General features: G+C 45.6%; 48 protein-coding genes and 1 pseudogene (1 of these 49 running past the window's edge). 21 read left to right on the forward strand and 28 right to left on the reverse strand.

Annotated features, from left to right (window positions below):
- The first annotated feature begins 184 nt into the window (after positions 1-184).
- A complete protein-coding gene (gene dnaA / locus SGRA_RS00025; protein ID WP_041329789.1) occupies positions 185-1642 on the forward strand; it encodes a chromosomal replication initiator protein DnaA in 1458 nt (485 codons plus the stop codon).
- Positions 1643-1908: 266 nt separating this feature from the next.
- On the opposite strand, the gene SGRA_RS00030 is transcribed toward dnaA, so the two are convergent.
- Positions 1909-3216 (reverse strand): serine hydroxymethyltransferase, encoded by a 1308-nt coding sequence (locus SGRA_RS00030; protein WP_014373000.1) that lies wholly within the window; start codon positions 3214-3216, stop codon positions 1909-1911.
- 277 nt (positions 3217-3493) lie between these two features.
- Here SGRA_RS00030 and SGRA_RS00035 point away from each other — a divergent pair, with 277 nt between their 5' ends.
- Together SGRA_RS00035 and SGRA_RS00040 are read left to right on the forward strand one after the other, a co-directional pair.
- On the forward strand, positions 3494-4852 hold the full coding sequence (locus SGRA_RS00035) for a saccharopine dehydrogenase C-terminal domain-containing protein (protein WP_014373002.1): 1359 nt from the start codon (positions 3494-3496) through the stop codon (positions 4850-4852).
- 255 nt (positions 4853-5107) lie between these two features.
- The gene (locus SGRA_RS00040; RefSeq protein ID WP_014373003.1) at positions 5108-6367 is read left to right on the forward strand and encodes a CinA family nicotinamide mononucleotide deamidase-related protein; all 1260 of its coding nucleotides are present in this window, start codon (positions 5108-5110) and stop codon (positions 6365-6367) included.
- Between the two features lie 642 nt (positions 6368-7009).
- Here the strand turns inward: SGRA_RS00040 and SGRA_RS00045 are convergent.
- Positions 7010-9097 carry an OmpA family protein gene (locus SGRA_RS00045; protein ID WP_014373005.1) on the reverse strand — a complete coding sequence of 696 codons (2088 nt, stop codon included), beginning with the start codon at positions 9095-9097 and terminating at the stop codon, positions 7010-7012.
- Positions 9098-9263: 166 nt separating this feature from the next.
- Between SGRA_RS00045 and SGRA_RS00050 the strand changes: the two genes are divergently transcribed.
- Positions 9264-10607, forward strand: a complete 1344-nt coding sequence (locus SGRA_RS00050) for an ABC transporter permease (RefSeq protein WP_014373006.1) — start codon at positions 9264-9266, stop codon at positions 10605-10607.
- A pseudogene (locus SGRA_RS23970) lies at positions 10591-10788 on the forward strand (hypothetical protein). Before SGRA_RS00050 ends, SGRA_RS23970 begins: the two are co-directional and overlap by 17 nt.
- A 380-nt stretch (positions 10789-11168) precedes the next feature.
- On the opposite strand, the gene SGRA_RS00060 reads toward SGRA_RS23970, so the two are convergent.
- The 5 genes from SGRA_RS00060 to SGRA_RS00085 all read right to left on the reverse strand — a co-directional run bounded on the left by SGRA_RS00060 (position 11169) and on the right by SGRA_RS00085 (position 14886).
- A complete protein-coding gene (locus tag SGRA_RS00060) occupies positions 11169-11690 on the reverse strand; it encodes a hypothetical protein (RefSeq protein WP_014373008.1) in 522 nt (173 codons plus the stop codon).
- Positions 11691-11919: 229 nt separating this feature from the next.
- Positions 11920-12186, reverse strand: a complete 267-nt coding sequence (locus tag SGRA_RS00065) for a hypothetical protein (protein WP_014373010.1) — start codon at positions 12184-12186, stop codon at positions 11920-11922.
- A 3-nt stretch (positions 12187-12189) separates the two neighbouring features.
- Positions 12190-12675 (reverse strand): hypothetical protein, encoded by a 486-nt coding sequence (locus SGRA_RS00070; RefSeq protein ID WP_014373011.1) that lies wholly within the window; start codon positions 12673-12675, stop codon positions 12190-12192.
- Positions 12676-12965: 290 nt separating this feature from the next.
- Positions 12966-13418 carry an EF-hand domain-containing protein gene (locus SGRA_RS00075; RefSeq protein WP_014373012.1) on the reverse strand — a complete coding sequence of 151 codons (453 nt, stop codon included), beginning with the start codon at positions 13416-13418 and terminating at the stop codon, positions 12966-12968.
- A gap of 325 nt (positions 13419-13743) precedes the next feature.
- A complete protein-coding gene (locus SGRA_RS00085) occupies positions 13744-14886 on the reverse strand; it encodes an acyl-CoA dehydrogenase family protein (RefSeq protein WP_041329411.1) in 1143 nt (380 codons plus the stop codon).
- A 418-nt stretch (positions 14887-15304) separates the two neighbouring features.
- On the opposite strand from SGRA_RS00085, the gene proC reads away from it, so the two are divergent.
- From proC to SGRA_RS00130, 7 genes are all read left to right on the forward strand, one after another.
- Positions 15305-16093 (forward strand): pyrroline-5-carboxylate reductase, encoded by a 789-nt coding sequence (gene proC, locus SGRA_RS00100; protein WP_014373017.1) that lies wholly within the window; start codon positions 15305-15307, stop codon positions 16091-16093.
- A gap of 220 nt (positions 16094-16313) precedes the next feature.
- Entirely contained in the window at positions 16314-17705 is a 1392-nt protein-coding gene (gene nhaD / locus SGRA_RS00105; protein ID WP_014373018.1) for a sodium:proton antiporter NhaD, read from the forward strand.
- Between the two features lie 413 nt (positions 17706-18118).
- Positions 18119-19165 (forward strand): Card1-like endonuclease domain-containing protein, encoded by a 1047-nt coding sequence (locus tag SGRA_RS00110; RefSeq protein WP_014373020.1) that lies wholly within the window; start codon positions 18119-18121, stop codon positions 19163-19165.
- A 3-nt stretch (positions 19166-19168) separates the two neighbouring features.
- The gene (locus tag SGRA_RS00115) at positions 19169-19669 is read left to right on the forward strand and encodes a hypothetical protein (protein WP_014373021.1); all 501 of its coding nucleotides are present in this window, start codon (positions 19169-19171) and stop codon (positions 19667-19669) included.
- Between the two features lie 91 nt (positions 19670-19760).
- Positions 19761-20810 (forward strand): class I fructose-bisphosphate aldolase, encoded by a 1050-nt coding sequence (locus SGRA_RS00120; protein WP_425358658.1) that lies wholly within the window; start codon positions 19761-19763, stop codon positions 20808-20810.
- 468 nt (positions 20811-21278) lie between these two features.
- The gene (trkA, locus tag SGRA_RS00125) at positions 21279-22622 is read left to right on the forward strand and encodes a Trk system potassium transporter TrkA (RefSeq protein ID WP_014373023.1); all 1344 of its coding nucleotides are present in this window, start codon (positions 21279-21281) and stop codon (positions 22620-22622) included.
- A gap of 7 nt (positions 22623-22629) precedes the next feature.
- A complete protein-coding gene (locus SGRA_RS00130; protein WP_014373024.1) occupies positions 22630-24132 on the forward strand; it encodes a TrkH family potassium uptake protein in 1503 nt (500 codons plus the stop codon).
- A 270-nt stretch (positions 24133-24402) separates the two neighbouring features.
- On the opposite strand, the gene SGRA_RS00140 is transcribed toward SGRA_RS00130, so the two are convergent.
- Complete coding sequence (locus SGRA_RS00140) at positions 24403-24810, reverse strand: hypothetical protein (protein ID WP_014373025.1); 408 nt, start codon at positions 24808-24810, stop codon at positions 24403-24405.
- 422 nt (positions 24811-25232) lie between these two features.
- On the opposite strand from SGRA_RS00140, the gene SGRA_RS00150 reads away from it, so the two are divergent.
- Positions 25233-27389, forward strand: a complete 2157-nt coding sequence (locus SGRA_RS00150; RefSeq protein ID WP_014373027.1) for a S9 family peptidase — start codon at positions 25233-25235, stop codon at positions 27387-27389.
- Between the two features lie 72 nt (positions 27390-27461).
- Here SGRA_RS00150 and ftcD read toward each other — a convergent pair whose 3' ends face one another.
- The 6 genes from ftcD to SGRA_RS00190 form a co-directional block, all read right to left on the reverse strand.
- Positions 27462-29147, reverse strand: a complete 1686-nt coding sequence (ftcD, locus tag SGRA_RS00155) for a glutamate formimidoyltransferase (RefSeq protein ID WP_014373028.1) — start codon at positions 29145-29147, stop codon at positions 27462-27464.
- A gap of 54 nt (positions 29148-29201) precedes the next feature.
- On the reverse strand, positions 29202-29786 hold the full coding sequence (locus tag SGRA_RS00160; RefSeq protein WP_014373029.1) for a DUF7935 family protein: 585 nt from the start codon (positions 29784-29786) through the stop codon (positions 29202-29204).
- A 357-nt stretch (positions 29787-30143) separates the two neighbouring features.
- Positions 30144-31154 (reverse strand): hypothetical protein, encoded by a 1011-nt coding sequence (locus SGRA_RS00170; protein ID WP_014373031.1) that lies wholly within the window; start codon positions 31152-31154, stop codon positions 30144-30146.
- A gap of 278 nt (positions 31155-31432) precedes the next feature.
- Complete coding sequence (locus SGRA_RS00175; protein WP_014373032.1) at positions 31433-32788, reverse strand: ABC transporter permease; 1356 nt, start codon at positions 32786-32788, stop codon at positions 31433-31435.
- Positions 32789-32792: 4 nt separating this feature from the next.
- Positions 32793-33692, reverse strand: a complete 900-nt coding sequence (locus SGRA_RS00180; RefSeq protein WP_014373033.1) for an ABC transporter ATP-binding protein — start codon at positions 33690-33692, stop codon at positions 32793-32795.
- A 321-nt stretch (positions 33693-34013) separates the two neighbouring features.
- Positions 34014-34454 (reverse strand): DUF4258 domain-containing protein, encoded by a 441-nt coding sequence (locus tag SGRA_RS00190; RefSeq protein WP_014373035.1) that lies wholly within the window; start codon positions 34452-34454, stop codon positions 34014-34016.
- A 73-nt stretch (positions 34455-34527) separates the two neighbouring features.
- On the opposite strand from SGRA_RS00190, the gene SGRA_RS00195 reads away from it, so the two are divergent.
- Entirely contained in the window at positions 34528-35151 is a 624-nt protein-coding gene (locus SGRA_RS00195) for a hypothetical protein (RefSeq protein ID WP_014373036.1), read from the forward strand.
- A 53-nt stretch (positions 35152-35204) separates the two neighbouring features.
- Here SGRA_RS00195 and SGRA_RS00200 read toward each other — a convergent pair whose 3' ends face one another.
- On the reverse strand, positions 35205-35975 hold the full coding sequence (locus SGRA_RS00200; protein ID WP_014373037.1) for a hypothetical protein: 771 nt from the start codon (positions 35973-35975) through the stop codon (positions 35205-35207).
- Between the two features lie 295 nt (positions 35976-36270).
- Here SGRA_RS00200 and SGRA_RS00205 point away from each other — a divergent pair, with 295 nt between their 5' ends.
- The gene (locus SGRA_RS00205) at positions 36271-37710 is read left to right on the forward strand and encodes a hypothetical protein (protein WP_014373039.1); all 1440 of its coding nucleotides are present in this window, start codon (positions 36271-36273) and stop codon (positions 37708-37710) included.
- Here the strand turns inward: SGRA_RS00205 and SGRA_RS00210 are convergent.
- The gene (locus SGRA_RS00210) at positions 37700-39373 is read right to left on the reverse strand and encodes a sigma 54-interacting transcriptional regulator (RefSeq protein ID WP_245538600.1); all 1674 of its coding nucleotides are present in this window, start codon (positions 39371-39373) and stop codon (positions 37700-37702) included. The two genes, SGRA_RS00205 and SGRA_RS00210, sit on opposite strands and share 11 nt — an antisense overlap.
- A gap of 187 nt (positions 39374-39560) precedes the next feature.
- On the opposite strand from SGRA_RS00210, the gene SGRA_RS00215 reads away from it, so the two are divergent.
- Positions 39561-40079, forward strand: a complete 519-nt coding sequence (locus SGRA_RS00215; RefSeq protein WP_245538601.1) for a hypothetical protein — start codon at positions 39561-39563, stop codon at positions 40077-40079.
- 420 nt (positions 40080-40499) lie between these two features.
- On the opposite strand, the gene SGRA_RS00225 is transcribed toward SGRA_RS00215, so the two are convergent.
- The 6 genes from SGRA_RS00225 to SGRA_RS00250 form a co-directional block, all read right to left on the reverse strand.
- Entirely contained in the window at positions 40500-40901 is a 402-nt protein-coding gene (locus SGRA_RS00225) for a hypothetical protein (RefSeq protein ID WP_014373044.1), read from the reverse strand.
- A gap of 3 nt (positions 40902-40904) precedes the next feature.
- Complete coding sequence (locus SGRA_RS00230; protein WP_014373045.1) at positions 40905-42065, reverse strand: hypothetical protein; 1161 nt, start codon at positions 42063-42065, stop codon at positions 40905-40907.
- A gap of 586 nt (positions 42066-42651) precedes the next feature.
- A complete protein-coding gene (locus SGRA_RS00235) occupies positions 42652-43032 on the reverse strand; it encodes a hypothetical protein (protein WP_014373048.1) in 381 nt (126 codons plus the stop codon).
- A 229-nt stretch (positions 43033-43261) separates the two neighbouring features.
- Complete coding sequence (locus tag SGRA_RS00240; RefSeq protein ID WP_014373049.1) at positions 43262-43690, reverse strand: hypothetical protein; 429 nt, start codon at positions 43688-43690, stop codon at positions 43262-43264.
- Between the two features lie 90 nt (positions 43691-43780).
- Positions 43781-44263 carry a hypothetical protein gene (locus tag SGRA_RS00245; RefSeq protein WP_014373050.1) on the reverse strand — a complete coding sequence of 161 codons (483 nt, stop codon included), beginning with the start codon at positions 44261-44263 and terminating at the stop codon, positions 43781-43783.
- Positions 44264-44345: 82 nt separating this feature from the next.
- Complete coding sequence (locus SGRA_RS00250; RefSeq protein WP_014373051.1) at positions 44346-45245, reverse strand: glycosyltransferase family 2 protein; 900 nt, start codon at positions 45243-45245, stop codon at positions 44346-44348.
- Between the two features lie 266 nt (positions 45246-45511).
- On the opposite strand from SGRA_RS00250, the gene SGRA_RS00260 reads away from it, so the two are divergent.
- Together SGRA_RS00260 and glpK are read left to right on the forward strand one after the other, a co-directional pair.
- Positions 45512-47002: a serine hydrolase domain-containing protein gene (locus SGRA_RS00260; protein ID WP_148268229.1), complete on the forward strand. Its 1491-nt coding sequence runs from the start codon at positions 45512-45514 to the stop codon at positions 47000-47002.
- Positions 47003-47082: 80 nt separating this feature from the next.
- Positions 47083-48567 (forward strand): glycerol kinase GlpK, encoded by a 1485-nt coding sequence (gene glpK / locus SGRA_RS00265; protein WP_014373054.1) that lies wholly within the window; start codon positions 47083-47085, stop codon positions 48565-48567.
- A gap of 172 nt (positions 48568-48739) precedes the next feature.
- On the opposite strand, the gene SGRA_RS00270 is transcribed toward glpK, so the two are convergent.
- Entirely contained in the window at positions 48740-50149 is a 1410-nt protein-coding gene (locus SGRA_RS00270) for a hypothetical protein (protein WP_014373055.1), read from the reverse strand.
- Positions 50150-50385: 236 nt separating this feature from the next.
- Between SGRA_RS00270 and SGRA_RS00275 the strand changes: the two genes are divergently transcribed.
- Positions 50386-51438, forward strand: a complete 1053-nt coding sequence (locus SGRA_RS00275; RefSeq protein ID WP_041329793.1) for a tetratricopeptide repeat protein — start codon at positions 50386-50388, stop codon at positions 51436-51438.
- Here the strand turns inward: SGRA_RS00275 and SGRA_RS00280 are convergent.
- On the reverse strand, positions 51435-51632 hold the full coding sequence (locus SGRA_RS00280; protein ID WP_014373057.1) for a hypothetical protein: 198 nt from the start codon (positions 51630-51632) through the stop codon (positions 51435-51437). The two genes, SGRA_RS00275 and SGRA_RS00280, sit on opposite strands and share 4 nt — an antisense overlap.
- Positions 51633-51674: 42 nt before the next feature.
- On the opposite strand from SGRA_RS00280, the gene SGRA_RS00285 reads away from it, so the two are divergent.
- Entirely contained in the window at positions 51675-52661 is a 987-nt protein-coding gene (locus tag SGRA_RS00285; protein ID WP_014373058.1) for a PorP/SprF family type IX secretion system membrane protein, read from the forward strand.
- Positions 52662-52796: 135 nt separating this feature from the next.
- Here the strand turns inward: SGRA_RS00285 and SGRA_RS00290 are convergent, their stop codons facing one another.
- From SGRA_RS00290 to SGRA_RS00310, 4 genes are all read right to left on the reverse strand, one after another.
- Positions 52797-53852, reverse strand: coding sequence for an OmpA family protein (locus tag SGRA_RS00290; protein ID WP_014373059.1), 1056 nt, complete (start codon positions 53850-53852; stop codon positions 52797-52799).
- A gap of 472 nt (positions 53853-54324) precedes the next feature.
- Positions 54325-55119, reverse strand: a complete 795-nt coding sequence (locus SGRA_RS00300; protein ID WP_014373061.1) for an outer membrane beta-barrel protein — start codon at positions 55117-55119, stop codon at positions 54325-54327.
- A gap of 280 nt (positions 55120-55399) precedes the next feature.
- Complete coding sequence (locus SGRA_RS00305; protein WP_014373062.1) at positions 55400-56194, reverse strand: outer membrane beta-barrel protein; 795 nt, start codon at positions 56192-56194, stop codon at positions 55400-55402.
- A gap of 291 nt (positions 56195-56485) precedes the next feature.
- Positions 56486-57271: a porin family protein gene (locus SGRA_RS00310; protein ID WP_014373063.1), complete on the reverse strand. Its 786-nt coding sequence runs from the start codon at positions 57269-57271 to the stop codon at positions 56486-56488.
- Positions 57272-57453: 182 nt separating this feature from the next.
- On the opposite strand from SGRA_RS00310, the gene SGRA_RS00315 reads away from it, so the two are divergent.
- On the forward strand, positions 57454-57671 hold the start of the coding sequence (locus SGRA_RS00315) for a DUF5686 and carboxypeptidase regulatory-like domain-containing protein (protein WP_014373065.1). 2269 nt of this gene lie beyond the right edge of the window; only the first 218 of its 2487 coding nucleotides appear in the window; the start codon lies at positions 57454-57456; the stop codon falls past the right edge of the window.

A 57671-nucleotide genomic window follows, 5' to 3' on the forward strand; every position in this document is an offset into this window, starting at 1 on the left:
ATAGGTTCTAAATCAATTGCCTGTCCTTGCTAAGGCATTTTTAGCAAAAAATCAATTTTTTTCTTTGTCTTTTTTTCTCGACCTTAGCCCTTCCCGGCTCAAGGCCTAAAGCCTTTTCGCTCCCCAATTTCATTTTTTGGCCCTTTGGCCCGCCACAACACCCAATATAGTAGAGTATAGCCGCATGGAAAATTCACATATAGAAGTTTGGCAACAGTGCTTAAATAAAATTAAACAGGAGGTTAAAGACCAGGCCTTTAAGACTTGGTTTCTACCCATTCAGCCCAAAAAGCTGGAAGGGAACACCCTTACCTTGCAAGTTCCTAACTTCTTTTTCTATGAATGGCTAGAGTCACATTATATTGACCAACTCAAGGCGGCTATCCGCAGCCAACTAGGCGAAGAAGGACAGCTACAGTACGTTTTACAACAGAAAAAAGCGCCCCAAAAGCCACAGGTGGCCGTGCAAAGAGAAAAACCTTTGCGCAATCCCCTACAACAAAAGGAAAGAAGAATCAATCGGCATTATGGGCAAGCGCCTATCCGAGATAAGAACGAAAAGATTCATAACCCTTTTGTTATTCCAGGCATAAAGAAAAAAGAAATTGAGTCGCAGCTCAACCCTAGCTATACCTTTGACCGCTTTATTGAGGGAGATTGTAACCGCTTGGCCCGTTCTGCTGGCATGGCCGTGGCCAAAAAGCCCGGACAAACCGCCTTTAATCCCCTGATGATTTTTGGTAATGTGGGATTAGGCAAAACGCATTTGGCCCATGCCATTGGCAATGAAGTGAAAAAGAACATGAAAGACAAGGTGGTCCTTTATGTCTCTTCAGAGCATTTTACTAACCAATTTATCGAGTCACTGACCAAAAACGCCATCTCGGATTTTGTCAACTACTATCAACTCGTAGATTTACTGATTGTAGATGATATTCAGTTTTTGGCCAAGAAGCAGAAAACCCAAGATATTTTCTTTCATATCTTTAATCATCTGCACCAAAGAGGTAAACAGCTCATCCTCACCTCCGATCGTCCACCCAAAGAAATGGCCGATATTGAAGAGCGTTTAATTTCTAGATTCAAATGGGGGCTCTCTGCCGATTTGCAGGTCCCTTCTCTAGAAACGAGAATGGCCATTATCCAACAAAAGATGCATAATGATGGCATTGAACTGCCTCATAATGTGATGGAGTATATTTCTTATACCGTTCGCTCTAATGTCCGTGAGCTAGAAGGGATTCTCATTTCTCTAATTGCTCAATCGGCCCTCAACCAAAGAGATATTGATATGTCGCTTGCCCGCGAGGTCATCTCTAAGTTTGTAGATGATGTGAGCCAAGAGATTTCTATTGAGTTTATTCAGAAAATTGTGGCCGACTACTATGATATTCCAGTAGAAAAGCTGCGTGAAAAGACCCGCAAAAAGCTTATCGTTACGGCCCGAAAACTCTCTATGTATTTGGCCAAACAGCTAAGTAATAAGTCGCTGACCTTTATTGGGGCCGCCTTTGGTGGCCGAGACCATAGCACAGTTATTCACGCCTGTAAATCCGTAGAGGCCATGTTGCAAAATGACCAAAGCTTTAAGTCAATTGTGGCCGATCTCAAGCAGAAGATTAAACAAAATACCCAGCCCTAAAAGCGGGAACAAGATCATAAAAAGGCGGCTAGAGGAAATCCTCTAGCCGCCTTTTTTAGGTCCTACAGGCCCCGAAGGGGCCGCAGGCTGAGCTGCAGGAGCAGGGCCGCCAAAGGCGGCAGACCAAAGCGGCTTTGCCGCTGCAGGGCCGAGCAGACCTGCGAGCTGCGGACTGGAGCGACCCGACCGCAGGTAGGGGCAGCCCCAAAAAAAACGCCCTAAAAGTCAAAGCTTCTAGGGCGATATAAAATTAAGCTATTTATTGCTTATAGTGGGGCCACTTCTACCCCTTCCTCATCCGAGGCAAAGAGCGGATAATTGGCCATATAGGCATTGATTTCGGCTTTGACGGCAGCAATTTCTTGAGCATCATCAATATTGCTCAAAATGCGGTCCATCCATTCTACAGTTTTCACACAATCGGCCTCCTTGAAGCCTCGAGTCGTGACGGCGGGGGTACCTATACGCATGCCCGAAGTCACCATAGGCGATTCTGTATCAAAGGGCACCATATTTTTATTGACCGTAATATCGGCCAAGATGAGGGTTTCTTCCGCCTGCTTGCCCGTTACGCCTTTGGGGCGAAGGTCAATCAGCATAAGGTGGTTATCGGTTCCGCCAGAAATGACCTTATAGCCTTTATCGACAAAAGCCTGCGCCATCGCTTTGGCATTGGCCACCACCTGTTTTTGGTAGGTCTTAAAGCTAGGTTGCAAGGCCTCGTGAAAAGCAACCGCCTTAGCGGCAATCACATGTTCTAGAGGGCCACCTTGGGTGCCGGGAAAAACGGCAGAGTTGAGAAGCACCGACATCTTTTTGGGATTGCCCGACTTCTTCCAAACCTTACCAAAGGGGTTGGGAAAATCTTTGCCCATCAAAATCATTCCCCCTCTGGGGCCACGCAAAGTTTTATGCGTCGTGGTGGTCACAATATGACAATAATCCAAAGGATTTTTGAGCAGGCCAGCGGCAATAACGCCCGCAGGATGCGCCATATCGCACCAAAGGATAGCCCCTACCTCATCGGCAATCTCTCTAAAGCGCTCATACTCCCATTCTCTAGAATAGGCCGAGGCCCCACAAAGGATAATTTTAGGCTGGTGCTCTTTGGCCTTAGCCGCCACCTTGTCCATATCGATACGGCCCGTGGCTTCTTCTACCCCATAAAAAACGGGGTTATAGAGCTGGCCCGAAAAATTGGCCTTAGAACCATGCGTAAGATGACCGCCATGGGCCAAATCAAAACCGAGGATCGTATCGCCAGGTTTTACACAAGCCAAATATACGGCCGCATTGGCCTGGGCGCCAGAATGTGGCTGCACATTGACATATTCCGCATTGAAAAGCGCTTTGGCGCGATCAATAGCCAATTGTTCAATTTTATCTACGACCTCGCAGCCGCCATAATAGCGCTTTTTGGGATATCCCTCAGCGTACTTATTAGTGAGGCAAGACCCCATGGCCTGCATGAGCTGCTGACTAACAATGTTCTCAGAGGCAATCAGTTCGATACCGTTCTGCTGGCGTTCGTGCTCCTCCCGGATCAATGCGGCCACTTGAAGATCTTTCAACATAGCTGTTCTCGATTTAAAAAAATAAAATGCGGTTTGTTTGCTGTGACTCTCTTCTCAGTAATTGAGTCGCTTAAAGATAATTTTCTTGGGCAAACTCGCCAAGGAAAAGACTTTTTTTTTGATCCCTGCCCCCTGCAGCTACTTCAGAGAAATATTGTTTGCTTTGGCCAAAGTCCTTAAAATCATTCAAAATTAGCTAGGCTATAAATGAGTTCTAAGAGAAAGTTTTATCTTGTCTGCTAATTTACAGTTAACAAACAGCTAAACAATTATTATTATGTTGAATAAAATTCTTGTGGTGGGCGCAGGGCGTTCGGCCACTTCTCTAATAGATTATTTGCTAGAACAAGCGCCTAAATACCAATGGGAAGTCATTATTGCCGATGCCAACTTGGCCCTAGCCGAAAAAAAATTGGAGGGCAGAGCGCATGGCCGAGCGGTTGCGCTTGACGTACTAGATATAGAAAGTCGTGGCGAATTGGTCCAAGAGGTGGATGTAGTCGTCTCTATGTTGCCTCCTTTTATGCACCATCATTTGGCCGGTGATTGCCTGAAATATGGAAAGCATCTGGCCAATGCCTCTTATGTGGCTGCCGAGCTGAAAGAAATGGCCGAATCAGCCAAAGAAAAAGGCCTGATCTTCCTTTGTGAGCTGGGCCTCGATCCCGGTATCGACCATATGTCGGCTATGCAAGGCATTCACCAAATTCAGGAAGCGGGACACAAAATGCTTTCTTTCAAATCGGCCGCCGGCGGTTTGGTAGCCCCCGAAAGCGACGATAATCCCTGGCATTATAAATTCTCTTGGAGCCCCCGAAATGTGGTCCTTGCTGGCCAAGGTATTGCTAAGTATATGTATAATGGGCGGTATAAACACGTTCCCTATCAGCGCCTGTTTGAAGATATCGAGCTAGTGGAGGTGCCCGGCATGGGCCAATATGAGGCCTATCCCAACCGCATTTCACTAAAATATGAATCGGCCTATGGCTTGGAGGGCACGCCCACAATTTTGCGACAAACCCTCCGCCATCCCGGCTATTGCAAGGCTTGGAACCTACTGCTCCAACTGGGCCTTACCGATGATTCTCATGAACTAGAGTACTCCGAAAATCTCACCTACGCTAGCCTTATCCGCAGCTTTTTGCCTGCCGCCAATGATGAGCAACAATTTGATAGCCTAAGGGCCCGCCTGGCCCATTTCTTCCAGCTAGAAGAGGCAGATGAAGCCCTCGATAAGCTCGAATGGCTAGGCCTTTTTGAAGAAACACCCATTCCTTTCGACAAGGCTTCTCCAGCCGTTATTTTGCAAGATATTCTGGAGAAAAAATGGAAGTTGCAGCCCGAAGAAAAGGATATGATTATCATGCAACACGAATTTATTTACCAAGATGCCCAAGGCCAAGAACATCGCCGCCTCTCGACCATGGTCCAAACGGGCGATAATGCCGAGGATACCGCTATGGCGAGGCTTGTCGGCCTGCCCTTAGCCATGGGCGTCAAGCAGATTATGCTGGGCCAAATCGAAAGAAGAGGGGTGCTTATCCCTATTCATGAAGAAATTTACACCCCCATTCTCCAAGAATTGGAAAACTATGGGGTGGTCTTTGAAGAAAGAGAAGAATGCCTAACAGAATAATTGCCTGCAGCTCTAGAAGTTTTTACTTTTAGGGCTGTTTTTTTGGGGCTGCCCCGCCCTGCGGGCGGGTCGGGCTGTCTCGCAGCTCGCAGGTCTGCTCGGCCCTGCAGCGCTTCGCGCTTTGGTCTGGCCTGCGGCCACTGCTGCCCATCCCTCAGCCGCTCGTCGCTAAGGTTTTGGCTTTAGTTTTCGGCTTCGGCCCGCCTAGCCCCAAAACCTCTTCATCAAAAACTTGTTTAGCCAAAAACAATCATCATGAAAGCATACATCATCAACATTGGAGATGAAATTTTATTGGGCCAGATTCTCAATACCAACGCCCATTGGATGGCCCAAGAGCTACAAGCTCAGGGCGTAGATTTACAAAAAATCCTGACCATCTCCGATGAGCGCCAAGCCATTATTGATAGCTTGGAGCAAGCCAAGGGCCAAGCCGATTTGGTCCTAATTACGGGAGGCTTAGGGCCCACCAAAGACGATATTACTAAATTCACCCTAGCCGATTATTTTGGAATGTCGCTGGCTTTTCATGCCCCCAGCTTCCAAAATATCGAGCGATTATTTGAGCAGTTTGGCCGAAACCGCCGCCCAGACGAGCGCTATAAAGTACAGGCCGAAATGCCCGAAGGGGCCCAGATTCTAATTAACAAGATGGGAACGGCCTCTGGTATGTGGTTCCAAGAAGAAGGCTCCCCCATTGTCGTTTCTATGCCTGGCGTGCCTAAAGAAATGAAATACCTCTTGCAAGAAGAGGTCTTTCCCCGTTTGGCCCAATTGCCTGGCCGCTCTAATATTGTACAGCAAACTTGGCTTTGCTTTGGCAAAGGCGAAACCGATGTCTCTAGCGCACTAGAGGATTTTGAGGCCCAATTACCCACCGCCATCAAATTGGCCTATTTGCCCAATACCAAAACGGGCTATTTGCGCTTGCGCCTTACCGCCAAAGGGCAAGAAGAGGCCGCTTTGGTCCAAGCCGTACAAGAAGAGGGGGCCAAACTTTGCCAAATTCTGGGACCCAAACTCATTATTGGCCAAGAAGGCGATTTTTTAGAGGCTAAACTAGGCGAACTACTTCGCAAAAAGGGAAAAACTATTGGCACTGCCGAAAGCTGCACGGGCGGAAATATTGCCCATAAAATTACGGCTATTCCTGGCTGTAGCGATTATTTTATGGGCTCGGTAGTCGCCTATAGCAATAAGGTGAAAATGCAGCAATTAGGCGTTGCTGCAGAAACTCTAGATACGGAAGGAGCCGTCTCTGAGGCTACCGTCCGCCAAATGCTCAGCGGCCTCATCAAAAACCTAAAAGTAGATTATGGCATAGTCAGTTCTGGCATTGCTGGCCCCGGCGGCGGCCGGCCCGATAAGCCCGTAGGTACCATCTGGCTGGCCATAGGCTCTGCAGAAAAACAGTGGGTCCAAAAACTAGAACTGGGCAATAATAGAGCAAGAAATATTGAAATGAGTAGCAGTATTGCCCTCAACTTGATGCGCCTCTTTTTGCTAGAAAGTTAATGCTTTAGGCCCAGCACCTAGAAATATCGAATAGCGGCCCCTCCTTGGAGGGGCTTTTTGTTTTTCTGCCTTTTGAAGGCAGAAAAACAGCTGGCCGAAAGGCTTTCATTTGGCCACAACAAGCCCTTTAGGGCGCAGTTCGACGACCAAAGGGAGTAACCGATGTGAAGGGGTGGCCGCAGGCCAGACCAAGCTTTTGAGCAAAGCGAAAAAGAGAAGGGCCGAGCAGACCTGCGAGCCCCGACAACCAGCCCCTATAGGGGCGCCAGTTCGACGACCATAGGGAGTAACCGCCGCAGCTTTGCTGCGGAGGCCCCAAAGCCATCCTATTCATATAAAAAGCTGCATTTTTTTGAGGGCTGTTTAACATCTTGTGTTTCCCCTTTTTGCTGCCTAGGGACAAGCCCCTAGGCTAGCTTTTTTAGACAGCCCTCTAAAGAGGGCCTTTGGATAAAATTCTTCTCTGCTATAACGACTGAGCAAGACCCTGTATATCAGCAACTGAGGCCCTCGCAGAGGGTTGAGCCCATTAGATTAGCCTAGGGGCTTGTCCCTAGGCGATGATTGACTGAATCCGGGCAAACTAATGGCCCAAATTTTATTCTGACACAGAAAATCCTAAACAGTTCCATTTCTTTTTGCCTACTGCCCATCATAATCCTTAAGACCTGGATAGCGCTGCAGCAAAGCCGGCAGTTGTTCTTTTTCTATGGGCCAACCATCTATATAGGCTTGTATATATAAATTCTCGAAGCCGCTTTCTTCCAAAGTTTCTTTTAGGGCATTGGCAGCTTTAAAGTTGCGCTCCAAGCCCAAATAATAGGTAATTTCGGGGGCGTTGGCCTGTTTTTCGGCGGCGACATTGGCTAGTTGGCTCAAAATGGGGTCATCAAAAAGCTGGCTAGTCGTTTGAATAGCAATGCGATAGCGCAGGCCTTGGCTTTTGCTTCTAAAATTCGGGGCCTCAGTAGCTAGTAAAATCGGGCTCAATTTGGGCCAACTATAATCTACCTTCAGGGTTGTTGGTTGGGCCTCTAATAAGCGCAGCTCTACCCGTCGGTTAAATTGCTGCCCCGCCTCATTTGGTGAACCATCAAAAGAAAAATTTTGGGCCTGAGGGTAAGACATGCCGCAACCTCTTAGATAAATGCGCTGCGAGGAAATCCCTTTGGCCATTAGGTTTTGGGCCAGTTGCTGCCCCTGCTGCAAGGACAAAAACAGGCCTCGGCTGGCCTCATATTGGGCATCGGCATGGGCCTCAATCAATACCTTTAGGCTAGGGTAATCCTGAAGCAAACGAAGCAAACGGTCTATCTGCCGCTGATCTTGCCATGCTCCAGTTGCTGCAGTATAATAAAATGGCCGAAGCTGAATATTGGCCTCGGTAGAGCTACTATCTAGGGCCGATAAAACAGCCAAATTGCTAGGCGGCGGAGGGGCCAGTTCTTGAGCCGCTCCTTGCAGAAAATCTAGACTAGCCGAAACCGCCAACTGCGCCTTTCTTTCTTGCCTAAAATATAACTGATAAAGGTCCAGCCCCCCTTCTCCGCCAGCTCTACGGCTGAGCAGCTGCCCCCCTAAGCCATTGGCCGACAGGCGAAAAAACAAATCATCTCCAGGGCTGCTAATGGGAGCCGGCAACAAACGGGGCGAAGTCCATTGGCCCTTTTCGGCCTCATAAACTGATTCGTAGACATCGTAGCCGCCTACTCCCTGGGCGGATAAACGAGAGAAAAAAAGCGTCTTTCCATCGGCAGCCAAAAAAGGCGTACGTTCTGCTGCTGCCGTATTTATAGGCCCTGCCAAAGCAATAGGCGCCGACCAGCTACGGTCTGCATTTCGCTTCCGATAATAAATGTCTAGATCCTGAGCATGAGGACCAGCCACAAAGAAAAACAAACTATCACTAAAAAAATAATGGTCGCCGGTCCAACTATGATACTGACTATCTAGGGCAATGGGAGCCGCTAGAGACTGGCCATATCCATCGCCAAAATTATCGACTAAGCCCTGACTATCTCGCTGAAAAAACAACTGTCCATAATCGCTGCTAAACCCCAATAAACATTCTTCTTCAGGGCTGTTGTAGCGTTCGCTGAGAGGCTGTGGCGCTCCCCAGCTTCGCTCCTTTCGCTCAATTTGATAGATTTGTCCATTTTTTTGGCCACTACTATCTGGGCGGTCAGAAGAAAAATAATAATAGGCCTTATTCCCCTTAAAAAGGGGACCTTCATCATAGGCCGTATTGATGGGCGACTGATAGGGGGAGGCAATAGCGGGAGAAGAAACCGCCGCATTTCTTTCGGCAAAAACAGCTTGTAGCAGCAAGCGCTTGACCTTTTTTCTATTAAATTTTCGGCTGCCCTTTGTTTTTAAAAAGAGCTTATAATAATGCATCGCCTGCTGATAATTGCTTTCATAATGAAAGGCTCTGGCTGCCAAAAAAAGCGCTTGGTCAGCATGATTTTTATCCTGCAAATAAATTTGTAGGCTTTGCAAACAGCTATCAAACTCATTGAGGCCAAAATGAGCCTGAGCTAAGGTATAATAGTAGTTAGATTTTGGCTTTTTTGCCGATTGTAATAGCTCCTGCGCCTTAGTTTTTGCCAACTGATAGTCTCCTTGGCTTAAGGCCAACTCGCTAGCTTGCCATTGTTTTTTTTGCCCCCTCAAACTAAGGCTCGCAAAAAGAACAGAAAGCGTTAATAAAAATAGTCTAGTGATATTCATAATTTTGCTTTATATATCCGGGCAAATATAGGGAAGTTTTATTGGAGAAGATGGGCTTAAGTTCGCATTTAAAAGTTAGTCTAGCTGCGCAAATATCCACCTTTTTCCGCTAGAACTCATTTAAAAAAACTAAATTGCCGCCAAGACCACTAAGCCAAAATACCTCATGTTAAATATTATTCGAAAAAGAAACCCTTTTGCCCAAAAGCTGCCATCGCCTCAGGCGGTAGAGCGAACCTATTGGCGAAAGTTTTATGGGCAGGCGGGTCGTCGCTGGACCCTCCGTTTTTTTCTGCTCTTTTGTTTTTTGGCCCTTTTTTCTGACTTTCTAGCCAATCAAAAACCAATTTATTGTGAGTTGGAGGAGCTAGAAACGGGCGAACGCCATCAGTTTTCGCCCATTCTATACGATTATGCCGTTGGTTTGGGCTTTAGCAATTGGGAGATTAAGTGGAAACGGCTCAACTGGTATGCTCCAGATGAAAAGCAGTGGCAATATCATGGGGTTATTTTTCCGCCCATTAGCTATTCTGCCGAGCAGGTTGATTTGCGCAATCCCTTAGTGGGTCCTCGAGATGAACAGGCCCTAATTGGCTATATGCAACCGCATTATTTAGGCACCGACCCTTTGGGCCGAGATTTAGCTGCGGGTCTGCTACATGGCTGCCGAACGGCCCTATTGGTGGGCTTGGTAGCTATGTCGATAGCGGCTCTAATTGGCATTTTGCTGGGGGCTTTGGCGGGCTATTATGGCGATGATCGGCTCTACTGGAAACGCGCTTATTTTCTTGCTTTTTTCTTTGGTCTTTTTGCCTTTTGTTTTTTGGCCTTTGTTTGGGGCGCCTATCCCTTGGGCGAGCTCTTGAGGTCGGGTAATTTCTTAAAAGCAGGCTTTTATCTTACGCTTTTGGGAATCCTTCTAGCGGCTATTTCTACACTTTTGGGCTGGGGCTTGGGGCAGCTCCCTTTTCTTTCGGTCAAGAAGCGGCTCCCCTTAGATTTGGCCGTCATGCGCTTTATCGAATTGATTAACTCTATTCCAGTTCTCTTGCTCATTTTGGCCATTTTGCCCCTCATTAAGGATAGCTCTATTTATACCGTCATGGTCCTTATTGGGTTATTATCTTGGACCGGTATTGCCAAGTTTATTCGAGCCGAAATGCTGCGCATAAGAGCGCTTCCCTATATAGAGGCGGCTCGGGCTTTGGGCTATCGAGAGTTGAGCATCATCTGGCGGCAGGCCTTGCCCAATGCCCTACCTCCGGTCCTCATTGCCTTGGCTTTTGGGATGGCTGCGGCGGTACTCACCGAGTCTTTTCTTTCTTTCATCAATGTGGGCCTACCTCCCGAGCAGGTAAGTTGGGGCTCTTTATTGCGCAGCGCCAGAGATGCGGGGATTTCGGCTTGGTGGCTGGCGCTTTTTCCGGGTCTTGCGATCTTTTTCACGCTCAGTATTTTCAATTTATTAGGAGAGGGTATTAACAAAACGCTAGATCCTAAGGAGGTTTAATTTTTTTTGGGGCCTGCCGCCTTTGGCGGCCGGGCCCTTGCAGGGCTCGCAGGTCTGCTCGGCCCTGCGCCAGCAAGCTGGCTAGGTCTGCCGCTGCGCGGCCCCCTTGCAGGCCCCTAGGCCAAGTCGCTTCGCTCCTTTGCGGCGGCTTTGCCGCCTGCTAGCTGTGGCTGCAGGTTAAAACCAGCAGCCAATTTAGGAACAGCACAGCTAGCTCCTCAGCAACAATTGGCCTGCAGCTTGAAAGCCGCAGGACCTGAAAACATAATACCTCCTTTCCATAAACAAAGCAGGGGCTTTTAAGCCGCTGCGGCAAGAAAGACCAAGGCCCAACAAGAATGGCTGCGGCCTTTAGGCTGCAGATAGCGGCAAAGCCGCCATGGCCAAAGGCCAAACGGCCTAGCGATGGTAGGCAGTGCGGCAAAGCCGCAGACCAAGCAAAAACTTGTTTTTTGCGCAGGGCCGAGCGAGCAGCGAGCTGCCGAACGTAGCGCCCGCCGAAGGCGGGAGGCCCCAAAAAAATACTTTTAGGCTAAACCAATAACCAAAAAATAAGGCTTTCTACAGCAACTTAATCTCTCTAATATCCGCTTCGCTTAAATCTAAAAGCAAGATGGCGCACCAAGATGAATCAGGGTCTGTTCCAAGATAAATACTTTCACTTATTCGGTAATACTTAATTGGCCCCCTACTTTCTCCAATCGTTATAAGCATAGCCGTTTCGTTCATAAAAGCAGTCGTCATCCAATGCCTCCGCAGATGCAGGTCGTCGCCTGTGTCTATCCCTAGAGAACAGCTATAAAACTCATCACTCAACTCTAAACGATTAAATTCATCATCCTCTAGTTTTTTTATTTTTTCATTATTTAATGAGATAAGTTCAATTTCAGACAGAATTTCACTGCAAGAGTCAAAAGCGGATTGAATGAACCTTGGACCACTGCTTTCATTATAATTACCAATAAATATCGAATCTCCTATGCGGCGGTTTTTTAGACGAATAATAAAAGGACGATAATAATCGTAGTAATCTACTATATATTCCAAGGGCTTATCAATAGGTTTAAAATTTAGTTTTATCATAGCCAAAATTGTACTGTTAAATATATCTAGCCCCTAACTAAAAATAGGCGCTAGCTGTTCCCCAATTTTTAAGATTAGATTGATGAAAGGCCAAGCTGCATATAAATTTGAATGCCCAAAATCAGCAAAAGAAGCAAAAAGCAACAAATACTCAATATTTCTATTCTTTTGACTTTTTGCCTCCAATAAACGAGCTGTTTAGCTTGCTGCTCTTCTTCTGCCAACTTATTTAGATACCATTTTTCAAAACCAGCTTGTTGATGCACAAGCGCAGCACTTTTGCTACTAATCCCTGTCTAATCAAATAATTGAGCTGTTGTTCTATTTTCATAAGTTTCTGAGGACTAGCTTCTTTTGTTTCCTGCCAAGCTTGGTGAGGTGCTAAGTTAACCAATTTAGCAATCTCTTGAATAGTTAGTCCCCAAGCTGTTGTAGACGCAATTAGATAGAGCAGCCGATCTAGTTGAAGCAGTTCTTTTTTGTTCAGTTGAAGCATAAGTCAAGCCTTTAATTCAATCAAGAGAGGAATATTATTGTAGGGAATCGTCAGCTCTTCTTTGAGCAGATAAAAAACTTCCCTCCAGCTACTAAAATTATTTAATGCCGCTTTGGTCTCTGCAATAGTATAGGCTTTGAGACGAACCGGAATGGCCTTTTGCCAAGAAGCGGAAAAAGAAAGACAACAAGCCTTTTCTTCCGTCAAAATAGGCGCTAAGGCCTCTAAAAAATCAAAAAATGGACAGCTTTCTGTTTTTCCCAAATAGAATCCTAAAAGCTCTTGTACAATTCCCTGAGAAATACCAGCAGCAGAACTAGGCTTCATAAGCACTCCCAAAGCCTGATAGCCATAATGCTTTTGCAAGAGCGCTAAACCATATTCAGAATTTGTGTTCAGCGACTTGTAATCCCAGCAAATCTCATAATCCGAGGGTAGAATTCCCTCAACATAAGCTGGCTGATTTGTGCCTATTGCTATAACATCCATCTTAAATTTTCTATTTTTTGAGCAAAGGTTTCCTAATCGGCTTTCTAAACCTTTTCTCTAAATTTAAATTCCTTAATGCTGCATATTTTTTGAGGCCTGCCCTCAGACTTTCTAAGCTTTGCTTTCAACTATAAGCACTGCTATTTAGACTTACTGGCAAAGTTTGTTGGCCCAAGAATAGCCCTCTCTGACTGTATTCAGTAGGTCTAAAGCAGAGTCGCACAAACATAAAAAAAGAGGAGCCGAAGCTCCTCCTCTAAATAGAAAACAAAAATCCCTTTTACCCTATTCTAATTTGTTTTCCGTTCTCTTCTTTTGGCCGGTTTTGGGGCCGCTTTCAGCTCCTCTTGGCTAATAAAGCCGTCTTGGTTGCTGTCAATTGTTGCAAAATTTTCTTTGATGGGACCTTTGGCTTCCGCCTCAGAAATCTGCCCGTCTTGGTCGGCGTCTAGCTTCTCAAAACGCTTGCCTTTTCCTTTGCGCTTGCCTTTTTTGCCTTGCCCCTTAGGTTTATTTTTTAGTTCTTCTAGACTAATAAAACCATTTTGGTCGGCATCAATTGTTGCAAAATTCTTTTTGAGGCGACCTTTGGCCTCTGCCTGAGAAATCTGCCCGTCTTGGTTGGCATCTACTTTTTCAAAGCGCTCTTCTGGAGACAAACGCTCTTTTTTTTCTTTTTGGTCTTGTGCCTGAGCATTCAAAGCAATCAATCCAAAGCCAATTAACATCAGTAGGTTTTTCATAAAATTCATTTTTTGAGGATAAGATTTGTACCTCAGACGCTACTTCCACAAAAGGGTTTAAGGTCGCTTATTATTTTTATTTTTTGGGGCTGCCCCGCCCTGCGGGCGGGTCGGGCTATATCGCAGCTCGCAAGCCTGCTCGGCCCTGCGCTTTTTTCGCTTTGCTCAAAAAGCTGGGTCTGGCCCTTCGGGCCACTGCTTTCTATCCCTCAGCCAGCTCCACCAAAGAGCTAAAGCTGGGCATTCGGCTTCGGCAAGCAAAAAAAAGGAGACCGATTTATCGGTCTCCTTTCTTGGCCCATAAAAGAGCAACTTATAGAGTAGACTAGTCTTTTAGCAAAGAGCGAGAAATCACTAGCTTCTGAATTTCAGAGGTACCCTCTCCAATAGTACAGAGTTTAGAATCGCGGAAAAACTTCTCTACGGGGAAGTCCTTGGTATAACCATAACCACCATGTACCTGAATACTATCGGTAGCTACTTTTACACAAACCTCAGAGGCCATATATTTAGCCATAGCCGAGATTTTGGTCACGGGCAAATGATTATCTTTAAGATAACCCGCCTTGCGAGTAAGCAATTCGGCCGCTTCAATTTCTGTGGCCATATCGGCAAGTTTGAAGGCAATAGCTTGGAACTTAGAAATAGCTTTGCCAAACTGCTCTCTTTCTTTAGAGTACTTTAGGGCCGCCTTATAAGCGCCTTTAGCAATACCCAAAGAAAGGGCAGCAATAGAAATGCGGCCACCATCTAGAATTTTCATGGCTTGGATAAAGCCTTCGCCCTCATTGCCTAGCAACTGACTCTTGTGTACTCGGCAATTTTCAAAAACCAATTCGGCAGTTTCAGAGGCGCGCATACCGAGCTTATTTTCCTTCTTACCAGCAGAAAAGCCCTCCATATTCCGCTCAATAACAAAGGCACTAATGCCGCGGCTGTCGAGTAGGTCGCCTGTACGGACAAGCACCACCCCAACATCGCCACTGATGCCGTGGGTAATCCAGTTTTTGGTCCCGTTAATTACATAATAATCGCCATCTTTTTCTGCAGTACATTGCATACGCATAGCATCAGAACCCGTATTGGCCTCGGTAAGTCCCCAAAAAGCAACATGTTCGCCACTGGCCAACTTGGGTAAATACTTTTTCTTTTGCTCCTCATTGCCAAACATCAAAATATGGTTGGTTCCTAAAGAGTTGTGGGCCGCCAAAGACAAGCCGATAGAGCTACACACCTGAGCGACCTCCTCGATCACGGTAATATACTCTTGGTAGCCTAGGCCTGTTCCGCCATATTCTTCAGGGACCAAAACGCCCATAAAACCTTGTTCTCCCATTTTCTGGAAAAGGTCTTTGGGAAAATACTGGCGTTCATCCCAATCCATCATCTCGGGGCGAATATGTTTTTCGGCAAAGTTGCGGGCAGACTCCTGAATAAGAGCCAAGGCCTCATTGGCTGAGCTGTTCATGTAATCCATAAATTAAATAAAGAGATTTTTGGGGACCAATTTGGGGCTTTCCTTTTGGTCCAATAGTTTGAAGAGAGCAAGGCTCTCGGAGAAATGTCTGTTTCGCCAATTTACAACAAAAAAATTGATTTTCGGTTTTTCTGCTTTTTATGCCAAGCCTTAACATAATTTAACTAGCTTCGGATATTGGGCCAAAAGCTAGCCAGCTGCGTCTTGCAGGCCCGAAGGGCCGCAGGCTTAGGGATGGATAGCAGTGGCCGAAGGCCAGACCGAGGCGGCAAAGCCGCCGAAGGGCCGAGCAGACCTGCGAGCTGCGACACAGCCCGGCCCGCCCGCAGGGCGGGCAAGCCCCAAAAAACATCATATATAAGGTAAACTACTTTCTTTTGCTGGATCAGCATACATTTAAATTTTCATTATGCAAACAATTGCTTTAGTGGGTTGTGGAAACTTGGGCAGCGCCATTATTAAGGGATTATTGGCTAGTGGGCAAGCGCCCCAGCACATTCGGGCCAGTCGGCGTTCGCTTTGGGCCCTGCAGCCCTTGTCTGAGTTAGGCGTACAAACCTTTTCGGATAACTTGGAGGCCATTCAGGGGGCCGATATTATTATTTTGGGCCTCAAGCCCTATGTTATGCCCAAGGTATTGGCCGAAATTGCCCCAAAATTAGGGCCGCAGCAAATTCTGGTCTCTTTGGCCAGCGGACTAAGTTTGGAGAGTTTGGGCCAAGAACTGCCCGAAGAACAGCCGCTGGTGCGGGCCATGCCCAATACGGCAGCCGATGTGAGCGAATCGCTTAGTTGTTTGGCGCAAAAAAACTGTAGTTTGCAGCAGCAAAAAGCAGTGGGCCGCATTTTTGAAGCCGTTGGCGAAGCCATTTGGATAGAAGAAGAACTGATGGAAGCCGCCACCATTTTGGGCGCCTGTGGCGTTGCTTATGTGCTCCGCTTTATCCGCGCTATGGTGCAGGGCGGAATTCAGCTGGGCTTTGATGCCCAAACGGCCAAAAAGATTGTTACTCAAACCACCAAGGGGGCTGCCGAGCTCCTTTTGCAAGGCGGCAAACACCCCGAAGAAGAAATTGATAAGGTCACGACGCCCAGAGGCTGCACCATTGTGGGCCTCAATGAAATGGAGCATTCGGGCTTTAGCTCGGCCCTGATCAAAGGGATTTTGGCTTCCTTTGAGGCCATAGAAAAGAAGTAAATAACGGCAGAATAAGCTGTCACAATCTGCCCTCTTAAGGTTTTCTTAAGAGGGTTTTAGTTTTTAGACCTACTCTAAATAACTGACAAACAAACTTTTGCATGGGATGTAAATTATATTGCCAAAAAAAACTTGGCCCCCAATGCCCCAATCAAATCAAAATCACTATTTTTAGCGGGTACGAATGCATTTTCACTTACTATTCCTAATAAATTAAATTATGCTCTTTTCCGTTATCTTGAGTTTTATCATTGGTTATGTAGCCATTGTGTTTGAGCATCCGCTCAAGCTAGATAAAACGGTACCTGCCCTCATTATGGCGGCCCTTTGTTGGGCTTTCGTTTCTTTGGGCCATCTCGAGGTTTTTGATCATCATGGACATGAAGCGGCCCTCGATAATATTCTGCTTCACCATATTGGTAAAACTGCCGAAATTCTCATCTTCCTGATCGGCGCCATGACAATTGTAGAGCTAATTGACTTGCATGGTGGTTTTGGAGCGATTACCGATCGCATCAAGACGACCAAAAAATCGACCATGCTCTGGATGGTGATGCCTTTGGCCTTTTTCCTTTCTGCGACCCTAGACAACCTGGCCTGTACGATTGTGGTGGTGTCTTTGCTTCGCAAATTGGTGCCCGTCAAAGAAGAGCGTATTTATTTCATCAGTTTGGGCGTTATTGCCGCCAATGCGGGCGGTGCTTGGTCGCCAATTGGAGATGTAACCACCACTATGCTCTGGATTGGTAACCGTATTTCGGTTTCTGGCTTGGTCTTGGCGCTTTTGCTTCCTTCTATTGCCTGTGCAATTATTCCCACAGCCGTGATGGCCGCTATGCCTTATATGAAAGGAAACATCACTCCTGCCGACACTTCTGATATTCATGCAGGAGAGAAAAACCCCAAAATCAAAGGGGCCGACACTATGCTTATTGCTGGTTTGGCCGGTCTGGTTTTCGTTCCTATTTTCAAAACGGTAACGCATCTTCCGCCCTATGTCGGCATGATGCTTTCTTTGGGTGTTGTTTGGTTAATTTCAGAGTACCTTCACCCCGATGAAGAATTTGAAGATAAGCATAAATACTCGGCTCACCACGCCCTATCTCGTATCGAGATGTCTAGTATCCTTTTCTTCCTCGGTATCTTGATGGCCGTAGCCTCTCTAGAATCACTAAATGTACTTAAGGATTTGGCCGAAGCCATGAACGGCGTCTTCCCTTCTGACAAACAATATCTACCTGGTGTAGTTGGTTTGGACCTTGTGGTGGCCATTTTGGGCCTCGGTTCTGCCCTAATTGATAATGTGCCTTTGGTGGCCGCCGCTATGGGGATGTACTCTACCGAAGAGTATGTGATGGACCACAAACTCTGGCACTTCTTGGCCTATTCTGCGGGTACTGGGGGGTCTATGCTCATCATTGGTTCTGCCGCTGGTGTGGCCGCTATGGGTATGGAAAAAATCGACTTTATGTGGTATATGAAGAAGATGGCCTGGTTGGCCCTTTTGGGTTTCTTTGCCGGAGCTATCGTTTTCTTGCTCATGCACCCCTTCGTAGAGCCTTACCTTATTGATGCCGCTAGCCATGCCGCTCCCACAGGCGGAGGACACTAAGCGCTAGCCTCAGCTTACTATAAAAATGCCTATTCCTTCTATAAGGAGTAGGCGTTTTTTTTGGGGCGTTACTCCTTTCAGTCGTCGAACTGCGCCCTAAAGGGCTTGTTGTCACTGCGGCTACGCCTTGCGGCGCTACGTTTACTCCCTTTGGTCGTCGAACGGCGAACTAAAGTTCTTGTTGTCGCAGCTCGATGTTTTTTTGGGGCCTCCGCTGCGGCTACGCCTTGCGGCGCTACGTTCCGCAGCTCGCTATTCGCTCGGCCCTTCGGCGCTTGCAGCGCCTCGGTCTGGCCCTACGGGCCACTGCTGCACATCGCTAGGCCGAGGGCCAGCCCCTAGCAAAAAAGAAAGCTATTGGGGAAAAAATTGTATCTATTTCCTAGATTTGCGTTTCGAAAAAAAGAACTACTATGTCAAATACAATTGTACTACTACTCTCAGACCATAGACTGCCTAACTTAAAATTTTTTCAGTTTTTAACTAACACAAAAAAAATAAATCCCGATTCTAACACTAACTACATTCTCATTGGCACAGATAAGACTTATAAGCTAAAATATCATGAACATGTAGCAATGGCATTGAAAATAACAGAAGACAAATATGTACATTGGCTCGTATCACCAGAATCATATGAAAAAACCTCTTTATCTCTAAAAGGATATTTAAGTCAAATAAAAAGATCAACTAACTTCTTTTTAAATATCACGACTGGTACAAAAATGATGGCCCTAGCGGCTAAGGATACTTTTGAAAAATATGTTGTTAATACACCCAGCCATAGTCTTGAGACCTATTATATTCCAATAAATAGTGAGAATATTCATCAAATATATCCATCGCTTATTGAGCAGGAGTTCAAAGCTTCCTTGTCCTTAAAAGAATATACAACATCTTATGGATTTAAAATCAATGAGAATAGGTCACCCAGGCATCTAAGCCTTGCTGAGGCTAATGAATACTGGAAGTTAATTAAAGATAATAACTATAGCTCATCTAATATCGCGTCCCCTTTTCCTAAGGCAGGTGATCTTTGGGAGCATATTGTTTTTCATAAAATAGCTAGTAACTTAAATCTCTCAGAAAGTGCGATTGCCTTGAATATAGATATAAAACCTATACACAGCAGGATCAAGGGAACGGAAGATAAACATGAGCTTGATATCATCTTTATAAAAAATGACCGTCTTTATATAATAGAATGTAAAGACTTGTCTCACCAGGAACAGAATGCCTCTAAATTTCCAAGTAAAAAAGTAAGGGACTACATATATAAAAGTAACTCTATCAACCAAAATCTAGGATTATATGCTAAAAGTTTCATTGTAATTCTATGCCCTTTTAAACCGAATAAAGATCAACAAAAAAGCCTTGACAAATTCTCAAAAATTTCAAATATCAAAATTATAATTGCTCAAGATTTTGAAGGAAAAAAATTTACAGACCTCATAAGATAAAACATGAACAGACCAAACTTACTGCTTTTAGTATTTGCCAGCCTATTTCTCTTTTCTTGTGGACCCAAACAAACCGAAGAGGGGCTCCCCTTAGATGAATATGGTCGAGAAGATTTCTTGAGTTTTCATCATAAGTTTTTCCATGAAATTGATTTTCAGTTGGCCCGAATTGACTTTCCCATTACTGGCCCAAAAATGGCCAATGGCCTGCCCAAAATCATAGAAGAAAAAGACTGGACCTTATTGCGCCCCATTGAGGGCCAAGAAGGCGTAGAACGCCAATTTGCCCCCAGAGCCGATGACCTCATGGAGGAGTATATTATTGCCCAAAAGGCCTTTGTGATTAAACTGCGCTACCAGCACAATGAGGTGCAAAATAAATGGTACCTCACCTATTACTCTGGCATCACTGGCGATAATATGCGAGCCACCGTAGACTCTAGCAAACTAGATAGCAATCGGGTTTTGTTGGTGCACCCCGATTCTATGCCTACAGATAAATAAAATAGGCTGCGGCATCAAAATTTAACTGAACTTTGTATTTTGGGGCGCAAACGCTTTTTATCCGCCAAAAAATTGAAACGACATGGCTTTGTTGGACCAAATTGTAGCGCGCCTAGGCGCCGAAAAAGCAGCCTATCTGCTCGAACACCAATCATCGACTTTTCCTAAATCTGCAATTCACGCTCCTCGCCCCAACTTTATTGATGAAGTTTGGAGCCAGAGCAACAGAAATATACAAACGCTCCGCAGCTTGGGCGCCTTGCACAATCATGGCCGCTTGGGTGGAACGGGCTACCTCTCTATTTTGCCTGTAGATCAGGGCATTGAGCATACCGCTGGGGCCTCTTTTGCCCCCAATCCTATCTATTTTGATCCTGAAAATATCATTAAGTTGGCCCTAGAGGCGCAGTGTAGTGCCGTGGCCACTACTTATGGTGTCTTGGGTGCTGTGGCTAGAAAGTATGCACACAAAATTCCTTTGGTGGTTAAAATTAACCACAATGAATTGATGACTTACCCCAACAAATATGACCAAATCCAGTTTGGCTCTATCAAAAATGCTTGGGATATGGGTGCCGTAGCCGTAGGGGCCACCATCTACTTCGGCTCAGAAAATTCTAATCGCCAACTCATTGAGATTGCCGAGGCTTTTGAATATGCTCATGAGCTAGGTATGGCCACCATTCTTTGGTGCTACACTCGCAACTCGGCCTTCAAAAAGGATAAGGATTATCATCTAGCAGCCGACCTCACCGGCCAAGCCAACCATTTGGGCGTCACCATTCAGGCGGATATTATTAAGCAGAAGTTGCCTGAAAACAATGGCGGCTTTACGGCAGTAGGCTTTGGTAAAACGCATCCTAAGATGTACAGCGATTTAGCTACTGAGCACCCCATTGACCTTTGCCGCTACCAAGTAGCCAACTGCTATATGGGCCGTGTGGGCTTGCTCAACTCTGGAGGAGCTTCTGGTGGAAATGACCTGCAAGATGCGGTAGAAACGGCTGTCATTAACAAACGTGCAGGTGGTTTGGGCCTTATTTTGGGCCGCAAAGCCTTCCAAAAACCCATGAACGAAGGAGTAGATATCATCTCTGCCGTTCAAGACGTATATGCTTGTCAAGATATCGATCTAGCCTAAGGCTTAGGGTCGCTATAAAGAGCCAGCCCCAAAAGGGCTGGCTCTTTTCTGTTTAGAGAACAGGCCTTTTTGGTCCAATGGCGTCTTGCAGGCGGCAAAGCCGCCGCAAAGGAGCGCAGCGACTGGCCACAACAAGCCCTTTAGGGCGCAGTTCGACGACCAACGGGAGTAACCGATGTGAAAGGGTGGCCGAAGGCCAGACCGAGCTTTTGAGCAAAGCGAAAAAGCGACAACAAGGCTGAAAGCCGCAGTTCGATGACCGAAGGGAATAACGGCCGAGCAGAACTGCGAGCCCTGGAACGACAACAAGCCCTTTAGGGCGTCTTCGACGACCAAAGGGAGTAACCGCAGCAAGGCGTAGCCGCAGCTGAGGCCCCAAAACGGTCCCCAACTTTAAATAGTTATAATAAGCCTAACATTTTATAAAACTTCCTTGTACTTTTGTGGTAGAATAAAAGTTATCTACAAATGAAAATCATTATTGCTGGAGCTGGAGAAGTGGGTTTCCACTTGGCTCGTCTGCTTGCCGATGAGCAGCAAGATATTACCCTGATAGACACCAACAAAGACCGATTGGCCTATATTGAAAATCGTTTGGATGTCCTTACCCTCAATGCCAATGCGGCCTCGCCCAAAGCCTTGCGGCAGGCAAAAATTGAGCGCACCGATATGCTCATTGCTGCTACGGCCTCTGAAACCACCAATATTACTATTGGTTTGATTGGGAAAAAGTTGGGGGCTCGGCATAGCATTGTGCGGGTATCTAACGCTGAATACCTTTCTTGTGGAGAAGGCGATTTTTCTTTATTGGAGCTCGGAATTGATGAATTGATTTCGCCTGCGGCCCTAGTGACTCATGAAATTGAGCGCTTATTGGAGCAATCTGGCGTGACAGACTCTATTGATTTTGGCGATGGACAGCTGAAGGTTGTTGGGGTGCATTTGGTAGAAGAAGATGCCCCAATTTTGAACAAAACGGTCATTGAGGCCGCTGCCGCCCATGGCCGCAAGCTGATGCCCGTAGCCATCCGAAGAGGATATAAAACATTGATTCCCAGAGGTAACTCCATGTTCAAGCTAAATGACTTTGCCTACTTTGTTTCTTCTCCTCAGGACCTGCCCGATTTGATGAAATTCACGGGAAAACCCGAGGTTAATATCCGCAATATCATGATTGTTGGCGGAAGTTTGATTGGGCAGCAATCGGCTAAATTGCTCAGTGATAAGTACAATGTCAAATTGGTTGAGGTCAATAGGGAGAAGTGCTACAACTTTGCCGAGCGCCTACCCGAAACCTTGGTTATTCATGGAGATGCTCGTCAGGTGGACCTACTCAAGGAGGAAAACATTGACGAGATGGATGCTTTTATTGCCGTAACGGGCAATTCGGAAACGAATATTATGTCTTGCTTGGTGGCCAAGTCCTTGGGGGTTCGTCAGACCATTGCACTAGTCGAAAACATGGACTACATCCATCTTTCTCAGAATATTGGTATTGATACGCTCATCAATAAAAAGCTGTTGGCGGCTTCTAATATCTTTAAGTTTGTCCGCAAGGGCGAAGTCTTGACCATTGGGAACTTACATGGCGTACAGGCCGAAATTTTGGAGTTTGAGGTCAAGCGAAAATCAAAGATCACCCGTTCTCCCATTCGCAAATTGGGTTTTCCGGAAGGGGCCATTATTGGGGGGGTACTTCGGGGTAGCCAAAGCTATACCCCACTTGGAGATTTTAAAATCGAGGAAGGCGACCGAGTGGTTGTTTTCACCTTGCCCGATGCCATTCGTAAAGTAGAACGTTTCTTTAAATAGCCCTAAAATGCCTAAAAATAGATTTCACCTCAAGGTCATATTAAATGTATTGGGCAGTATGCTCTTTTTTAATGGCCTTTTTATGTTAGCCTGTCTGCCCATTGCCCTAATCTACCAAGCAGAGGGAGGCGGTATGATGGAAATGGCTGGTTTTTGGGAGTTTTTGATTCCTGGTCTAGGCTCTATTCTCTTTGGTCTGGGCAGTTGGTTCGCTACTCGCAAGCATTCTGGCAATTTGAGTAAAAGAGACGGCTACCTCATTGTTAGTTTGGGCTGGCTGCTGATGTCTGTAGTGGGGGCCCTTCCCTACTACCTTTTTGGCGGAGTGGAATTTCCAGATTTTGCCTGCGCCCTCTTTGAGTCGGTTTCTGGATTTACCACTACGGGAGCTTCGGTCATCAATGATATTGAGGCCATGCCTCGCTCCATTCTGTTTTGGCGTTCGCTCACGCACTGGATTGGGGGAATGGGGATTATTGTGCTCACTATTGCCATTTTGCCACTTTTGGGCATTGGTGGTATGCAGCTTTTTGTGGCCGAGGCTCCTGGTCCCACTGCCGATAAGTTGCACCCCAGAATTACCGAAACTGCTAAGCGGCTTTGGGTGATTTATGTGATGCTGACCGTAGTAGAAACCATTTTGTTGCTTTTCTGTGGTCTAGACCTCTATCATGCGGTCAATCATGCCTTTGCCACGGTCTCTACTGGCGGATTTTCTACACAAAATGCGAGTTTGGCGGCCTATGGTCCCGCCGTGCATTATGTAGTGATTGTCTTTATGTTTTTGTCGGGTATGAACTTTTCGCTTACCTATTGGGGACTCAAGGGGCAGTTGCACCGCATTTGGCGCAATGAAGAGTTTAGAGCCTACCTCTTTTCGGTCCTTATTATTACAGCTATAGCCACGGCCTTGGTCTTTAGTTATGACCCCCAAAAGCTAAATGTTTCTTTAGAAGAGGCCTTTAGAGATGCACTATTTCAGGTGATTGCCGTGATTACCACTACGGGTTTTGTGACCGAGGATTTTACGGCCTGGGGTCCTTTTCTCAAGGTGGTATTTTTCCTCATGATGTTCATGGGGGCCTCGGCGGGTTCTACTTCTGGGGGCGTAAAAATTGTTCGGCACATCCTAATTCTGAAAAACGGGATTTTGGAGTTCAAGCGACAATTGCACCCTCATGCTATCTTACCTCTTCGCTACAACAAAAAGGCCGTAGAGGGCAAAATTGCCTATAATGTCTTGGCCTTTTTCTTGGTCTATATGGCCCTCTATTGTTTTGGCTGCCTAATTATGGCGGCCTGGGGCTTTGATTTTGAAACCGTTTTGGGCTCGGTGGCTACCTCTTTGGGTAATGTGGGCCCTGGTTTGGGGCAAGTCAATCCCGTCTCCAATTTTGCCTTTTTTAATCAGGGACAAAAGTTTTTCCTCTCTTTCTTGATGCTACTTGGCCGCCTAGAACTCTTTACGGTTCTGATTGTGCTTACGCCTTTCTTCTGGAAAAAATACTAGATCAATACTTCTCTTGATCACAATTTCAGGGAGCAGCTTTAGGGCTGCTCTTTTTTTTGTCCCTTCCCCAAGAGTTTAGGATTATTTTGGGGCCTCCGCTGCGGCTTCGCCTTGCGGCGCTACGTTTACTCCCTTTGGTCGTCGAACTGCGGCCTAAAGGCCTTGTTGTGGCCATTTGGCCTTCGGCCATCAACATGCTGAAAGGGAAAAGCGAAGGCCCAAGCGCAGCTGCGCTTGGGCCTTTTTATCTCTTCTTTAAAAGGAGGAGTATTAAATAGCTCTATACTTTAGCTGTTGAATATCCATATTGCCGCCTAGATAAGCATATTGGCTATGGAACTGGTCTTCGGCAGCTAAAACGGCTTTGGGCAATTCGATTTCATCGCCAGTATTTTGTTGCAAAACGATATGGTCGGCATTTTTGGTCCAGCGGCCATTGCCTTCAATTGGGCCATCGGCAGTATGGTAGAGGACCTCAAAGTTGCGGTTATCGTAGAAAGTAATTTGTACGGGGACATAGCCACCAAATCGGCTAGTAAAGTTGCTGTCATTAAAATCAACGAGGTCTGTAGTGACCATTCCGCCCTTGTCCACATCATAAACTTCGGTGCTTAGGGCCTGCAATCGCCATACTTTTTTGCCATTTTGGTGCAGGTGGGTAGATCTGAGTTCTGCCATAATATTGTTTTTTTTTATTGAGAAAGTTGTTTTTATTTTTTGCGTCTAGAGGCGGCGAAGCCGCCGGCTGAGGGATGGATAGCAGTGGCCCTTAGGGCCAGACCCAAGCCGCCGCAGGCGGCTGCAGGGCCGAGCAGACCTGCGAGCTGCGGCACAGCCCGACCCGGCCAACGGCCGGGGCAGCCCCAAAAGAAGCTGCTTAGCGCTCGATATAGTCGAACTTTTTTTCTTTTTTGTAGAAAAGAATAGTCCTTTTGCGAAGAACTTCTTTTTTTAGATAAAGGGCTTTGGGCGCTACTTAGGAATAACCCAAAATTCGGCAAAAAGATTCTATTTTCATATATATTTATTTGAATACAGCAGCTTATCAGGCCTAAAGAACTGATTATCAAACTGTATTTTCATTCATCAATTTAGAAAAAATGATAAAACATTATGTTGGGCTAGCATTCTTATTGCTAGTGGCGGCGCCCAATTTGGTTTGGGCCCAAGAAAAGGAGATTCAGCTAGAGGAGATTTGGCGAAATTACCAGTTCTTTTCGCAATCGGCTCAGGGCTTTAACTTTATGCAAGACGGGCAGCATTACAGCCAGTTAGACGACAAAAAGATTCGGGAGTTTGATTTGAAAACGGGCCAAGAAAGCCAGGTCCTTTTTACGGCAGAAAACGGCTTTGACATTTCGGGCTATAGTTTTGGGCCCAAAGAAGAAAAAATCTTGTTGGAGACGGAGCCCGCAAAAATTTATCGCTACTCTTATAAGGCCAACTACTTTGTTTATGACCGCAAGAGCCAGAAATTGGAGGCAGTTTCGGAGGCAGGCAAGCAGCGTTATGCTAGCTTTAATCCGCAGGCAGACAAAGTGGCTTTTGTTCGGGACAACAACCTCTTTTACAAGGACTTGAAGACGGGAAAAGAGCTACAAATTACGGAAGACGGTGAACAAAATAAAATCATCAATGGGGCCACAGATTGGGTATATGAAGAAGAATTTGCCATTGACAAGGCCTTTTTTTGGTCGCCTGATGGTCGTAAAATTGCCTTTTTGCGCTTTGATGAATCGGCGGTAAAGGAATTTGGGATGACCTATTATTTGGGGAACCTCTACCCTAATCCCGTTAGCTTTAAGTACCCTAAAGCGGGAGAGAAAAATGCGATTGTCACGGTACATCTCTATGATTTGGAGAGCAAAAAGCTGCGTCAATTGGAAGTAGGGACTGAGACGGATCAGTATATTCCGCGTTTGCTTTGGACCCCCAACAACGAGCTTTGCATCTATCGGATGAACCGTCATCAGAACCAATTGGACCTATTTTTATTGGCCGATGATGCCAGCGCCCCCAAGTTGTTGATGAGCAAAGAGAATAAATATTTTATTGATATTGAGGACCATTTGGTCTTTTTGAAAGATGGCCGCTTTGTTTGGTCGGATGAAACCGATGGCTACCGCCATTTTTACCTTTATGATAAGGCGGGCAAGCTGATTCGCCAACTGACCAAAGGCGAATGGGATGTTACCGACTTTTATGGGGTAGATGAGAAAAATGAGCGCCTTTATTTTCAGGCTGCGGCCCAAAAATCGACCGAAAGAGAGGTTTATTGGGTTAGCTTGAAGGGCAAAAAGATGAAAAAGCTCAGCAAGGCCGCAGGGACAAATAGTGCAGAATTTAGCCCCACCTTTGCTTTTTACATCAATAAGCATTCGGACATCAATACGCCGCCTAGCTTTACGGTTTATCAGACCAAAGGCAATAAAAAATTGCGTGTGATTGAGGATAATGCCCCTTTGAAGCAGCGTTTGAAAAACTACAATTTGGGCAAAATTGAGTATTTCTCTTTTAAGAATCCCGAAGGGACTAAATTGAATGGCTGGCGCATTTTGCCTCCCAACTTTGATCCTAAAAAGAAATATCCCGTCTTTATGTATGTCTATGGCGGCCCCTCGGCCCCCACAGCGGGTAATGCTTGGAAAGATGGCAACAATATGTGGTTTCAGCTACTAGCCCAGAAAGGCTATATTGTAGTTTCTGTAGATGGCCGAGGCACCGAGCCCAGAGGAGAAGCCTTTAGAAAAGCGACCTATATGCAATTGGGTAAATACGAGGCCATGGACCAAATTGCCGCCGCCAACTATTTGGCCGGTTTAGATTATGTAGATGGCAGCCGCATTGGCATCTTTGGTTGGAGCTTTGGCGGTTATCTCTCTTCTTTATGCTTGGCCAAGGGTAATAAGGTCTTTAAAATGGCCATTGCTGTGGCCCCCGTGACCAACTGGAAATGGTACGATAGCATTTATACAGAGCGCTATATGCGCACCCCTAAAGAAAACAATGAGGGCTATGAGCAAAACTCTCCCATCAACTTTGTGGAGCGCATAGAAGGAGCCTATTTATTGGTGCACGGCTTTGCCGATGATAATGTGCATTTTCAACATGCTGCCGAAATGTCTTCGGAGCTCATCAATAATAATATTCCCTTTGATCAGCAGTTTTACCCCAATAAAAACCATGGAATTTATGGCGGCTATACCCGCCTACACCTCTATAACAAAATGACTAAATTCATTTTGGAAGAGCTTTAAACCTAAGTTAGAGGGACAAAAAAAGCCTGTAGCAAAATGCTACAGGCTTTTCTTCTTTTAGTCAGGAGCGAACTAAAGTTTAGTTTCTACAATAGCCAAAACTGCTGTTTCGGCAGCTTGCATTTTATCGAGCATAGCAGCTCCTTCTTGTAAGCAATCGCTAACAATGCTATCGTTTTCCATCCCTTTGCTGTTAATCTTCACATTGAGGTAAGCGCCACGAAGCGCAGCTCTAGCGCAAAGCATACCCACGCCAACATCACTAATAGAATTGGGGTTACCCTCCTTGGCCATTTCCTCCAAAAGCGGCAAACTAGCCATACAAGCTTTCATGACCTGGAAAGGCACTAAAATCGCTTGGCGAGTAGCTTCGGCAATGGCCTCTTTGCGAGCTGCTTTTTCGGCCTCGCTGCCTTTGGGCAAACGGAAAGCCGCCATAATTCCATTAAAGGCATCGGTATCTTTATCCACCAAATCAACCAATTCTCGCTCTAGAATCTGCGCTCTTTCGGCCCAATCGCTAAAGTACTCCCAGCGGTCGTCCCAACCTCTTTTGTGGCTCGACAAATTGGCTACCATACCGCCTAAAGCAGCGCCCAAAGCCCCTACATAGGCCGAAATAGAGCCACCACCTGGGGCTGGACTCTCTGAAGAGGTTTCTGCGGCAAAATCAGATAAGCTCATCTGAATCAAAGGCTGCTGACTGGCATCCTTGAGCTGATATTCGATAATGCGCTCATTGGGATCAAAGGGAGAAAGCTCGTCTAGGCCCATGGTTTTGACCGCAATCTTGATCAATTCTTGTTCTGAAATTCCGACAGAACGTTGCTGTTGGCGCAGAAAATAGCGGCCAGCATCTAGCATCACCTTAAGCGGCACCAAGCCCACTAGCTCTGAGCCCGTTACCCGCATACCTCTTTTAGTTGCCGACTTACAGCTTTCCTCAAAAACAATATGCAAAGGACTTTGCTCAATGTTCGTGATGTTCATCGACACCTGAGCCACCCCATATTCTTCAATAAACCAACCGATTCCCTTTACGCCCTTACAAGCGCCTGCAATGCGGACCGGCTGCCCATTTTCATCCAATACTTTTTTGCCCGTAATGGGGTTCCCCTCTCGCTTAACGCGGCCAGCTTCTCGAATATCAAAGGCTACAGAATTGGCCCGACGGACAGAGGTCGTATTAAGGTTAATATTATAGGCAATCAAGAAATCACGAGCACCAATAGCCATCACCCCCGCTTCTTTATGCAAAGCTTTGGGGCCATAATCAGGAGTAAACTCTGGCGTAGCCAATTTATCGGCCATGGCTTCATATTCTCCAGAGCGAATATTGGCCAAATTCTTCCATTTAGCCTGAGTCGCTGAATGCTCATACAAAAAGACAGGAATATTTAGCTCCTGCCCCACTCTTTCTCCCAATTTTTGGCTATAAGCCACCGCTTCCTCTACAGAAACGCCCGAAATGGGAATGAGAGGACAAACATCGGTGGCGCCCATACGAGGATGCTCGCCCTTATGTTTGCTCATATCAATGAGTTCACTGGCTTTCTTAATGCCCTGAAAAGCCCCTTCAATCACGGCTTCTGGCTCTCCCACAAAAGTAACCACCGTGCGGTTGGTGGCCTTTCCTGGGTCTACATTAAGCAATTTCACCCCTTCTACAGCAGCAATAGCGGCTGTAATTTCGGCAATAACTTCTGGTCGGCGGCCCTCACTAAAATTGGGCACGCACTCAATAAGACGCTTAGACATAGGTTGTTGATTAGCTGTTGTTTTTGGCCCAAAAAAGACCGAATAAAGAGGCGCTTAGAACAAAAGTGCGACCTCTTTTTTGATGGCGGCAAGCGCCTGAGTATGCCCTTCTTGCGGACTTTCTTCTAGGTAGACCAACAAAACTTCTACATACTTTTGCGCAGGCAATTGCTTCCCTTCTGCTACCGCATCTAGTTGCTGTTGGACCCTTTGCAAAATCACTTTTGCTTCTTTTTTGGCCAATAAAATGATCTGCCAAAGCTCCTCAGACATATACATTTGCTGAGTCACATTATGCGAAAACTCCTCTTCTAGAGCAATTTGTAGTTGTGCACTATAACTTTTAGCCGATAATTCATCGGGGTCAAAACGCTGCAAAAGGTCAACAATATCCAAACGGTTACAATAGAGCGACAAACGCTCATAGGCATGCAAACGCAGGGGCAAAGTTGTTTCTTTATTGGCTTTTTGTAGCTCGATTTTGCGGCGCTCGCCCTCCATTTTTCTAAACTCTGCCTCTTTGAGCAAAAAGCTCTGCATAGCCTCTCTCTGGTTTTTCAAAAACTTATTGACAAGCACTAAGGTGCTCAAAAATAGCAGTAGTGCTGGCAAAGTAATTTGGACAATGTCTAACCACATAATGTTGATGAGATTTAATTTTAGGCGCCTAATATAAGCAGCTTGTTCTGATTTCCAAAGTTTCTGAATTCGCTTTATTGACTATTTTTTTGGGGCCCGCGGCCGCCCTTATTTTTTGGGCGGCCGCCGCTAGGCTTCGCAGCTCGCAGGTCTGCTCGGCCCTGCGCGGGCTTCGCCCGCTGGGTCTGGCCTACGGCCACGGCTGCGCAGCGCTGGGCCATTGGCCCTTCGGGCCAGGGCTTCGCCCAGTAATGGTAAAAGCGGCCCAGCTCCAAAAAGCTTAACCAATTAGTACAAAAAAACCGCAGTATAAGCTAAAGCCTATGCTGCAGTTAAAATCCTTTCTATTCCCAAATATTACTTCTCAATCTCGAAAGTTTCGGCAGGAAGATCAATATCAAATTTCACGTCTTTTACGGTACACTCAATAGGGTAACCTTTGAGCTCTTTTTCTTGCTTGTAAGAAACTTGAATACCATTCACTTCTTTATAGTCGCTATAAACTGTTGTTTCTTGGCGGCTCACGGTACGTGACTGGCTGCTAATTCCAGAAACGCCCTCTTCTACTGTTGATTTAGAATTATGGATTTCCTGTACTTTTAGCCCCGTTTCCATATCGTAGAAAAACTCATAGCGCTCTGTTTGATCACTGTTTTCGGCTACGACCTTATAGGCTTTTCCTTGGCGCAAACTTGCCGCTCCAGAAAAGACAAACTTGTAGCCATGATTCATAAGGCCCAATTCTGTAGGATAAGTAGCTACAGCCTGCTTTTCTTTGATTTCTGCTGCGGTCAATTCACTGACTTTTCCATCACTAAAGTATTGTTTCCCATCAAAGGTAGTGGGAATTTCACTTCCGTTCATGCTGGTTAGCGTGCGGTATTTTTGGCCCTGCAAAATGATATGCTCCTCATCAATGACAAATTTCTTAGAGGTTGAATTTGCTTTGAGGCTAGAGCTTCTAGAGATATACATATTGTTGATTTTCTCTAGTTTGTCCTTTCCGCCTAAAGCAGTAAAATAGGCATCAAGAACAGCATCTGCATCATTAAGGCGGCTATCTGCTGCGGCCTTGCTTTTGGAGGAAGCTGCTGCACGGCTGGTCTTAGCTGTTTTGTCATTACTTTGAGTGGTCTTGGTCTTATCAGTAGTTGCTGACTTACTTGTTGTTTTCTTTTTGCCTGTAACGGCATCTTCGGCATTATCCAAGCTTTTGTCTACTGTTTCATCCACGGCTTTGTCTGCACGCTGCTTAAGTTTTTTCTCTGCACGCTCACGAGCGCGCTTCAAAAAGCCCTGAGCTTGTGCTTCTTGGGGCATGAGGCCCAAAAATAGGGCGAATACGGAAAGATAAATCCAATGCTTCATGAGAATTTGATTTTTTATTTAAAAAATTTGGGTAAATAGGCCTTCCTATCTCCCGATGAATTAGCCAGTGCTTAGCAAAAATGTTGCCTAAAGTAACGGTTAAGGGACCTTATTTTATTTTTATGGCGTCCTACAGGCCCGAAGGGCCGCAGGCTGAGGGATGGATAGCAGTGGCGCGAAGCGCCAGACCCAGCCGCCAAAGGCGGCGCAGGGCCGAGCAGACCTGCGAGCTGCGACACAGCCCGACCCGCCCGCAGGGCGGGGCAGCCCCAAAACCATTAGAACTTGAACATCCAGTAAAAAAACTGTTTGACGGAGGGTTGTTTGCCATATAATAGGATGCCGATGCGGTAAATGCGGCCCGATAGCCAGACCATGGCGATGGCCGAAAGGAAAAGGATGCCGAGGGAGAGGCCCAGTTGCCAGAGGGGTGGGTCAAAAGCGAGGCGGGCGGGCATGATGACGGGGGCAAAGAAGGGCACATAAGAGGCATATTCGACCAAGCTGCCATGGGGGTTTTCGATGGCTTGTAGGCCAATGAGCATAGCGGCCACCACGGGGATAGTCACGATAATGGTGAGTGATTGCCCCTCTCCCCAATCGTCGCCCATAGCGGCACCAATGGCGGCAAAAATAGAGGCGTAAAGGGTGTAGCCGAGTAAGAAAAAGGCCAAAAAGCAGCTCATTAAATAGCTGTAATTAAATTGGCTGAAGCCCTCTAGATTGTCCATAATCATCAGCATTTGGTCTTCTTCTAGGCCGCTGCCGCTGGGCAAAGGCGAGCTACTGGCCGCAGGTAGGGCCACAAATAAGCTGAGGATGAGCTGCAGCGTAGGGATACTTAGGCCCCAGATGATAAACTGGGTGAGGCCCACGGCCCCCACGCCAATAATTTTGCCCAGCATCAATTGAAAAGGCTTAACCGAAGAGATGACAATTTCGACGATTCGGCTGGTTTTTTCTTCCATGACCGAGCGCATGACCATATTGCCATAAATCAGGATGACCATATAGATCAGCATCATCATGCCGCCCCCTAAAAAGCTGGCCAAATAGACCTGAGCCGAGGCTGCGGTTTCTTCTTCGCCAGCCATATTGAGCTGATTAAAATGCAGATCGCTGCCCTTCAATTCGGCCCGTTCTAGGTCCTTCAAATTGATGCCCAAGAGCTTTCTGCGCTCCTTAATGAGTCGGCGGCTCAGACGCTGACGAAGAATAGATTGGGCGCTACCGCTGAGCGGCTCTCGGCCATAAAGCTCTAGCTGAATGCTCAATAAATTGCTCAGATTTTCTCGGTTTTGGACCGCCGTTTTGGGAATATACAAAAGGGCATCTACCGGATCATTTTCTGTTTGCAGCAATAAATTACGCAAGCTATCTAGGCTCGTTTTGGGGGCCGAAATCAGGTTCAAACTACCCGAAGAAGAGAGCGCCCCATCGGCCTGATTGAGCAGATTGGCCTCATCTAATACCCAAATTGTTTTTTCTTTACTCACGGCCGACATACTAGCAAAAATGCTAATACTAAAGAGCAATAAAAAGCCTAAGGGCGTGAGAATTGTGGTCAGAATAAAGCTCCTTTTTCGTACTCTAGAGCCATACTCTCGACTAATAATTAACCAAAGTTTTCGCATAATTTTATTCCTGTACCATTTCGATAAATATCTCTTGCAAGCTAGGCAAAATCTCTTCAAAACGCCGTATTGGCAGGCCTGCATCCACTACAGCCGCAAAAAGTTCTGCGCTTGTTTGCGCTTCTTGCAAACGGATTTTCAGCCAGTCTTCGCCTTGGTCCAAGAGCTCAAAAGCATGCGCAAAATCATTAGCGGCTGGACCTTGAGTTTGGATCAAAAATTCGTTTTTCTTAAAGCGCTCTTTCACCTCGGCTACCTTGCCCAAAAATAATTTTTCGCCCTTGTTGATCAGCAAAATTTGTTCGCAGATTTGCTCCACTTGCTCCATACGGTGGGTAGAAAACAAAATGGTGCTGCCCTCCTCTTTAAGGCGGTAAATTTCTTCTCGAATAATTTGGCTATTGAGGGGGTCGAGGCCCGAAAAGGGTTCGTCCAAAATCAAGAGTTCGGGCTCGTGGATCACGGTCACAATAAACTGGATTTTTTGCTGCATGCCCTTAGACAATTCCTCAATCCGTTTCTTTTTCCAATCTTCAATATCAAAGCGTTGCAGCCAGGCGGTCATTCGTTTTTTGGCCTCTTTTTTCGAAAGCCCTTTGAGGCGGGCCAAATACATAATTTGCTCGCTCACCCGCATTTTTTTATACAGGCCGCGCTCTTCGGGCATATAGCCAATTTTGCGCTGCGTTTTTGGTCCAACTAGCTCGCCATCAAAGAAAATTTGGCCTTTATCGGCCTTAGTAATGGCACAAATCATCCGAATTAAAGAGCTTTTTCCCGCTCCATTCGGCCCTAAAAGGCCAAAAATCTGGCCCCTACTTAGCTCAAAGCTTAGGTCATTTACGGCCGTATGCCCGGCATATTGCTTATAAACGCCTTCCAATTTTAATAAACTACTATCCAATCTTCTGTTTTTTTTCTTTTTTGGGGCTGCCTTTTCGGCGGGTTAAAACCCACCGCAAGGGTAGTATCGCTTTGCGATAATATAGAAATGAGGGTTAAAACCCTCATAAAATTGTGGTCGGGTCGGGCTGGGTACTCCCGTTGGTCGTCGAACTGCTCCCCTTTTGGGGCTGCCCCTCCCTTCGGTCGGGTCGGGCTGTGTCGCAGCTCGCAGGCCTGCTCGGCCCATCGCTTTTTCGCTTTGCTCAAAAGCTCGGTCTGGCCCTGCGGGCCACTGCTATCCATCCCTCAGCCGGTCGTCGCTTCGCTCCTCTTTTAGAACCTACTTACAGCTACAAGACCATTTTTTGCCCAAATCAATTACCGTAATTACTCTAGGGTCGGTCTCACAAGCGCCAATTACCACCCGCAGCTTTTGGCCATCTCGGCTAATGCCTTCATAGGCAAAAGAGGGACAAGGTTGGTCATTGGGTCTTGTTTTTTTATAATTGATTTTGCCCTTTTCCAAAATTTCCTGAATTTCATAGGCATCAATATGTCGACAAGCAGAGCGGCAGCGGCCATGTTTGGTCATGCGCAAAGCTTGGCCTTTGTATTCTAGGTCCTCATAATCAAAGTCCTTTTTTAGTACACTTCTTTTGGCGGGCTCATCTGGCTGAGCAGTCTGCTCCTGCGGCTCTAAGTCTTGGCCAGCGCCTTCTTGCAACTCTAGCTGGCAAGCGCCAAGGCAAAATAATAAAACTAAAAGGTAAAAATATTGCATATCCTTATATATTACTTATGGTCTAAATATTGATGTGCTCGATTTAAAATTTCTCACAAGATAAACTATAGATATGAAAAAGCTAATCGTTTTTTGTAGTTTCCCCTTGCTTGCTTTTAGCAGTATGCCTCAAGCAGCAGAAAATCATTTATCTACTGAAACAACAATGAACATGATGGAGGAAAACCCCATGACAGATGATGAATATGTAATGACAGAAGCAGAAGCAGCCGCCTATAAAGAGCTTGCCTTTGGCTTGCGAGCTCGCATTAAGGCGGGAGAAAACATTTATGATTTGGACAAAGAGGCCAGTAAAATCAGTTTGCAGGCTAGAGCCGCCTGTGAAAAAGCCTTTGCTCTTTTTGAGGCTAAATGTAGTTTTGCCTTTACGCCCAAACCAACGGACCATTCTCCTAAAGGGATGAGAAGCTATTTAGCCAACCGCCATGGAACTTGGCGCAATGGGCTCAAGAACAACAAATATGTAAAAGAAGAGTCTAAGGCCTTTATGATGCTAGAGATGTGGCTTGCGATGAATAAAGCAGAACGTGGCTTCACCAATGATGGCAAAAAGGAGGCCCTAGAGTTTGCCAGTTTGGCCAAGCGTTTTTACCTCCGTTTTCTTAGCCCCAAAACTCGCATAGAAAAAGGTTATAGCCGAGAGCGCTATGAAAAAATGTATGGCAGCGCTCGATAAGTCGAGGCCGCAACAAAAAGGGCTGCTCCTTTAGGAAGCAGCCCTTTTTGTTGTTAATCTCGGAGCAAGGCTTCAAACTGCTCAAAATAGGCGGGCAAATCGGTTTGCGCTAGGCGGTTTTGGCCCAAAAAGGCCTCCTTAAGCGCCCAAAGTTGTAGTTTTTCTTCTAGGCTGCGTTTCGGCAGCTTTGCCAAAACGGCATATAAGGGCTCAAAGTCGCTAATTACGGCCTGAAAAAAAGCCAGGGCTTTATCATTTAGGCCAAATTCTTCCAGGTTTTTGGCTACGCCAATCATATCTGGTCCAATAAGTTGGGGGGCATGGCTAAAGAAATGCTGACTGAGCAAAAGGCGGGCATAGCGCATGCTCAGCTCCCCTTCCTTATCTTTGCGGTCCTCAAAATAGCAGGCCATATAGAGCAGCCAATCTCTGAGTTCTGCTACTTCCTCTAATTTTTTGTTTTCCTTATTTTGGACCAAAAAATTGGCGGCGAAATTGAGCAGGGGCAAAATGCGGTAGGCTAAATCTTGGGCGGCTTTAGTTTGTTTGAGTTCTGATTGCCAAAGGTCTAGGAGGCGGCAAGCCTCAACTAAATCCATCCAAAAATTAGTTTGGCTATTTAGGTCTAAACTACCGACTTCCTCCTCTGTTTTATATCCCCCTTGCCAAAGCCAGAGGCGCAACATCCAGCCGCCGGGCCAGTTATCATTTTGGCTAATTTGGGTCCAGGCCCATTCGGCGGCTTGGGGATTTTGGTACTTGAGTAATAACTCAAAGAAGGGGCGGTTAGGGCTTTGGCCCAAAAAAGGGTATAGATCTGTCATGCTTGGCGATTTATTTTGGCCCAAAGTTGCAAATTCAAAGGGAAAAGCGGGGCCCAAATTCAAGTCTTTTTTAATTTTTTGTAATTTTGGGCCCTTTGGCGGCCATTTTTGCGGTCTACAGGCCCGAAGGGCCGCAGGCTGAGGGATGGAAAGGGGGGCGGCGCAGCCGCAGACCCAGCTTTTGAGCGCAGCGAAAAAGCGCAGGGCCGAGCAGACCTGCGAGCCCCGACACAGCCCGACCCGCCCAGCGGGCGGGGCAGCCCCAAAACAACAACATTTAGCAGATACCACGAATATGAAAACACCCAGTAGCGATTTATTCCGAATGATTCAGGCGATGAGCTCGGCAGAAAAGCGATATTTTAAGAAAGACAGCCGAGATAGCCATACCTCTCATCTTTTTGATCTCATTAACGAGCAGGAAGAATATGATGAGGAGCAAATCAAGCGGCGTTTGCGGGATGCTTCTTTTGCCAAAAACCTGAAGGTGCATAAAAACCGATTGCAGCAGTTGTTGCTCAAGAGTTTGCGGGCCTATCATGAAGAAAAAACGGGTCGTTCTAAGGTTCGGGTGTTATTAGACAATTCTGAAATTTTGATTCAGAAGCAGCTATATGATTTGGCGATTAGTCAGTTGGACAAAGCCAGTAATTTGGCAGAAGAATTTGAGGAATATGAGCTTTTGCTAGAGTGTCGGTCCTTACAAGCGCGTTTGGGGCAGGCTTATAGAAAAGTGAAGCCGCCTTTTTTGGCCTTACAGGAAACGGCTGCTCTTTTGCACAATTATAGTCAGTATGCTTTAGTCAATGAAGAATTGAGTCGGATGATGAATGCGCCATCTAGTCCCTTGGAGGCGAAGAGTCGGGCCAGAAAAATGCAGCGCTTAGTAGAAGAGCAAATTTTGGATAAAGACTATCAGCCAGCGAGCAGCAAAGCCATGCGAAGTTGGTGGCAATCTCAGGCGCTTTTGGCCAAGGCCAAGGGGCGAGATGAGGAAGCCTTGGCGCATAGTCAGGCTGCTTTGGACAGTATGGAAGAGCGGCCCAAGCTCATACAGGCGCAGGCGGCGGCCTACCTAAAACTGTTGATGAATCACTTTAGTTTTTCTTTGGGGTTGAAGGGAGAAGAGGCGCTTTGGCTTGAGTTTGAGAAAGCCGAGGCCCATTGCAAAAAACATAAATTCTTGTATCCCAGGCTATTGCATCTACACTTATTATTTCTTTTTTATTGGCAAGAGCGGCTAGAAGATGTGCAGATGGCCCAATTCTTAAAGGAAAGGAGTTTGCCCTTAATTAAGCGCTATGGTTTGGAGCAGCAGGCCATTTTGGGGCAACTATTATCCCTGGCCCTATCGCCTTTGTACAAAGGGAGGCATTTTGGAGAATTGCAACATTGCATGCAGCTACTCCAGGGGCTAGAACTCCCTAATTTGCGGGCCAAAACCATTGACTTAATTGTCTATTGGGAAAGTTTTCGGGCGGGCAAGCTCAAAGGGCAACTGGCAGAAGTCGAGCAAGACCTCAAGGGTTTGGGTCGGCAGGCCAACCGTTACCCTTTCTATGAAAAGAACCTCAAGCTACTGCTTCAGTTGGGCGATTTGAGTGAGGAAGGGCAATTGGACCTTTTAGCGCTTTATGCGCAGCAACTGCAGGCCTTGCCCAAAGATGCCATTTGGCAAGAGTGGAACCAACTCTTGCCCTTGACCGACTATTGGGAGGCTTTTCTTAAAAACTAGGCGGCTCTTGATCGGCTGCATTTTTCCAGTTATAGGCTGTTTTTGGGCTGATTCCCAGAAAATCATGGGGAGATTCTACCTCTTTGGTCCACTCTAGTAAAAGTAGGCGAAAGCGGTTGAGCAGCTTAGTGCCTAAATTAGGTTCTGTTTTCAAAAAGGCCTCTGGCGGAAGCAAATAATTTAGAATAGCCTGCTGTGGCAGATCAGCCGTTCCCGATAGCGGCTGGTCAAACTCTTTTTTGAGCCAATCGAGGACCTCTGGACCTTTTCGTTTTTGCAGCTCTTCGGGAAAATCAAAAAAGGCCTTATAAGCGATGGCGATCTGTTCTAGATCTCGGTAATTTCCCTTTAGCTCTTGTTGTTGCAGCCAAAGGAGAAATTCTGCTGCATCGGGGCAAGGCATTGCAAAGCGCATTTTTTTCCAGACCGATTGCCAGGCGCTAATAATTTTGTGCGGTTGATTTCTCAAGGCGGTTAAGTTAAGCCGAAGCTGCGCAATTCGGTCAAAAAAGCGGGGCAAAAGGGCCTTTTTCAGCTCCTCTAAGGGCAGGCTGCTGGTAAAAATGAGGCGAAACTGATAGCGTCGGCCCTCTCCATCTCCCCGAAAATAATTATTTCGATCGGTAGAAATGGCCTGCATGAGGCGAATTTGGGCCTTTGTGTTGAGCTCTTGCACCTCCTCAATAATCAGGGCGCCCCCATTGGCCTCTTCAAAAAAGCCAGTTTGTTCATCAAAGAGTTGGGCCGATAAGAGGTCCTCCTCTTCGGCTATTTCTAGAGCATGCAGGCGGGGAATATCGCCTAAAATTGTTTTCAATTGCTCTAAATGGTAATTTTTGCCACTTCCTCTTTCGCCTAAAAGCAGAATAGAAAAGCCCTGCTTGAGATAGGTTTGTAATTCGGACTGAACAAGGTCTATCTCTGCAGCCCTAGGCAATTTAGGCAATAACTGCTCTCTGAGTTTGGGCAGTAATTTATCTTGCACCCGCCCCAAAATCAGCTGTCCTTTTTCGTCTTCTAGGGCTTGAAACAAATAGTTGGCGCTCGACAATAGCTCTTGTTCGATCAGTAATTGGCAGCAGAGGTACCAGGGACCAAAAGCGGGATTATCCCAACAGAAAATATCGGCCGATTGATTTGCTTCAATTTGTTTTTCTAGGCCCAACAAACAGGCAGAAGAAAGCTCGCCATTTAGGGGATGAAAAAACAAGCGGCCCTTATGGTAAGGCCCTAGACAGGCCTCTTTTCCAGCCCAAAACAACCATTGTTTTTCTACAGACAACTGCGCTAAAATGGCCATAAAATCCTCGGCTAGGCTGGCTTTTTTCAGTTCATTTAGGCCGTCGTAATGGCTAATAATTTCCGCTATATCTGCTTTTGGTTTTAGGCCCAACAAGCGGCTTAGGGCCTTTTGGCTGCTTTCTTCTTGGCTGCTGGGCAAGGCCGAATAAAAAATATGTAGTTGGTCAAAAACGAAGGTAGAACGCTTCTTCCATTGCTCCAACTGAAACAGCAGCCGCCCTCTTGGCCGCGCCAAACTGCCCACTCCTTTTTGGGCCAAAGCTTGCAAAATGGGAAATAAATCGGCTAGGGCTTGCCGATTAGACAAGGCCAGGTAAAGGACTTTTTTCTTGTGCATGATGGTCGTATTTAGGTAACACAAAGTTAAGGTTTTTCTGCAATTCTGCCAAGCAGATCGAGCGGGCTCCCTTTGAGGTAAAAAATTACCGCCTTAGAAAAATTTAACAGTTCTGCCCTTTCCCCCTCTTTCTTTGCCCAACAAACCTTCGCTTCTGCCTTTATTTGGGTCCAATTATTTAACCCGCGTTTAGGCGCACAAGCTTTTTATCATGAAAAAAATACAGACTTTTTTGTTCCTCGGACTTCTATTTGCTGCTATCGGTCTACAATCTTGTAGCAAAGAAAATGAAGAGGTAGAAGAGCCCATCCCCACGGCTATGCTCATCAACAAAGTATCGGTTAGCAATACGCCAAGCTACAACTACAATGAAAACCGCGATTGGGACACCTTTAGCGATGCCGATATGTATTTTTATATCGCTTATACGGATGGCAATGGCTACATTGGCGATGTCATTTATAATGGCGCTAACAATTATGTGGAAGATGTTGCTCCTGGCGGTGGAATTGTGCTCACCCTCAACAATCCACTTCGGATAGACCTCAATGGCTCCCTAGATTTTAGTGTTGCCCTCTTTGATTATGATGATTTTGGCGAAGACGAATGGATGGACTTCTCTGACCTTATCGATATTTCTAGTTACAAGGTCGCCAATCCACCAAGCACTATCAACATAGAAGGCACAGATGGCAGCCGCTTCCAACTAGAGGTAGAATATAGCTACTAAGTTGGCCTTTTGCATTTGAATACACCCTCTTCGGAGGTTTTTTTTGGGGGCCTGCCGCCTGCGGCGGCCGGGCTGTGTCAGGGCTCGCAGGTCTGCTCGGCCCTGCGCAAAATTCGCTACGCTCATTTTGCTTGGTCTGCGGCTTCGCCGCCCCCTTATCCATCCCTAGGCCGTTTGGCCTTCGGCCACCCCTAGGGCCAAGGCCCTAGGCTATTGAAAAAATTGTCATCCCCTCATTCGAGGGGATTTTTCTTTGCGGTTGGGCGGTTGTTGTTTTTCTTGGAGCGAACCTTTTCCATTTTCCAGCAAAGAAGGGCTTTAGCCCGCTCTTTGCATAGCCCCACAACCATGGGCTTCAGCCCATGGGCCCAAAACTGCCCAGCCGCCGAAGAAAAAAGACAGCTGAGCAGCCATAACAAGCTATTTACCATCAGTCCAAACCATTAGCTTATGTGCATGAATTGTTTTGTCTAACAATTTAATTTTCTGACTAGGCTTAACATTAGGTTTAAACTTTTTATTTAGCTCGTGAACCTCATTATAAAATGAGATCAATGTTCCATCCTGTTTTTTTATTGTCAAGGAGTCTATATTTATTCCTTCATAAGCTATTGATATATACATCCCTGCTCTATAAAGTTCTCTCAAATTCAAAGATAGTTTTTTCTCTAAAACCTCTTCTATATCCAACATTTCAATCACAACATACTCGGAATGGTTAAATACGACCTTGTAGTCTTTTCGAACTATAGGTCCTCGAAGAGACATACATGAAACCATACAGAAAAACATCATTAGGCTAATAGCTCTTGCTCGATTCATCTCTTAATAGTTCTCTATTTCACGAATAATATAGGCAGGTTCTTCCTGTACATGAGCATTAAACGGGCAGATGATCAGTAACTTATTTTCAGTTGGAAAATGAAATATAAATGGCCTCCCCCTTGCATCTCTAGTTTCTCCAGATATTTTCTTTGAAGGCGGTAAGGATATTTCATCAGGCCCAAAGCTATTATAGTAAAAATCACCTGCCTTTTGATAAGCTAGAATGTAAGTGGTATCGCTCAGCACGCTAAGAGCAAGCGGGAAACATCCCAACTGCGATTTTTGCAATAATCGATTTTCTTTAATTTGCCCCTTTTGGTTAATAGTAATGATTCCTAAATTTTGATTATAGGATACAATTTGACCATTAGCATAACTAATTCTATGAAGGTAATGCTCATAAATACAACCTTTTGATTTTAACTCAGGGTAATCTTTTTTCCATTCCAAGCGCCCCTCTTGGTTTAGTTTTAAGAGGCTAAACTTATTAGTCAGCGTCCTATCTTGATAATGCTCACTAACAGCCAAATAAATGTTATTCTCCTCCCCTATAGCTAAATCAGTTATTCGAGATTCTAAATCAAGGCCAGCTTCCAATTCTTTCGGGATATTAAATGTTCTTAGTAGTTCTCCCTTTGCATTAACTAACTGAATTTCATAACTATTAGTCGAACTACTCGCCAGAAAACAAAGACTATCTTGATACCTCTTTATAAAAGATGGCCGTTCCTGACATTGCCGTCCCAAAGTTTTACGCCACAGAAGTTGCCCCTTAGCTCCATATTTAACTAAAAACTCAGGTTTCCCTAAAAACTTAGGTTTTCCAGATTCTTCCTCATTCAACTCTTCTGTCAATAAGTAGAATTCTCCTTGAATGACTTCAAAGGCATTCACAGATCCCTTTACTTCTAGTTGTGCTTGTTCCTGAAAATCGCCCGCTTCATTTAATTGAAGTATGGCCTTCAAAGAAGTACTATCATTGGTTTCCAAAGCAGTACTCAAGACATAATGATTTTCGGCCTCTACTGCAGTCATCAAAAGGTTATAAGGTAGAAAAATTAACTTTTCCTTTGCCCCATCAACTGAGGGCTCTCTAAGCTGACAAGAAAAAAAGAGCCCCGAAACAAGAAGCAGAAAACAAGTTTTCTTAGGTGCGTACATTATCAACTAATTTTAATAAAGACAAAGGTCCAAACAACTGCTTTTTTGGGGCCTGCCGCCTGCGGCGGCCGGGCTGTGTCAGGGCTCGCAGGTCTGCTCGGCCCTGCGCAAAATTCGCTACGCTCATTTTGCTTGGTCTGCGGCTGCGCCGCCCCCTTATCCATCCCTAGGCCGTTTGGCCTTCGGCCACCCCTAGGGCCAAGGCCCTAGGCTATTGAAAAAATTGTCATCCCCTCATTCGAGGGGATTTGCTGTTCCACTAGGCTCCATCAGCAAAGAAGGGCTAAAATGTTTATTTATGGAGGGTTTTAACCCTCCATTGAACACAAAAATGCATTCGTTAATTGGCTGTAGGTTTCAACCTACAGGCCCATATAGCAGGCCCCTAGGGCCACAGGCCTAGCGATGTGCAGGGGTGGCCAAAGGCCAGACCAAGCGGGCGCAGCCCGCGCAGGGCCGAGCGAACAGCGAGCCCCGAAACGTAGCGCCGCAAGGCGAAGCCGCAGCGGAGGCCCCAAAAAGTTATCCCAATAAGCTATTTTTCTACTAGTTAGTGCTTGCTACAAAAAACTATAGCGAAAAACGACTAATCTTCACTCCAAATTTGATTTAGCTCATCTAATGTCTTTACTCCATGAGTAAACCGAACTTTTAAGTCTGAAAATGAAAATTTTAATTCAGGACAGGCACAACGAGGCACCATAATAAGAGTAATGGTCACTTCTATCCTTTCAGTCGAAGGAATAGGTTTGAAATCAACATCACTAATCTCACAGTCATCCCATTCCTCAATTTCATCTACACTAATATTTTTAACTTTAGAAAACTGAATGATTAATTTTGGTCTATCACAGCAAGACTCTACTCCAACTTCGATCCATTTATTCCTAAAATCAATCGTAAAATTTGAAAAAACAGCATCGTGAAATTCTACATCTCGTAAGTCTTCAACAGTAATATTTACCATAGTTTTTAAAAAATTATTAGTTATATAATTCCTCTGTCCTCTAGACTCACCGCATACCCCACTTAAAAACAATCAATTACAAAAAAACCTAGGAATTAGGCCTAAAAAAGGACAAGCCCTTTAGAGCATCTTCAACGACCGAAGGAAGTAACCGTAGCGCCCGCCGAAGGCGGGAGGCCCCAAATGTAAATCAATATAGATGGGGCAACTAGTACGGATCAACGTCTATTTACCTAAATATATAAAAAGCATGACGCGATAATTTTGTCTTGCAACTTGGACAAGGTTTTTCACTTTTTGGAATTTCATAATTCTTTGCTCCTATATAAGCATCCAGGACAGAAGGATTTCCTATCAAACCCTCCCAACCGCAATGAGAGCATGAGATATTTTCAAGATAAATTCGCTGAAGTTTTCCATTGACCTCAACTAGATTATATGGCATCCATATATTTCCCAATTTAGCAAACGCAAAATCTAAGTTTAGAATGCTGCCGTATTCTGTTAAATCAAACACAAAAATTCGCCGCAATAGAGGACTAAACTCGTCTAAATAAAATTCTGCGTTCTCTACCACTTGTGCTAAAAAAGTTTTTTTTATAATAAAAAGCTCCTGATTATCAACTTCTTTTATCTCTAAATATTCTAAAGGAATCATGTATTAGGTTTTATGGATTTATTATTTTAGCTTTTATTCCATTCTGTATCACAAAAAAGAGGCGAAAGTCCCTAGTTGCTTTCCGCAAAATCACTTCCCCTCTTCAACAAAGACGAACCTTGTGCTTGAATCAATAGAATAGGCATAAGAAATATGCTCATTTTCAATGATGATTTGTCCCCTTTTTGCAAAGGCTAGGTTGTCCTTAAAATATTCTTCAGGCTCATCACGAAATAGGTATAAAGCAATTCCCCGAACTCTATACAATTGAGCCTCTTCTATTATAGCGTTTTTTAAATTCGTAGGATTATACATTTGCATCCTATCCGTATCACACAACCTAGCTGCTCCCAGTAGGATAACATTAGCGTTCTCTAGATCCCCATTTTGAGTCTTCGGTATTGGTAGATAATAGTCAATGTAAAAATCCTCTTGTTTATAACTTTCAAAGTCCCTTTTAATAGGTCCATGGCAAACAATATGAATACGATCCACAGTCCCCTTGTATCTATCCTTAGTATTCGAACAGCTCAGTAAGAGCAAGATCAAGCTAATTTTTAATAATTTTCTCATTGAGTACTTTTAACATTTCATCCGCTTCCAAGAAAAAGTTGTGGGACTAGCTACCGGCTGAGATAAAACTCCCAAAAAGCAATCAAGTCCTTTTATTTTTGGCTGTTTGTCTATACAAAGCCAAATAAGAGAGCCGATAAAAATCAAATAGTTTTAATGAAGGCTGAGGCGCAAACAACTGCTTTTCCCAACTTTTGTGCATAATTCGGTGTAGATGAGCCAATAAAGGGGCAAAAAACTGGACCTTCTTCCAAACCCGCCAAAGCTTTATATCGTCTAACATAGGAAAAGCAGCTGTAGTAGACAAAAAATGTAGGTTTTCGACGGCTTGCTTAGATTTGGCCAAAAAGGCCGCATTTTCATCTAGGCCCAAATGAATAACGGCATTATCTATTTGTCGAATCTCTTTTTTTTCTTGGGCCAATTGCCAGCCCCAAAGGCTGTCTTCATGCCCATACTGCTTGAGCTGCTCCTCAAAAGGTTGGGCCAAAGCCCAAGCCCGAGGCAAAGCAAAATTATTGCTCATAAAAGAGGCATAAGGCTGCGCTTGACGCGCTGCCAAAGACCGTACTTCTCGGCTTCGGCCATAGCTCCAATGCAAACTAAATTTGGCGGAGGGACAAACTGGGGCGTATTCTCTCCCCCCAACCAGCACCCAAGGCCCCAAATGATCGAGGTATTGGGCCAAAAACCTAGGCGAACTCGGCCAACTGTCGGCATCCAAATACAATAAATAAGGCTGGCTAGCCAGTTGGGCCAAACGATTGCGAATGGCCGCCCGCCCAATATTTTTTTCTAGGAAAACCTTCTGCAAAAAAGGATGCTCCGGCAACTCCCTCAACTGCTGCCGATAAGGCTCCGCAGAGCCATCATCCATACAAATTAACTCTAAGGCCATATTCTCGGCCTGCATCTGCCGCAAAAGCTCCTGCAATAATGGACCTACCTCATAATTGTAATTGGGGATCAGTATTGAAAGCATAAAATAGACTAAACAATTTTTTAGTAAAAAGTTTTTATTAACTGAACGTTCAAGCTTGGTTTTTGTGGTCCAGAGGAGCGAAGCGACTGGCTGAGGGATGGATAGCAGTGGCCGAAGGCCAGACCGAGCTTTTGAGCAAAGCGAAAAAGCGATGGGCCGAGCAGACCTGCGAGCTGCGACACAGCCCGACCCGAGCCAAAGGCGAGGGGCAGCCCCAAATTACTTTATTCTTCATCAAAAAAAACATGGCCAAAAGGCCCCTATTTATGCAAAAAACCACTACCCTTTTCTTCAGTTTTAGCTTTATTTTTATCCTCCTATCGGCCTGTACCTTTAGCCGAATTGGGCTGCACATGATGCCCGCCGTTTCCGACTACAAGCTGTTTCCCAAAGATACTATTTTTGCGGCGGCTTCTCCTTCTGCCTCCTTTGTAGAGGCGCAAAACCCCAATATTTTGCCCCCTTTGGCCCATTGGCTGCCCAAGGATTACCGCAAAGGGGAGGAAAATTGGGCGCAGTTTATGAAAAAAAGCCATAGTACGGCCTTTTTGGTCCTTCGCAATGATAGTTTGCTCTTTGAGGATTATGCCAATGGACATGAAAAATATGAGCCGCAGGTCGTTTTTTCTATCTCTAAAGCGATTACGGCCCTATTAGTTGGCATTGCCATAGGCGAGGGAAAAATCTCAGCCGAACAGCCCGTTTCTGACTTTATTCCCGAATTTTCGGATCCCGAACGCCGAGGCATTAAGATTTTTCATTTGCTCAATATGGTTTCGGGTATTGATTTTAAGGATGAACGAGATTTTGGCAAACTGTCGGTCCTCTATTATAATAATGACCAAGATAAATATATTCGGAATTTTGATGCCGTAGAGCATCGGCCAGGGACCCATTTTGCCTATAAATCGCTAGCCACCCAAATTTTATCGAGCTGTTTAGAGACCGCCACCGGCCAAAGCGTGGGCGATTATCTATCGGACAAACTTTGGCAGCCGATGGGCATGGAATGCCCCGCCCTACTTACCGTAGATAGCCGAGAAGCCGGTAACCAAAGGGCTTTTGGCGGCTTTGCGCTTTGCTCTAGAGATTTGCTCCGCCTTGGCCAGCTACTGCTGCACAAAGGCAATTGGCAGGGCCAACAATTGGTCCCCAAAGATTTTATTGAACAAATTATTAACCGCCAAGAAGATGGCCGCGCCTACTGGGGCTACCGCAACTGCTTTTGGCGAAATGGAGACCTAGAAAAGGGCATTTTTCAGGATCGCGACTTTTTTGCCTCTGGCTATTTGGGCCAATTTATTTATGTCAATCCCGACAGAAATTTAGTCGTCATCCGACAAGGAAAAAAAGAAAATTTCCTCTGGCGATATGTCTTTAACCGCCTAGCCAGAAGCCTAGATGGCGAAAGTACCGACCTGAACGACCATTGCCAGAATTTTTCGGCCCAATTTGAAGGCATTTATGCCGCCGAAGATGGAGAGGAAATTCAACTGATTGAACAAAAAGATAAAAAAGGAAACAGTTTTTGGATCTGGAAGGGGCCCAAAGAGAAAAAACAAAAGCTCAAACAATTTGATGGCCTTTGTATTGGCAAAAGAAGTTTAAAAACCAAAAAACGCCTGATTTTCAACAAGCTAGGCAACAACATCCAAGGCTTTCACCTAGACAATCAAGATCAGGTGGACCTCAAGTACTACCAAAAAAAATCAAGTATATCCCTTAAAGGCCGAAAAGCCCTGATGGCAGAATTTTAAAAAAAAGCCCCTCGAGCTCGCTCAAGGGGCTTTTTTGCGTATATTTTAGGCCTTTTTTTGGACCAAAATACGCCACCATCATGATTCTCGCCTTAGACCAAGGAACGAGCAGCTCTAGAGCCCTGCTTTTTGATAAAAATGGCCAATTGCTCGGCCTCGAACAACAAGAATTTCAACAATATTATCCCCAAGAAGCTTGGGTAGAACATGATGCCGAGGAAATTTGGCGCTCGCAATTGCAAGTGGCCCAGCGCCTGATCGAAAAAATGCAAATTTCTCCTCAAGCCATCCAGGCAATTGGCATTACCAACCAAAGAGAAACTACCATTTTATGGGATAAAAAAACAGGCCGGCCCGTTCATAGAGCCATCGTTTGGCAAGACCGCCGAACCGCCAGCTATTGCGAAGAACTCAAACAAGCTGGCCATGCCGATTATCTGCGCCAACACACAGGCCTGCTAGCCGATGCCTATTTTTCGGCCACCAAAATACGCTGGATCCTAGAACATATTCCCCAAGCCAAAGCCCTAGCCGAAAAAGAACAGCTCTGTTTTGGCACCGTGGATAGCTGGCTGCTCTGGAAACTAACCAACGGAAAGGTCCATAAAACCGACCCCAGCAACGCTAGCCGAACCCTACTCTATAATTTGCATACTGGAGAATGGGACCCCAAATTGTTGGATATTTTTGGCATTCCCGCTCATATTTTACCCAAAATTTCAGCCTCTTCTGGCCTTTTTGGCCATACAGATCCCGCTCTTTTTGGGGCAGAAATTCCCATTACGGGTATAGCTGGCGACCAACAAGCGGCCCTCTTTGGTCAAGGCTGCTGGCAGGCGGGTAGCGTAAAAAACACCTATGGTACGGGCTGTTTTATGCTGATGAATACAGGAAATCAACCCCAAAACTCAAATTCTGGCTTGCTCACTACGGTAGCTTGGGAAATTGACGGCCAGCGAACTTATGCCCTAGAAGGAGCCGTTTTTGTGGCCGGTGCCGCCATCCAATGGCTGCGAGATAGCCTGCGCATCCTCGATTCTGCCAAGGATTCTAGCTATTTTGCCCAGCAGGTAGAGGATACGAATGGCGTTTATTTTGTCCCCGCTTTTGCGGGTTTGGGCGCTCCTTATTGGGATATGTACGCTCGGGGCGCCATTTTGGGCCTCAGCCGAAGCAGCACAAAGGCCCATATCGTTCGGGCGGCCCTAGAATCCCTGGCCTATCAGAGCAAAGACCTGCTTTTGGCCATGCAACAAGATGCCCAGCTGCCTTTGGTCCAACTCAAAGTAGATGGCGGCGCCTCGGCCAATGATTTTCTCATGCAGTTTCAGTCCGATATTCTAAATGCCGAACTGCTGCGCCCCAGCCTGCAAGAAACTACCGCCGCAGGCGCCGCCTATTTGGCCGGTTTGGGCGCTAAGGTCTGGACCAAAAGCGATATTCAGGGCTTTTTGGCCAAACAAGCCCAGTCTTTTCAGCCCAATATGCCCGCTACCGATCGAGAAAAACGCTATGCCCGCTGGCTAAAAGCCGTCTCTAGAACTCGAAATTGGGCAGAGGAATAGTGTTTTATTTATTTTTTGGGGCTTGCCGCCTTTGGCGGCCGCTCCCCTTGCAGCTCGCAGGTCTGCTCGGCCCTGCGGCGCTTTCAGCGCCTTGGTCTGCCGCCCGAAGGGCGGCACTGCGCCGGGCAGCTAAGCCTGCGGCGGCTTCGCCGCCTGCAAAACGCAGTTGGACCTAATCGTAGCTCAGGCGGACCAAACGAAACTTATTGTTTCGCTCACTGATGGCCAAGGTCGTTTTTGCCGAAACCTGTTTCGCCCGCTGAAAATCAGGCAAAATCCCCGAACGCTTTTCTCCAAATAGCCGCTGCCGCTCGGCCTGCCCGCTTGCATCTACCGTATATTCATATACTCGGCCCAAATAGCGAATTTCATCATTATAAATAAACCTCAGATGACGAGCTGTTTTCATGAGGAAAAAAGAAGAATAGCGGCCCTCATCATTTTCTGATTTTTGCTGCTTAAACAAAACCTCCTGCCAATGTAATTTACCAGAGGGATGCACAGAAGTTAGCAAAATATTCTCATAGAGGTAATCGGTTTGCTGGGCCGGAAGATGGTCCTGATAAGAAGTTCTATGATTATTATAATTATACTTTCGGTAGCGCTCGGCCACCAATAAAATGCCGCCATCTCGGCGGGGAATAAGCTCTTGCAAACGAAGGTATTCTACTCGCCGCAGGTTTTTTCGCTTTTGGCCCGTTAGGCTACGGATTAAGGTATCGGGAAAAGGATGAAATTTTAGCAAAGCCTCTTCTTGCATATCATAACGCAGGTAAAATAAGCCTTCTACCTCATTGCCCGATTGATAATAAAGTCCCCCAATCAATAACTGTTGGTTGAGCTCATCATAATCTACTAGGTATTCATCTGTTTTGGCTTGGGCAAAATCAATTTTATGTTTTTTGCGCTCGCCCTGAGCAGAAATACTGAAGAGCAAAAAATGGTGGTCCTCTCGCCGCAGGCGATTATGAAACTCGAATAATAAGAGGGCCTGTCCCGAATTACAAATGACAATATGCTCCAAACGCTTAAAGTTCTTTATCTCAAAATCTTTAAGGCTATACTCCCAACGCAGCTGCCGATCGGCCAAATTATAGCAGCCCCATTCTATTTCTCGGTTATTGACCTTATGAAAGACCAATAATTCGGACTTATCTTGAGAGAGCTCCCAACGCAAATCCCGATAAGGCACAAAATACTTAAAGAGCAAAAGGGCCTCATCAGCTAATTCTTGGCCCTCTGCTCCTATCTCCTTCATTCGGATTTCCGTATTGCCATCAAAGTGCATAGCATAGATGAGCTGAAAGCGGTCCTTTTGCTGCAAGCTCTCCATAAAGAGCAAATCTGCACGTGGGTAGCTAATTGTGGTCTCCCATTCCTCTTCTAGGTTCATCCGAAAGCTATGAATACCATGCTCCTTGCCTGGCCCTTCTCGATATACATAATAAAGGCTATCAATTTGGCCCAAAACAAAGCAATCTTTGTCTCGGCCCATACTATAAGCGGGCGAGCTAGCTAGCTGTTGTGCCCAAAGAGCAGAGCAGCTCATAAGAAAACTGAAAATAAAAGGGATAAGCTTCATAAAAGGAGTTTTTAAGGAAGTTCATTGTCCGTACAATTTAAAAGTGCTAATTTTGGCCCAAATTATTAAACTTGGGCGCTAGCGCAATAGGCCTAGCGATGTGCAGCAGTGGCCGAAGGCCAGACCCAGGCGGCAAAGCCGCCGCAGGGCCGAGCGAACAGCGAGCTGCGAAACGTAGCGCCCGCCGAAGGCGGGAGGCCCCAAAAAAGAACAAAAAAAATCTAAAAAAAGATATTATGCGCATCTATTCCTTTCTTCTATTCTTTGGACTTAGCTGGCTATTTGGCGCCTGTAGTTCTGAAAATGTAAACGAATCGCCACAGCAAAGCTACGATATTCCGGCTATTGACCAACTGAGCCAGATGATTGCCAAAAGCCCAAAAGATGCTAGTCTGTATGCCGATCGTTCTCGTGCATTTTGGGAGGCCGAATTGTATAAAGAAGCCGAATTGGATGCTGAAAAAGCCTTGGCTCTAGACTCTTCTAAGATAGAATATTATGCCGTTTTAGCCGATGCCTATTTTGATAATCAGCATTCGCTCTCGGCGATTAAGGTTTTAGAAAAAGCCATAGATCGCTTTCCGCAGGCGGTTCCCCTTTATCTAAAATTGGCCGAAATGCAGAATATTGTCAAGCAGTATCAGGAGGGAATGCTTGTTTTAGATAAGCTAGAAAAAATACAGCCCAGCCAGCCCGATGCCCTTTATTTGAGAGGCAGCATGCTTAGAGATATGGGCGATACGCTCAAGGCCCTAGAAAGTTTTCAGGCTACGGTAGAACAGGATGCCGATTATTTGGATGCCTATATGCAGTTGGCCATTTTGGGCGATAAAATAGATGCGCCTTATACGGTCAGCTATATTGATAATGTGTTGCGGATTGATTCTACCTATGAGGATGCGCTTTTGCTCAAGGCTCAATATTATCATTTCCGCTCTAAGTATGAGGAGGCAGAGGCGGCTTATGAGCAAGGAATTTTGCGGCAGCCCATGAGCCCCAACCTCAACTATAACTTGGCCCTAATGTATTTGGAGCAAGGAGATCAGGCGGCCAAACAAACAGAAAAAGCGCAAGACTTTTTTAATAAAGCCCTGCGCCATTTTGACAATGCCACAAAGTTTGACCCTCAATTTGCAAATGCCTACTATTATAAAGGCCTTGCGGCAGAACGTTTGGGCAAAAAAGAAATGGCCCTCCAAGAGTATGAAAATGCCCTAAGAATGGAAGTCTTTTTGAGAATCATAGAGCCTAGCACCGTAGAAGCGGCCATAGCTCGTCTACGTATTTAATCTTCTGACTGTTCGTCTTCTTCCTCTCCCTCTCTTTCTCTGAGTTTCTTGTCATCAACATTTTCGTTGAGAAAGTCATTCAGGCGATCAATAGAAAAAGAGCTCTTAATTTCGCCAAACTCATTGATGTGGATTTCGAAGCCCTCAAGATCTTTATGCATCTTGGGGGTTTTCCCTTTTTTATTCTTGCTCATAATTAGTTATTTTGATGAGTCTAAACTAAAGCTTTAAATTTTATGCTGCAAATCTCCCCTTATCTATTTTTTCTGTTGCTCTTTGCTTCGCCTTTATTTGGGCAGCAACTTCCGCTTAGCCAGGAGTATCAGCAACAGGCCTTTTTTCTCAATCCTGCCAGTCTGGGCCAAGAAGGCGTTCAGCAAATACAGTTGGGCTACAAACAACAATGGTTAAATATGCCCGAATCGCCCAGAACGGCCAGTTTGGCCTATCAACATTGGGCGGAAGATAAAAATATGGCTTGGGGATTGGCCTTGCAACAAGACAGAACGGGCCCTAGTTCCTATACGGCCCTACAATTTTCTTATGCCTACCAATTGCAGCTCGGCAAGGTCCAAAAAGGCGAGTTTGGGCATCGCTTAAATTTGGGCCTTAGCTTATCGGCTTTGCACTATCAGCTTAGGGGGCAAGATTTATCGGCCCTAGACCCCAATGATCCGCTGATTATTCAGAACAATGAAAGCCAATTATTGCCCGAAGCCGCCTTGGGGGCGCTTTACCAAACAGAGCAATTTCAACTGGGTTTTTCGGTCCCTCAGATTTTGGGCCTAAAGCTGCGCTTTTCTGATGGGCAGTCGCTATCTGACCTCAGAAGGGTGGCCCATATTTATTTGCATGCGGCTACTAAAATTGATTTTTATTCGGGCAGTTTTAGAAAGGCTGGAGATGCCCCCAAACACCGAATTATTCCCCAAATTTGGTTTAGATATGCCCTCAACTCTCCCTTTGGGGTCATGCTAAATGCCCAATACATCTATGACCAACGCTTTTTGCTGGGCCTAGGCTATGGCAGCGAGGGCAGCCTGATGGTTTCCCTGGGCACAACGGTTAAACAACGCTATCGGATTAGCTATATTTTTAGCCAAACCGCCAGCAATTTGGGACCACAACTGGGCAGTAATCATGAGCTGCTCTTGGCCTACACCCTTTTTGCCAATGGAAAAGGCTGGCAACAGCCAGCCCTCAGCTCCATTTGGGCCAAATAAGCAGTTGGACCAAAAAATGTTTAGTAAAACTCCTCTTTATTTGAATAAAATTCTATTTTTGTTTTGTCCACCTACTTATAGGTTGGTGAATCAACAAGTGTTTGAGGGGTTGTCTGCAAAGACAGCCCCTTTTTTTTATTGGGCCAAGGCCTTGATCTCAATTCTCCAGTTTTTGGCCCTTTTTTTATCGCTATCATTGGCATTGATATTTTGGCTGCTGCCTCGGCCTTTTAGTTGCAGCTGCTTGGCCGATACGCCCTTGGCCACCAAATAATCTACTACGCTTTTGGCTCTAGCCTCCGAAAAAAGGCGATTGCTGCCCTCATCTCCGCTGTTGTCGGTATGTCCAGAGATTTCAAATTTTTGCTCTGGAAAACGCCCTAAGTTTTCGGCCAACTCATCCAAAATGGGCAAGCTTTCCGCTTTGAGGCGCTCTGTGGCCTTTTCAAAAACGATATTTTTGAGCCAAAGTCGTTCTTCGGCCTTAAATTCTTGGCCCTTTTGGTAGCTGGCCAAATCTACCTGCCCCTTAAAGAGGGTCACCGAAGCCCAATCTATATAAATATAGGCACAATCTCCCTTGGCCCAATTTCGCATACTGAGCTCATTATTGTCCATAAAATTTCCTAAAGTGAGGTAGCGCTCGCCCCCTTCTGCCTTATAAATTGCCGAAATTTCCTGCCATTGATACTGCTCCTGAATGAGCCCATTATCGGCTCGCAGTTTTAAAGATGGCCCCGGCAAACTCGCATATCCTTCTTGTTTTTTGGGCGCTAGGCTATCAAAACGCAAGCCCAGTTCATCAATGGGCGCAAAACAAAAACGGATGGGCCGCCGAACTCTCATTTTAACCAAATAGTCTGTATTGGCCAGTAGAGGAGTTTCCAATTCTCCGGTCAGATATTCGCCTTCTTTGGCCAAGCCCAAGCCCGCATAGACCTTGCCCTCGGCGGGGCTAGGCATTTTTAGGGCCTGCAAATAGGTTTTTCGTTCGGGCAATAAGGGACAGCCTGGATTAAAAAAATTGACCTGCCCAGCCGTAACTTGCCAAGCCGAGGGCATCGACAGCAATTCGGTGCTGTCATCACAATGGCAACCCTCTTCAAAAGAAGGGTTTTTAAGTAGGTTTTCTTGGGCAAAAAGTCCCTGGCCCAAGGCCAATAGAAAAGCAGAAAAAAGAAATTGACGCATAAGTTTTATTTTTTGTTTTTGGGGCTTGCCCGCCCTGCGGGCGGGCCGGGCTGTTCAGGGGCTCGCAAGCCTGCTCGGCCCTGCAGTTTTTTTCGCTTCGCTTCAAAAAACTTGGGTCTGCGGCTGCGCCGCCCCCCTTTCCATCCCTAAGCCGGCGGCTGCGCCGCCTCTAGGTCCATAAAGTCCTTTTCGCTCTAAGAATACATAATGATGCCAAAAAGTTAGTAGTCTCTTGCCAAGATTTTTGCATTTTGCGTTTCTACAGGCGGCGAAGCCGCCGCAGGCCCAGCGCTGCGCAGCGGTGGCCGCAGGCCAGACCAAAGCCGCCTTTGGCGGCTGAAGGGCCGAGCGAATAGCGAGCCGCGCAGCATAGCGGCGGCCAGCTTGCTGGCCGCGGGCCCCAAAAAAAAGGACCAAAACACAAAAGTGCTTGGTCCTAAAAGATAAACTCTTTATTTATTGTGACAGCAGTTTATTCTCCGCCACCAATAGTATAGGTCAAACCAACAGTAAGTCCACCCATTACGTTGTAAGCCGTGCCGCGAGTTCTTGAGTAATCATAGTCGGGAAAAGCAGAAGGGTTGGCACTGAAAGGGCCAGAAACATCTTTTCCAGCAGCATAAGAGTCTTGCCCTTCGGGGTTGGTCAATGAGCTAGAAAGGTGGAAAAGCACCAAAATTTTCATATTTTCATCTACGTTGATAGCTCCACCCATTTCTAGCGTGGCGCCAAAAACAACATCATTGTAGATTTTATAGTTTTCGCAAAATCTTTTTTCTATCCGAGTCATGTCAATATCTTCACGATCTATATGAAAAACTGCACCACTATTTTCTTCATAGTTATAAACGGCCTTGCTCAGAAAATCTAGGTGAGGGCCAAAACGGAAATAAGAAGTGAAAGAGCCTTCTGTGCTTCCGTTAAATTTCAGCAAAACGGGGACACGGACATAAGTCAATTTACGAGAGTATACATCCATCTCGTCCTTGTTGCTTGAAGAGGCTTTATTGATATAATTTTGGCCCTGTTGAGACAGGTTAAGGCCCAATTGTAGACCCATACCTTCTGTGAAGTTGATGCCTAGATGAGCTCCAGCATTGTAGCCAAAAGTGGCTTGTAGGTCCATTTCATCGCCTTGGGCAAAATCTTCATCATTGATGATCCAGCTAGTGGCAGGCGTGAAAGTGACGCCAAATTCTAGGTCTTTTTGGGCAAAACCAAACTGTGCAGCCATTAGAAAAAGAGCTAGTAAACTTAGGTTACGCATTGTTTTTCTTGGTTTTAAGGTGATTAAATATGTTGTGTGCGATAAAATTACAAGTATTTTGGATAGAACTGCTATCAAAAATATTTTCTGTCGCTGCTTTTTAGACGCTGCAGAGGGGCATAAGTTGGAAAAGCTTTAATTTCTCCCTCTAACTTCCTTTATATTTCTTATGTTTTGGGGCCCGCGGCCAGCTTGCTGGCCGCGGGCCCCAAAAAAAAGGACCAAAACACAAAAGTGCTTGGTCCTAAAAGATAAACTCTTTATTTATTGTGACAGCAGTTTATTCTCCGCCACCAATAGTATAGGTCAAACCAACAGTAAGTCCACCCATTACGTTATAAGCCGTGCCGCGAGTTCTTGAGTAATCATAGTCGGGAAAAGCAGAAGGGTTGGCACTGAAAGGGCCAGAAACATCTTTTCCAGCAGCATAAGAGTCTTGCCCTTCGGGGTTGGTCAATGAGCTAGAAAGGTGGAAAAGCACCAAAATTTTCATATTTTCATCTACGTTGATAGCTCCACCCATTTCTAGCGTGGCGCCAAAAACAACATCATTGTAGATTTTATAGTTTCCGCAAGATCTTTTTTCTATCCGAGTCATGTCAATATCTTCACGATCTATATGAAAAACTGCACCACTATTTTCTTCATAGTTATAAACGGCCTTGCTCAAAAAATCTAGGTGAGGGCCAAAACGGAAATAAGAAGTGAAAGAGCCTTCAGTGCTTCCATTAAATTTTAGCAAAACGGGAACACGGACATAAGTCAATTTACGAGAGTATACATCCATCTCGTCCTTGTTGCTTGAAGAGGCTTTATTGATGTAATTTTGGCCCTGTTGAGACAGGTTAAGGCCCAATTGTAGACCCATACCTTCTGTGAAGTTGATGCCTAGATGAGCTCCAGCATTGTAGCCAAAAGTGGCTTGTAGGTCCATTTCATCGCCTTGGGCAAAATCTTCATCATTGATGATCCAGCTAGTGGCAGGCGTGAAAGTGACGCCAAATTCTAGGTCTTTTTGGGCAAAACCAAACTGTGCAGCCATTAGAAAAAGAGCTAGTAAACTTAGGTTACGCATTGTTTTTCTTGGTTTTAAGGTGATTAAATATGTTGTGTGCGGCAAAATTACAAGTATTTTGGATAGAACTGCTATCAAAAATATTTTCTGTCGCTGCTTTTTAGACGCTGCAGAGGGGCATAAGTTGGAAAAGCTTTAATTTCTCCCTCTAACTTCCTTTATATTTCTTATGTTTTGGGGCCCGCGGCCAGCTCGGCAAAGCCGAGCTGGCCGCGGGCCCCAAAAAAAAGGACCAAAACACAAAAGTGCTTGGTCCTAAAAGATAAACTCTTTATTTATTGTGACAGCAGTTTATTCTCCGCCGCCAATAGTATAGGTCAGACCAACAGTAAGTCCACCCATTACGTTGTAAGCCGTGCCGCGAGAAGCAGAACCTGCATCATCGGGGAAGGCAGAAGGGTTGGTCAATGAAACCAATGGACTAGCATTATAAGAGTCTTCGCCTTCGGGGTTGCTCAATGAACCAGAAAGGTGGAAAAGTACCAAAATTTTCATGTTTTCATCAACATTGATGGCTCCACCCATTTCTAGCGTGGCGCCAAAAACAACATCATTATAGATTTTGTAGTTTCCACCAGTAGGGTTTTCTACCTGAGTCAAATCAATATCTTCACGGTCTACACGGAAAATAGAGCCACTATTTTCTTCATAGTTATAAACGGCCTTGCTCAGAAAATCTAGGTGAGGGCCAAAACGGAAATAAGAAGTGAAAGAGCCTTCTGTGCTTCCATTAAATTTTAGCAAAACGGGAACACGGACATAAGTCAATTTACGAGAGTATACATCCATCTCGTCCTTGTTGCTTGAAGAGGCTTTATTGATGTAATTTTGGCCTTGTTGAGAAAGGTTTAGCCCAACTTGAAGGCCCATACCTTCTGTGAAATTGATGCCTAGATGAGCTCCAGCATTGTAGCCAAAAGTGGCTTGTAGATCCATTTCATCGCCCTGAGCAAAATCTTCATCGTTAATGATCCAGCTAGTGGCAGGCGTGAAAGTGACGCCAAATTCTAGGCCTTTTTGGGCAAAACCAAACTGTGCAGCCATTAGAAAAAGAGCTAGTAAACTTAGGTTACGCATTGTTTTTCTTGGTGTTAAGGTGATTAAATATGTTGTGTGCGCCAAAATTACAAATATTTTGGATAGAACTGCTATCAAAAATAATTTCTGTCGCTGCTTTTTAGACGCTACAGGGGGGCATAAGTTGGAAAAGCTTTATATTTTGAGGGCTATAGATTGCTCCAACTCCCTAAATCAAGATTATGAATAAGATTTTATTTTTGCTTCTCTTTTTGGGCTTCAGCTCTAGCCAGCTTTTGGCTCAACTTTCTGGCTTAGTGACCGACGAAAAAGGAGCCCCCCTCCCCTTTGTCTCGGTTTATCTCCAAAAAGAATCGGTGGGGACTACCTCCAATATAGAGGGCCGATATTTACTTCGGCTAGCGCCTGGAGAATACCAATTGGTCTTTCAGTATGTGGG

Source organism: Saprospira grandis str. Lewin (assembly GCF_000250635.1).
Lineage (GTDB): Bacteria > Bacteroidota > Bacteroidia > Chitinophagales > Saprospiraceae > Saprospira > Saprospira grandis.

Coding starts and splice junctions, on each gene's coding strand:
- dnaA (WP_041329789.1), top strand. CDS start 185: ATGGAAAATTCACATATAGAAGTTTGGCAACAGTGCTTAAATAAAATT.
- SGRA_RS00030 (WP_014373000.1), bottom strand. CDS start 3,216: ATGTTGAAAGATCTTCAAGTGGCCGCATTGATCCGGGAGGAGCACGAA.
- SGRA_RS00035 (WP_014373002.1), top strand. CDS start 3,494: ATGTTGAATAAAATTCTTGTGGTGGGCGCAGGGCGTTCGGCCACTTCT.
- SGRA_RS00040 (WP_014373003.1), top strand. CDS start 5,108: ATGAAAGCATACATCATCAACATTGGAGATGAAATTTTATTGGGCCAG.
- SGRA_RS00045 (WP_014373005.1), bottom strand. CDS start 9,097: ATGAATATCACTAGACTATTTTTATTAACGCTTTCTGTTCTTTTTGCG.
- SGRA_RS00050 (WP_014373006.1), top strand. CDS start 9,264: ATGTTAAATATTATTCGAAAAAGAAACCCTTTTGCCCAAAAGCTGCCA.
- SGRA_RS00060 (WP_014373008.1), bottom strand. CDS start 11,690: ATGATAAAACTAAATTTTAAACCTATTGATAAGCCCTTGGAATATATA.
- SGRA_RS00065 (WP_014373010.1), bottom strand. CDS start 12,186: ATGCTTCAACTGAACAAAAAAGAACTGCTTCAACTAGATCGGCTGCTC.
- SGRA_RS00070 (WP_014373011.1), bottom strand. CDS start 12,675: ATGGATGTTATAGCAATAGGCACAAATCAGCCAGCTTATGTTGAGGGA.
- SGRA_RS00075 (WP_014373012.1), bottom strand. CDS start 13,418: ATGAAAAACCTACTGATGTTAATTGGCTTTGGATTGATTGCTTTGAAT.
- SGRA_RS00085 (WP_041329411.1), bottom strand. CDS start 14,886: ATGAACAGCTCAGCCAATGAGGCCTTGGCTCTTATTCAGGAGTCTGCC.
- proC (WP_014373017.1), top strand. CDS start 15,305: ATGCAAACAATTGCTTTAGTGGGTTGTGGAAACTTGGGCAGCGCCATT.
- nhaD (WP_014373018.1), top strand. CDS start 16,314: ATGCTCTTTTCCGTTATCTTGAGTTTTATCATTGGTTATGTAGCCATT.
- SGRA_RS00110 (WP_014373020.1), top strand. CDS start 18,119: ATGTCAAATACAATTGTACTACTACTCTCAGACCATAGACTGCCTAAC.
- SGRA_RS00115 (WP_014373021.1), top strand. CDS start 19,169: ATGAACAGACCAAACTTACTGCTTTTAGTATTTGCCAGCCTATTTCTC.
- trkA (WP_014373023.1), top strand. CDS start 21,279: ATGAAAATCATTATTGCTGGAGCTGGAGAAGTGGGTTTCCACTTGGCT.
- SGRA_RS00130 (WP_014373024.1), top strand. CDS start 22,630: ATGCCTAAAAATAGATTTCACCTCAAGGTCATATTAAATGTATTGGGC.
- SGRA_RS00140 (WP_014373025.1), bottom strand. CDS start 24,810: ATGGCAGAACTCAGATCTACCCACCTGCACCAAAATGGCAAAAAAGTA.
- SGRA_RS00150 (WP_014373027.1), top strand. CDS start 25,233: ATGATAAAACATTATGTTGGGCTAGCATTCTTATTGCTAGTGGCGGCG.
- ftcD (WP_014373028.1), bottom strand. CDS start 29,147: ATGTCTAAGCGTCTTATTGAGTGCGTGCCCAATTTTAGTGAGGGCCGC.
- SGRA_RS00160 (WP_014373029.1), bottom strand. CDS start 29,786: ATGTGGTTAGACATTGTCCAAATTACTTTGCCAGCACTACTGCTATTT.
- SGRA_RS00170 (WP_014373031.1), bottom strand. CDS start 31,154: ATGAAGCATTGGATTTATCTTTCCGTATTCGCCCTATTTTTGGGCCTC.
- SGRA_RS00175 (WP_014373032.1), bottom strand. CDS start 32,788: ATGCGAAAACTTTGGTTAATTATTAGTCGAGAGTATGGCTCTAGAGTA.
- SGRA_RS00190 (WP_014373035.1), bottom strand. CDS start 34,454: ATGCAATATTTTTACCTTTTAGTTTTATTATTTTGCCTTGGCGCTTGC.
- SGRA_RS00195 (WP_014373036.1), top strand. CDS start 34,528: ATGAAAAAGCTAATCGTTTTTTGTAGTTTCCCCTTGCTTGCTTTTAGC.
- SGRA_RS00200 (WP_014373037.1), bottom strand. CDS start 35,975: ATGACAGATCTATACCCTTTTTTGGGCCAAAGCCCTAACCGCCCCTTC.
- SGRA_RS00205 (WP_014373039.1), top strand. CDS start 36,271: ATGAAAACACCCAGTAGCGATTTATTCCGAATGATTCAGGCGATGAGC.
- SGRA_RS00215 (WP_245538601.1), top strand. CDS start 39,561: ATGAAAAAAATACAGACTTTTTTGTTCCTCGGACTTCTATTTGCTGCT.
- SGRA_RS00225 (WP_014373044.1), bottom strand. CDS start 40,901: ATGAATCGAGCAAGAGCTATTAGCCTAATGATGTTTTTCTGTATGGTT.
- SGRA_RS00230 (WP_014373045.1), bottom strand. CDS start 42,065: ATGTACGCACCTAAGAAAACTTGTTTTCTGCTTCTTGTTTCGGGGCTC.
- SGRA_RS00235 (WP_014373048.1), bottom strand. CDS start 43,032: ATGGTAAATATTACTGTTGAAGACTTACGAGATGTAGAATTTCACGAT.
- SGRA_RS00240 (WP_014373049.1), bottom strand. CDS start 43,690: ATGATTCCTTTAGAATATTTAGAGATAAAAGAAGTTGATAATCAGGAG.
- SGRA_RS00245 (WP_014373050.1), bottom strand. CDS start 44,263: ATGAGAAAATTATTAAAAATTAGCTTGATCTTGCTCTTACTGAGCTGT.
- SGRA_RS00250 (WP_014373051.1), bottom strand. CDS start 45,245: ATGCTTTCAATACTGATCCCCAATTACAATTATGAGGTAGGTCCATTA.
- SGRA_RS00260 (WP_148268229.1), top strand. CDS start 45,512: ATGCAAAAAACCACTACCCTTTTCTTCAGTTTTAGCTTTATTTTTATC.
- glpK (WP_014373054.1), top strand. CDS start 47,083: ATGATTCTCGCCTTAGACCAAGGAACGAGCAGCTCTAGAGCCCTGCTT.
- SGRA_RS00270 (WP_014373055.1), bottom strand. CDS start 50,149: ATGAAGCTTATCCCTTTTATTTTCAGTTTTCTTATGAGCTGCTCTGCT.
- SGRA_RS00275 (WP_041329793.1), top strand. CDS start 50,386: ATGCGCATCTATTCCTTTCTTCTATTCTTTGGACTTAGCTGGCTATTT.
- SGRA_RS00280 (WP_014373057.1), bottom strand. CDS start 51,632: ATGAGCAAGAATAAAAAAGGGAAAACCCCCAAGATGCATAAAGATCTT.
- SGRA_RS00285 (WP_014373058.1), top strand. CDS start 51,675: ATGCTGCAAATCTCCCCTTATCTATTTTTTCTGTTGCTCTTTGCTTCG.
- SGRA_RS00290 (WP_014373059.1), bottom strand. CDS start 53,852: ATGCGTCAATTTCTTTTTTCTGCTTTTCTATTGGCCTTGGGCCAGGGA.
- SGRA_RS00300 (WP_014373061.1), bottom strand. CDS start 55,119: ATGCGTAACCTAAGTTTACTAGCTCTTTTTCTAATGGCTGCACAGTTT.
- SGRA_RS00305 (WP_014373062.1), bottom strand. CDS start 56,194: ATGCGTAACCTAAGTTTACTAGCTCTTTTTCTAATGGCTGCACAGTTT.
- SGRA_RS00310 (WP_014373063.1), bottom strand. CDS start 57,271: ATGCGTAACCTAAGTTTACTAGCTCTTTTTCTAATGGCTGCACAGTTT.